Origin of the sequence: Leifsonia sp. 1010, assembly GCF_031455295.1 — a bacterium.
GTDB lineage: Bacteria > Actinomycetota > Actinomycetes > Actinomycetales > Microbacteriaceae > Leifsonia.
Genome location: NZ_JAVDSL010000003.1, coordinates 1 through 53811, shown reverse-complemented (window position 1 = coordinate 53811; position 53811 = coordinate 1). Strand labels below are relative to the sequence as shown.

Sequence of the window (53811 nt, the reverse complement as noted above, 5' to 3'; positions counted from 1 at the left end):
CTCCACCGGCGAACTGAAGTTCCACACCGGACCGCTCAATGCCATGTCCAAGGTCTGGCCCGCGGAGCCCGTGGCGCTTACGAGCGTTCCGCCGCCGCCGGTCACGGTGGGTGGTGCTGCGTACGCCGGGGCAGCCGCGAGCATACCTGCGCCACCGATCCCCGCCACGAGAACGCCGGCTAGTACGGCGTTGCGAAGTTTCGTCATAGTGTTCCTTTCGGGTGTTCGCTTCCACGAAGGGAAGCTCACCCAGGATCACCGGCCCCTTACTCCTACTCAGGCGGAATCGGGCCTATAGAGTAGTGCGCTGCGTATGCCATCAGGGCAGATTGAGTAGAGCCGGCGACCACTGCCCGGTTCCCGTGGGCGCACCGTCGGAGAAAGTGCCCGAAATCTCCGCCTCACCGCGGTGGGGATGGAGATGAGGGAGGCTGAGGCGCGGATCTCCGACGACACGCCCGGCCCGCGGCGGACCGGCGCACACGGTCAGCGCGCGGCGAGGTGCTCCAGCTGCCGGTTAAGGTAGGCGGTCTCGGCCGCGTTGTCCGTCAGCGCGAGCGCGGACTCGTAGGCGGCGCGCGCATCCACCTCCCGTCCCAGCCGCACCAGCAGCATCGCGCGCGCCGCGTGGAACGGGTGGTACGCAGACAGCTGCGGGGCGAGCGCGTCCAGCAGCGCGAGGCCGGCCTCCGGGCCGTCGCGCTCCCCCACCGCGACCGCCCGGTTCAGCCGGACGATGGGCGACGGATCGAGCACCGACAGCTGGTCGTACAGTGTGACGATCTGCGCCCAGTCCGGCGCGTCTCCGTCCGTGTGCACGGCGTTGATGGCCGCCAGCAGCTGGTACCGGCCGGCCGGCTCGCCCGACGCGAGCCGTTCGCGCACCAGGGCGTGACCCTCGGCGATGAGGGATGCATCCCACATCCCGCGGTCCTGCTCCCCCAGCGGCACCAGCTCGCCGGTGGATGAGACGCGGGCGTCGCTGCGCGCCTCGCTGAGGAGCATGAGCGCGAGCATCCCGGTGACCTCGCCGTCGTCCGGCAGGAGTTCGTGGAGCAGCCGCGTGAGACGGATCGCCTCCCGTGTGAGATCGCGTCGAACGGGGGCTGTGTCGGGACCGGAGGCGAGGTATCCCTCGTTGAAGATCAGGAACAGCACCGTCAGCACACCGGAGACCCGGTGCGGCAGGTCCTCAGCGGTCGGCAGCCGGTACGGGATGTTCGCCGCCGCGATCTTCGCCTTCGCCCGGGTGATACGGGCGCCCATCGTGGTGTCCTGGACCAGGAACGCGCGGGCGATCTCCGGCACGTTGAGGCCGCCCACCATCCGCAGGGTCAGTGCGATCCGCGCCTCCAGGGCCAGAGCCGGATGACAGCACGTGAAGATGAGCCGCAGCCGGTCGTCGTCGACCGCGCCGACCGGCTGGGGCTGCGTGTCGTACACGAGGTGCGCCTCCCTGTGCCGGGCGTCGCGGGTGCTCTCGCGGCGGATGCGGTTGATCGCCTTGCGGGTGGCGGTGGTGGTGAGCCACGCGCCGGGATTCGGCGGGATGCCGTCGATGGGCCAGCGCTCGGCTGCGGTCGCGAAGGCCTCGGCGGCCGACTCCTCCGCCAGATCGAGGCTGCCGAACCGCTTGGCGAGCGTGGCGACGACCCGCGCCCACTCCTCGCGGTGGGCCCGGGTGAGGGCGTCGTGCGCGCCGGTGACCTGTCGAGGAGTGGTCACACGACGAGGAGGGGTCGCACCTCGAGCCGGCGGTTACAGGCCTTGGAGCCCTCGGCCATCAGCGCCAGGGCGACGTCGAGGTCGGGTGCTTCGATCAACCAGAACCCGGCCGCCCACTCCTTCGCCTCGACGAACGGGCCGTCGGTGAAGACGGGCTCGTCGCCGCGCCCGTCGATGACGGTGGACACGGACGGGTCGGCCAGTCCGCCGGCGAACACCCAGTGGCCGCCGGCCCGCAGCTTGTCGTTGAAGGCGTCGATCGCGACGGCCTCCTCTTCGGTGCCCGAGTTGCTGCGGCTGTCGATGACGTTCACGAGATACTGCATGCGCTCATCCTCTCCCTTCGGGCCGCCTCCTCGCGGCGGCCTCCACCCCTGCTACGAACGCGGGCGTCGCGTTTCGACAGTGTTGCAGATCGCGCACCGATTCGGGCTAGCTCCCGCACCCCCGCATCCCCCACACTGTGCAGCAGGCGACGCGTCGCACCGCCGTCGGCCGACGGCACGAGAAGGCAGGGCATCCATGGGACCAGTGATCGGCGACATCATCCCTCTTGCACTCGGTGTCGCGATCAGCCCCGTCCCGATCATCGCGGCGATCCTCATGCTGCTGTCGCCGAAGGCCCGCGGGACGAGCGTCGGGTTCCTCGCGGGGTGGCTGCTCGGCATCGTCGTCGCCGTCGTCCTGTTCGCCCTTCTCTCGTCAGTTCTCCCCCAGGGCGACCCGGACGAGTCCAAGCCGATCCTGGGCACCGTCGAGATCGTGCTGGGCCTGCTGCTGCTCGTGCTCGCCGTGCAGCAGTGGCGCGACCGTCCGAGGGTCGGGACCGAACCGGCGCTGCCGAAGTGGATGTCGGCGATCGACACGATGACCGGCGCCCGAGCGCTCGTGCTCGGCTTCCTGCTCTCCGCCCTCAACCCGAAGAACCTGCTTATGGGCGTCGCCGCCGGCATCGCGATCGGCTCCGACGCGCAGACGACGGCGGAGACGGTCGTCGCGGTGATCGTCTACACGGTCATCGCCGCATCCACCGTCGCCATCCCCGTGATCGCCTACCTGGCCGCCTCCGCGCGGATGGCCCGCCCGCTAGGATCCCTGCGCACCTGGCTGGTCTACAACAACGCCACCATCATGGCCGTGCTGCTCCTCGTGATCGGCGTCGTGCTGATCGGCAAGGGGCTCGGGGAGTTCTGACGCCTTCGCTGGAGTCGCGGCGCGGTGGAGAGGGCCCGGCTGAATGCGCCGCGCGCGCCTCTCAGGACGGGTGGCGCTCTGCCAAGGCGGCGAGCACCTGGGCGACGGAGGCGTCGATGGGTGTGCGCGCATCCACCGTTATCGCGCGCTCGTCCGCGCCCGGAGCCACGAAGTCGCTGAGGTGCGCATCCATCACGTCGTCGGTGACGTCGTGGCGGGCGAGGTCGCTGCGGTTCGCCGCGAGACGCGCGCGGATCAGCTCCTCCGGGGCGTCGACGAAGACGAGGGCCGTCTCGGCGTGAGCGCGGGCGGCGAGTTCACGCCAGCGGTCGCGGAGGAACCGCGGCGAACTCGTATCGTCGACGATGACGGTGCGTCCAGCACCGAGCGCTTCCCTGACCCGGGCTGACGCTTCGTCGTTGGTGCGCATCCATTCGGACACCGGGATGCCGGACCCGCCGCGCAGTCCGCGCTCTTCGTTGATGGCGTCGAGGCTGACCCGTTGCGCCCCGAGCCGGTCGGTCAGCGCGAGCGCGAGGGTCGACTTTCCGGAGAACGAGCGCCCGCACATGACAACCAGCAGAGGCGCGTTGCGGGTGGTCATCGAGTCGCACGCGTCGACAGGCCGGACGGAGGCCAGCCGACGGTACGGAGTATGTCGACCGCGACCTCCTCCGGCGTCCGGTCCGTCGTGTCGATGCGCACAACGGAGTCGGGAGCGTCGGCTTCCAGCCGTACCGCGGCGGCCGCACTGCGCGCCAGGTGGGCGTCGAAGGATGCGCCGCGCTCGCGTCGGGCCAGCCGTCCCCGGACCGCCTCGTCGCTGCCCTGCAGGAGGACCGCCTCGATGTGCGCATCCTCTCCGAGTGCGTGTCGCAGCTGCGGGATGGTGACCACGGCCGCCGTATTCGTGTAGACGACCCGGTCGTATCCCAGTTCGCGGTAATTGGACCACATCGCTGCGAGGTTCCGCTCCGCGAGTTGCGCTTCGGGATGGGCGCTCCACGGTGCCGGATACGCCAGATCGAGGTTGTCACCCTCGATTATCGCGTGCGTGACCTCGGCGGCTGAGAGGATGTCGTGGATCGCCAGCGCGACCGTCGACTTCCCGACTCCCGAGCGGCCGCCGATGAGCAGGGCCCTTGTCTCGGCGGTTGCGATCGGCACGCTGGGAATCTATCCGAGCCGCGGCCCCACCGCGCGTCCCGGCCCGCGCGTCCGCCGGATTCGGTCTTGCCGCCGCGCGCACCGCGGGCATACCCTCACGCGCGAACGACTCGAGCCTGAACGTGTGATGCACGCAGCGCTGTGGGAGGTCCCCGTGTCCGTTTCATCAGAGAACAAGACGTCGACAGAGCAGAAGCCGGACGAACCGGAGGCTACCCTCGCCCTCGACCAGGCGTTCGAGCAAGACCTGCGGACGTCGCGGAACGCGTACCTGCGCGCATCCCGGCGGGCCGAACAGGTGAGCGAAGTCCTGGCCGGTATGGATCAGCGGTTCGTGGAGCTGAGCGCGTCCATCGCGCGGCTTGAAGCGCCGGTGATCGCACGCCGCGATCCGAATCCGTCACCGGGCGAGCTGCACACGCTCAGTCTGGTCACCACTGGGAGCAGCGACCGCCTGTTCTTCGCCACTCCGCCGTACGACCGCACCTGGACGACCTTCCAACCGCCGGGAGCAGCCGGGACCGCCGCGCGCGGCCCCAGCGTGTACCCGCAGCAGGCCAGCATGTTCATCGACCTGACCGAGACGTACGTCGACCGTCCGGTGGCGGAGGGCGGATGGATGTACGCGGGAGCTGGGCTCGGGCTGTGGTTCAAACCGAAGGCGCCATCCACCTACGTCCGTGTGTCCGGCCTCGTGGAGTACTCGTACGACTGGGCGGACAGCTCCAGCCTCCAGGTCGCCCACAACCGTGCGCAGCTGTGCGTGATGGTGCAGCACCGCCGCGGCCCTGGCGACATGGAGACCATCCTCGACACCCGCGACCAGCTGTGGGCGGACGGCACCTCCTGGTACGAGGACCACAGTGACAGCGGCGGCGGCTACTGGCCGAATCAGAACTACTTCTGGGGAACCAGCAATGACTGGTACCTCGTCTGGTTCTGGATGAACGGCGGCATCGACTTCTCCACGAAGGCGACGATCGGGTCGAGCAAGGCGTGGCAGGGCTGGCACACCCGGGTGCCGCTCATGGTGTTCGAGCAGTGGGCGTGAGCCCGCCGACTGCTGTCCTGCCATGAGCGCCGGCCGCCGCTACCGTGTGGCCTGTGCGCGCCAAGAAGCGACGGCCGCGTCGCCGTGACATCGTCAAGGACGCCATCGCCGGGATCGTCCTCGGCATCGAGAGCGTGCCGGACGGCCTGGCGTCCGGGCTGCTCGCCGGCGTCAATCCGCTCGCCGGGCTCTACGCGTACTTGTACGGGATGGTCGGGGCGGCCGTGCTCACGAGCAGCACGTTCATGGCGGTGCAGGCGACCGGGGCGATGGCCCTCGTCATCCAGGACGCGAACCTGGAGACGCGTCCCGACCCGGACCGTGCGCTCTTCACACTCGCCCTGCTGACCGGGCTGGTCATGTGCATCGCCGGGCTGCTGAAGGGCGGCCGGCTGATCCGGTTCGTCCCCGCCGACGTCATGACCGGGTTCATCACCGCGGTGGGCGTCAACATCATCCTCGGCCAGCTGTCGGCGTTCACCGGCTACTCGGGCGAAGGCAGCAACCGGGTGACGCGCTCGATCGACCTGCTGCGGCACATCCCGCAATGGAGCATCCCGACCGTGATCGTCGGTGCCGTCACGATCCTCACCATCGTCGTGCTGCAGCGCACACCGGTGGGCGGGTTCGGGCTCGTCATCGCGGTCGTCGTCGGGTCGCTGACCGCCGCCGCTCTGAACCTGTGGGTGGATGCGCGCGTGCCGCTGCTCGGCGACATCGTCGTGGTGCCGGCCGGGCTGCCGTTGCCGACGCTACCGTCGATCGGCGACATCCCGTACCTGTTGATCCCCGCGGTGTCGCTGGCGCTGGTCGGACTCATCCAGGGCGCGGGGGTGTCCGCGGGCATCCCGACGGCGAGCGGGCGGCCGGCGAACGCATCCCGCGACTTCATCGGGCAGGGCGTCGGCAACATCGTGTCCGGCCTGTTCCGCGGCATGCCCGTCGGCGGGTCGATGTCGGGGTCCTCCCTGCTGGTCACGGCCGGAGCGCGGTCGAAGCTGGCGCTGTTCGTCGCGGGTGTCACGATGGCGCTCGTTATCGTGTTCGCCTCGGGCATCGTGGCGCTCACCGCGATGCCGGCGCTTGCCGGGCTGCTCATGACGATCGGCTACGCGGCCATCAAGCCGAGCCGTGTCTACTCGGTGGTGAAGAGCGGGATCCTGCCCACGGCGGTCATGGCGGTCACCTTCGTGCTCACCCTCGTCATCCCGTTGCAGTTCGCCGTGCTCGCCGGAGTCGGGCTCGGCATCATCCTCTTCGTCGCCCGGCAGTCGAACCGGCTGCGGGTGCGGCAGGTACACCTGGACGAGAGCGGCGGGATGCGTGAATCGGATCCGCCGGCCATCGTCGGCAGGCGCGAGGTGATCGTGCTGCAGCCGTACGGGAGCCTGTTCTTCGCGAGCGCGCCCTCGTTCGAGCGGCAGCTGCCGGGCGTCGACGAGGAGACGGAAGGCTCGGTGGTGATCATCCGGCTGCGCGGGACGGACGAACTGGATCTGGCGCTCATCGACTCCCTGCGCCGCTACGCCCGCAGTCTGGCCGCGGCCTCCTCCCAGTTGAAGCTCATCATCAGCGAGGCGGCTGTGCGCCAGCAGCTCGCCGCGAGCGGATTGCTCGCGGAACTCGGCGAGGACAACGTCTACCAGGGCACCGAGTGGATCGGCAAAGCAGTGCAGCTCGCGTGGGCCGACGCCCAGCGCTCCGTCGCCCGCGAGTGACCCCTCCCTCGTATCCCACCCACCGTCGAGTACGCACAAACTGCACGCTGTGAGCCCCCGGGGCGTGCAAAGTTTGCGGACTCGACGGTGGGCGGAGGGGTGAGATGCGGAGGGGGTCAGGGGGCGTCGAGACGGCCGGGGGCTCCGTGGCCGGGGCAGACGAGGCGCGGGCGGAGCGACGCGATGAGGTGCTCGGTTTCGAGCGCCTGGGGCTTGTCGCTCGTGAGGAGGGCGGGCATCTGCCGGAGCCGGCCGGCACGGACCGTCACCGCATCGCCCGCGAAGACGACGCCGCGGTGCTCGACGATGACGTGGCCCGGCGTGTGACCGGGCGCGGCGATCGCGCGTACGCCGGGAACGATCTCCGTCTCCCCCGCGTCCGGCAGCTCGTGCAGGCCCGCCGGAACCTCGGTGGCCCGCGAGACCCGCGCCAGGAAACGGCGGAACCGGGTCGGCGGAGGCGTCTGGCTGCGGAGGATGTCGGCATCCCGGGCGCCGATCCACACCCGGGCTCCGGTCTCCCGCTGCAGGGCCGCAGCGGATCCGGCGTGATCGGGGTCGTAGTGGGTGAGCACGATGTCGGTCACCGGGCCCAGGCCGTGCTCGTCTCGGAGTTCGGCGATCAGGGCGGATGCGCCACCGGGCGTGCCGGTGTCGATGACGACGGACGCCTCGCCCGTGTCGACGAGATACGCGTTGGCGCCCGTCGCCTTCCGCAGGCGGTAGACGCCGTCGGTAAGTAGCTGCATGCGCTCAGCTTCGCACGCCGCAGGCGCGTTCTCGCTAGCGATCCGCCGGGGTGCCCGACGGCGGCCCTTCGAGGCTCCCCTCGTCGAGCAGCTGCAGGCCGAGCGGCGTCGACGCGGAGACGACCAGCGCGTTCACCCAGTCGCGGTTGATCTCGGGGAAGCGGCCGCCGGAGTACTTGAAGTGCAGGTCGGTCTGCGGGCCGATCCACACGCCGCTCCGGCCGTCGCCGACCGACTCGTTGTCGCGCCAGTTCAGCATGAAGGTCTCGTGGCGCCGGAGTTTCGTGGAGATCGCGATCTGGAGGTGGGCGAGGACGCGGTCGTCGAAGCTGATGGCCAGGCGGGCGGCGCCGTAGAAGAGGGTTCCCATGTGTGTGATCTCACCTCGTGTGGATGGTGCTGCTCATCCGAAGTCCTCCTCCGGCAGGTCCGAGTTGCGGCCGATGACGGGGGACGACGGCTGGAGGCGTGCCGTCTTGTCGCGCATCGAGCGGGTCGACTCCGCATCCCGCAGGTCCGCGCCGCGGTCCAGGGCCGGTGCGGTGAACAGCTGGCTCGCCGGCCCGATGAGCAGGCGGGTCTCCCCGCGCAGGCCCTCGTCGGAAAGCGCCGGCACGACAACCAGGTCGGACTTGCCGACATCTGCGAGGGCCTGTGCGTACCGCACCAGGGCGTCGCAGACGTCGTCGTCGAGGAAGATGTGCCCTCCCGCGTAGTAGAGCTTCTGCATATACCCATCAATCGCACGGATCGTCGCCGTTTTCCAGGGGCAACCGTGCCTGTCCGCACGGGCACCCGCTGTCGTACCCTCGGCTGAGCGGACGGCGCATGGGCTGCCGACTCGCCGCGGGCTCTCCGGCGAAAGGAGTCGCATGCTGAGCGTCATCGGGCAACTCCTGCCGCTGGCCGTCGCGGTCGCGCTCAGCTCCGTCCCGATCCTCGCCGTTCTCGTTCTGCTGCTCGGTGCCGCCCGGCCGCGGGTGCCGACCCTGTTCGTCGTCGGATATGTCGCGGGCCTCGTCACGATCACGTCGCTCTTCGCGATCTTCCTGCACGCCATCCCCGCGAACACCTCGGTCGGACCGGAGCCCTTCGTCGGCGTCCTGGAGATCCTCGTCGGCGTCGCCCTGCTCGTCTACGCGGTCATCGAGCTGCGGCGGCACCCGCAGGCGGCGGAACGCGAGACGCTCCCCCGCTGGATGGTGGCCCTCGGCCGGATGCGCTCCCTCCCGGCCCTCGGGCTGGGGTTCGCGCTGAACATCCGGCCGAAGTCCATCCTGCTCGCCATCGCCGCCGGTCTGGTGATCGGGCCGGCGAAGCTCCCGGTGTCCGAGGACGTCATCGTCATCGCGATCTATGTGCTCATCGGGGGCAGCTCGGTCGGCGGGCCGGCGTTGTTCGCCCTCATCCGTCCCGACAAGGCGCGGCCGGCGCTCGCCGCGACCGAACGCTGGTTGCTGCGCAATGACACGACGGTCGCGATCATCGTCGCGACCGTGATCGGCACGGTCATCATCGGCAACGGGCTGTCACGCTTCTGAGCCCGGCGGCGGATCGGACTGCCGAGGATCATCCCGCCGGCTTTTCCAGCCCGAGCAGCGGATACAGCAGCCGGACGCCCTCGGTGAGGCCGCCCATGAGCGCACCCCTGCCGTGGCCGCCGGTCGGCAGATCGGCGAACGCGGAGTCGATCCCGGCCGCTCGGGCAGCGGCGGCCGCCCGGAGCGCGACGTGGTGATACGCGGGGTCGTCGCGGCAGGCGGTGAAGATCGCCGTCATGCCCGGATGCCGGAACTGCCGCAGCTTGACGAACGGCTTCGCCGCCTCGTACGCCTGACGATCGCCGCCGAACTGGTCGCGCAGGGTCGCGTCGGGATGCTCGGCTCCGGGGAACTCCTCCCCCGAGATGTCGAGGATGCCGCCGTACAGCTCCGGATGGTCGATCGCGAACGACAGCGCGCACAGTCCGCCGTTGGAGTACCCGGCCGCCGTCCAGAACCGGTGGTCGCGGGTGACGGGAAGGTTGCCCTCAGCCCAGGCCGTGACATCCGTCGTCACGTAGGTCTCGGCCTCCCCGAACCGCGCGGTGTCGAGGCACAGCGTGTCGTCGTAGGGGCTGCCCAGCTGGTCGGCCACGACGACGACCGGCGCGAGGCCGTGGTGGGTGGCGGCGTACTGGTCGAGCACCTCGGCGATGGGCTCCGGGTCGGGATTGCCGGGCTGGCCCATCATCATGACGATCAGGGGAAGGGCGGGTGGATGCGCCACGCGCGCCGCCGGCGGCAGGTACAGCCCGGCATCCCGCGCGTGGAATCCGCTCGCGGTCGACGGAATCTTCGCCGTGCCGACCAGCCCGTGCGCGGGCATGTCCGCGGGCGGCGTCCAGTGCTTCCAGAGCGACGAGTCGTACCCCGTGGAGGCGAGCGCGGGCGGGGCGAGTTTCAGCGGCTTCTGGACGGCGATGGCGAGCACGCTGCCGAGGGTGCGGTTGAGCCCGTAGTTGGCGTTGATGCCGACGCCGGCCGCCAGGAGGAACACCGGGACGGCGGCGATCGCGACGGCCATGCGCCAGGCGGGACGCCTCCCGATGCTGACGACGGCGATGGCCACGCCGACGAAGGCGACGGCCATCCAGGCGTAGTTGCCGAAGCCGAGCGACTCGCCGAACAGGTTCAGCCAGCGGATGCAGACCAGCCAGGTCGCGACGGCGGCCAGTATCCCCGCCACAGCCGCGAGAGCGATCCGCAGCAGCCAGCGCGGCGACGGGCGACGGAGCAGGAGTCCGACCAGCAGCGCGGCCGCCAGCGTGAACACCACCACGGGCACCGGCCCGTCGACGACGTCCAGCGCCAGCAGTCCGTCGAACACGCGGCCCCCTCGTTCCCCCGGACCGCAGGACGGGTCCCTCAAGCAGCTCGACTATACAAGTGTTCGCCGAACGAACAGGCCGACTCGTCGGCAGAGTCTGCGGAGGTTCGCAGATCGGCGGGAGGCGGCCCCCGAGCGCGGGTCTTGCGCAAGAGAAATATTACCGTAGAGTGACCGGGACGAATTTTTGCATGCGTGCAGATCGGCGGCGAGAGGAACCCGTGAGCGACGAACGACAGAGCCGCCCCCAGTCTGAGGAGGCAGCCCCGCAGGCTGTTCCTCCGGTCGACGCGTCGACGCCCTCGGCGGCTTCAACGCCCCCGGCTTCGCGGCGCCGCGGCCGGTTCTGGATCGTGGCGACCGCAGCCCTCCTGCTGATCACCGGTGGGACGCTGGCCGCGGGATGGGGCTGGCGCGCGCTCGCCGCGGAGGCCGAGTCGCAGGCGCACCGGGAACTGGTGGCCGCATCCACCGCCCTGGACGACGTCACCGACCGCCGCGGAATGGCGATCGACAAGGCGCGAGCTGCGCTGCTGTCACTGTCCGCATGGGGCGTGAAGCAGCGTCCGGACTACCTGCAGGAGTCGACGGCGAAGAAGCTGTCCGACGCTCAGGTGTCACTGACGAAGGCGTCGAAGGGCCTGACGTTCACTCCGTTCGACCCGCCGCAGGTGGCCGCCGGCAGCCCCGACCTGATGCCGTGGAGCGTCTCCGCCGACGTGCAGCGCACTCTCCAGCTCGCGAAGCAGGAGGAGACCACCCGCCGCACGCGGGCGGCGGAGCTGAAGGCCCTGACCGCGGCGCAGAAGGCCGTGTCGACCAGCGCGGCCGCGGTCTCCGCCGAGCTCACCGCGCACGGCGAGCAGGTGCTCACGGCCGACACCTCCGCGACCTACGAGAGCAAGGTCACCCTGCGGCATGCCATCGACGACGCGAAGGCGGACGTCTCGGCGGCCTCGACGATCGACGGTTCTCGGCTGCTCGCGGTGATCTCGGCGATCGATGGCGTCAACACTGCGCAGGCCGCGGGCGAGGCGGCCAAGCAGGACCCGGCGTATCCGGTGCGCGCGCAGATGGAGGCCTACGCCCGCTCCATCGCCCACGGCGTCACCCTCGACTTCCAGTGGCACGAGAAGGTCAGCGGCCTGGGCGAGGGCTGGTACTCCGGGACGACGATGTACCACGAGGGCGACGGCGGCTGGGCGACGATCGACCTCAACTTCAGCCTGCAGGAGGGCTGGACCTACGGGGACATCAACGCGAAGGCCCTGATCACCCACGAGGTCGGGCACGCGCAGGTCGTCCGTCCGGAGTGCAAGCCGCTGTTCGACGGTCCGACCTTCCAGGGCGACGACGAGATGTGGGCGACGGCGTGGGCGATCGCGATGGGCTTCGACGTGCCGGGCTCCGGCATCGAGGCCTACGGCCGCCCCAGCGACCAGCAGATCGCGGTCGCCGGGCAGTGCCGCTGACCGGCCGGCCGCAGGCGCGCTAGACGAGCAGCGCGCCTCCATCGACGGGGATGGACGTCCCCGTCATGAACTCCTGGGTCATCGCGTACACGAACGCCCGGGCGACATCCTCGACCTCGCCGACCCGGCCGACGGGAAGCACGGCGGCCTGCTGGTCGTACATCGCCTGCTGGTCGTCCGCGCTCATCCCGGACCACAGCGGGCTGCGCACGATGCCCGGCTCGACCACGTTCACGCGCACGGGCGCGAGCTCGACCGCGAGTGCGCCGGCCAGGCTCGTCATCGCGCCGCACAGGCTGGAGGCGACCGCCCATCCTGCTCCGGGCCGTGTGCGGGCGGACCCGGACGTGAGGGTGATGGACGCGCCGTCTGCCAGGTGAGGCTTCGCGGAGGCGACGGCGTTGAGGGCGCCGAAGTAGCGCACCTGGAAGAAGCCGCGTGCCCGGTCGAGGTCGAGTTCGTCGATCGGCATCAGGCTCAGCGGCTCCCCCGCCGTGTAGGCCAGGTGGTCGACCTCCCCGGTCTCGGCGAAGAAGGCACGCAGGTCGGCGGGGTCGAGGACGTTCACTGCTCGACCGGATGCTGTGGGCAGCTGGGCGAGCGCCGCATCCACACTCGCTGTGCGGCTGGATGCGATGGTCACCCGTGCGCCGGCGTCGAGCGCCGCGCGGGCCGTCGCCATGCCGATGCCGGAGCTTCCGCCGATGACGACGACGTGCGAGTTCTTCAGAGACATGGGGGTTCCTTTCGGTGGGACGGATCCAGTGTTCCGCCGAGCCGCCGCGAGCGTCCAAGACCTCTTTCGCCTCCGGTGACACCCGGTGGGTATCAGTGGCATCATCGACAGATGAACACCGACCTCGATCTGCGGCGACTGCGCTATTTCGTCGCGGTGGCGGACACGCTGAACTTCGGCCGTGCGGCGGAGGCGCTGATGATCGCGCAACCGGTGCTCTCGCGGCAGATCCGGGTGCTCGAGGCGGAGCTGGGCGTTCAACTGTTCGTGCGCGACACCCGGGGCACGCAGCTGACGGAGCACGGACGGATGCTGCGCGACGAGGCCGAGACCCTGCTCGCCGCTGCGGCCGCCGTCCGCCGTCGCGTCGCTGTCGCGGCGCGCGGCGAGACGGTGTTCACCGTCGGATTCATGCCCGGACTCACGGTCACCCGCGCGGTGCGAGCGTTCCGTGAGACACATGCGCACGTGACGGTCGAGGTCATGCGGACGACGTGGGAAGAGCAGTCGCGCGTCCTCCTGGACGGCCGCGCCGACGTCAGCTACCTGCGCGAACCCTTCGACGCCGGCGGCATCGCCTCGGTCCGTCTGTTCACCGAACCACGGGTCGCGATGCTCCCGTCGTCGCATCCGCTCGCGGAATCCGCCGAGGTGCGACTGGTCGACCTCAGCAGCGAGCAGCTTCTGCAGGACCCCGCCGCGGTGCCCGAATGGACGGCGGCCGAAGGGGGCTCGCGCCGCGGACGGGCGCCGCGGCGCAGGCCCAGCCGCACGGTCGAGGAGAAGCTCGAGCTGGTCGCGATGGGAGCGGGAATCGCCGTCCTCCCCCTCTCGACCGCCACGTTCTACATCCGCCCGGATGTGCGCGCTGTGCCGGTTGTGGACCTGGCGGAGACCGCGGTCCACCTGGGCTGGGAGTCCTCTCGGCGCTCGACGCTCGTGGCGGACTTCGTGGCGGTGGCGTCCGCCGCCGACGTCATCCGATCGGAGGATGTGCGCTCGCACGTCTGATTGAAATAGTGGATGCATGAGCATCCGCAGGTCAGTGACTTCCCCGCGCCGAACATCCGCCCATCGTCTCGGCGGCCTCCGCCTCCTCGCCGGGGCCGTCGTCGGGGCGCTGCTGCTGACGGGGTGCGTGTCGGCGACGAAGCCGAAGATCGTCCCCCCGACCACCCTCAGCTCGCACACGGACGAGCAGGTCGCCCCCGAACTCGAGCCGTACTACAAGCAGGATGTGTCGTGGGCCCCCTGCCTCGACCCGGGGATGCAGTGCGCCGACCTCATCGCGCCCGTCGACTGGGCCAACCCCGGCGGAGAGCGCATCACGCTGGCGATCGCAAAGCGGCCGGCGGAGAGCGGAAAGGCGCGCGGTTCGATGCTGATCAACCCGGGCGGCCCGGGCGGCTCCGGCATCGAGTTCCTGCGCGGCTTCCAGGGCTCGAAGGGCGTCATGTCCGACTACGACGTGGTCGGGTTCGACCCGCGCGGGGTCGGTAAGTCCACCCCGATCGTCTGCTTCACGGATGACCGCGATCGCGACCGGATGCTGTCCGGCACGTTCCGCGACCCGTACGGCTCGGCCGGCTGGGAGAAGGAGCTCGAGACGCGCCAGAAGGCGTGGGTCGACGCGTGCGTGAAGAACACCGGCCCGCTGCTCGCCCACATCGACACCGCCAGCGTGAGCCGCGACCTCGACATGATGCGAGCAGTGCTCGGCGACGACAAGCTGAACTATCTGGGGATCTCGTTCGGAACGTACATCGGCAGCGTCTATGCGGCACTCTTCCCCGCCAAGGTCGGACGGATGGTGCTCGACGGCGCCGTGGAGCCGCCGTACGGCTCGTTCGAGAGCAGTGTCCGGCAGGCCGCCGGCTTCGACCGGGCGTTCGCCGCGTATCTCACGAAATGTCTGAAATCTGCCGACTGTCCCGTACAAGGCCCTCTGACGAAGGCCAAGAAGCAGGCGCACGAGCTCATCCTCAGCGTCGACCGCACGAAGCCGAAGGCGTCCGACGGTCGGCTCCTCGACTCGTCCACGGTCGTGGACGCGATCGCCTACAACCTCTACGCCGAGTACTCCTGGGACACCGTCACCGAGGTGCTGCGCGCGGTGAAGAAGGGCGACCCTGAACCGGTCTTCGAGCAGGCCGACAGCTCCAACGAACGCCTGCCGGACGGCGAGTACTTCGGGCGCTTGATGGATGTGTTCTTCGCCGTGGGGTGCGCGGAACCCAACCGTGACGACAGCCCGGGCTTCCAGGAGGGCATCGACCGGATCAGCAAGGCCGCGCCGGTGCTCGGCTCCATCGGCGTGTACGACAATTTCGCGGCGAGCGAGAAGGCGTGTGCGCACTGGCCCTACCCGAAGCCGACGGAGACCCTGGACTTCACGGCGCCGGGCGCCGCGCCCATCCTCGTCCTGGGCACCACCGGCGACCCGGCGACGCCGTACTCGCAGGCCGTCGCGCTGTCGAAGCTGCTGTCGAGCGGGGTCCTGGTCACGCACAAGGGCGAGGGCCACGGCGCCTACGGACGCGGGGTCGGCTGCATCGACGGCATCGTCGACGACTACTTCGTCCGAGGGAAGGTGCCCGGGTCGCAGCCCACCTGCTGACCTGCTGGCTTTCCGGCGCTCGTCCGCATCCCTAGGGTGCAGACATGGATGGCGATGTCACGTTCGAAGCGGTGATGCAGCGACCGGGCCTGGTCGATGCGGTGATCCGGCTGACCGCCGGCCCCGGAGAGCCGCCCGCCGCACTACGCGGCCGGGCGCGGTACCGGGACGACGAGGTGTGGGAGGTGTTCGTCCTCGACGACAGCACCGACTGGCCCCGTCGCGCGGTGTACCGGTTGGTGGACCGGATGGATGACGACGGCGACCCGCTTCCGGAGGAGACATGATGCGGGTCGCCGAGCGCACCTCGCGCTTCCGGGCGCGCGCGGCGCAGCTGCCGGTGGTCGCCTTCGGTCGGCCGGGACCGGAGCGCGAGGACGTGACGCGTCACATCCTGGATGGAGCGCGGATGGCGACCACTACTCCCCTCGCCGACTACCTCCGCGACGGGGAGCCGCTTCCGGTGCCCGGCACCCGCTACCAGCTGGTCGACTCGAACGACGAGCCGGTCGCGATCATCGAGCTGGCGGCCGTGATCACCTGCCGCGTCGACGACGCCGACCTGGCGCCCGCGCGCCCCGCCGTCGCGGGCGGGACCGACGATGCGGCGGCCCGCTGGCAGGCCGCCCACCGTGCGGCGTGGCCCGGCATCGACGGCGATACGGAGATCGTGGTCGCGGAGTTCGAGCTCGCTGAGCTGCCCAGTCGTCACCGAGCCGTCCGCATCGCCTGAGGGGCGCCGGCGGCATCGTCCGAGCGGCGACGTCAGGCGGAGCTCAGAGCGCGAGCGGCGGCCGCTCGACGCCGGGCGTCATGGCGTCCGCGGGGTCGTCGCCGATCGCGAGGATGCGGTTGGCTGCGTCGACGTGCACCACGGTCGGGACGAACGTGCGAGCCTCTGCGTCGTCCAGCTGCGCGTAAGAGATGACGATGACCGTGTCGCCGACATCCGCGAGGTGAGCGGCCGCGCCGTTCACGCCGACGACGCCGCTTCCCGGCTCCCCGGCGATCAGGTAGGTCTCGAAGCGCGCGCCGTTGGTCACATCCACCACGGCGACCTGTTCGCCCGGCAGCAGGTCGGCCGCCGCCATCAGGTCGCTGTCGACGGTCAGCGAGCCGACGTAGTGGAGGTCGGCGTGCGTCACCGTCGCGCGGTGGATCTTCGACTTGAACATCGTTCGGAGCACGCCCCTATCCAACCAGGTCGGCCTCCCGGCCATTCCCCCATGTAAAAGAGCTTTGACATCGTGTCTACTCGGGCTTACACTCGCCATGTACAGAAACTTTGACATGACCGAGTGAGGTGGAAGCGGCGGATGTCGTTCGACGAAAAGAACTCGTGGGTCTACCTGGTGACCGCGGTCGCCGGGTATGCGACCTACCTGATCCTGCTGGCCGCCCTGGGGCCGGATGCGTACGTACCGCTCCTGCTCTGGACGGTCGGCGGGGCGATCGTGGCCAACATCCTGGCGCGGATCGTGCTGGCGATCGGCAACCGGCGGGATGCGGGCAAGCGCGACCAGCGCGACCGCGAGGTGTTCGCGTTCGGGGAGCGCGTGGGCGGCGCGTTCGTCGTCATCGGCGCCGTCGCGGCCCTCCTCCTCTCGCTCGTCGAGGCGCCGTGGTTCTGGATCGCCAACGCTGTCTACCTGGCGTTCGTGCTCTCCGCGATCGTCGGCGCCGCCGCCCGACTGACCGCGTACCGCCGGGGGATGCCGGAATGGTGAAGCCCACGCGCGTGACCAACTCGCTTCGCGCGCTGCGCTTCGCGGCCGGCGAGATGACGCAGGCCGAACTCGCCGAGCGGGTCGGCGTCACGCGGCAGACGATCATCGCCATCGAGCAGGGGCGCTACTCCCCCTCGCTCGAGATGGCCTTCCAGCTGGCGCGGGTGTTCGGGGTCCCCCTCGACGACGTCTTCCAGTACCCCGAGAACTGAGAAACAGGACTGAGACAGGAGATCCCGATGGACACGAACGAGGGCCGCACGATGCGGGCCGTCACCCAGGACGCCTACGGACCGCCGAGCGCGCTGCGCGTCGAGCGCATCCCCGTGCCGGTGCCCGGCGAGAACCAGGTGCTGGTGCGCGTGCGTGCGGCCGGGGTGGATGCGGGCACCTGGCATCTCACGACCGGCCGGCCGTACCTGATGCGCGCGATCGGATTCGGCTGGCGCGGCCCGAAGGCACGCGTGCGCGGTCTCGGGTTCGCCGGAGTGGTCGAGGAGGTCGGCGCCGGCTCGCAGACCGCCTGGCGGGTCGGGGAGGCCGTGTTCGGGTCGGCGGACGGCGCCCTGGCGGAGTTCGTCGTCGCGCCGGCGGACGACCTCGTGGCCGTGCCGCCCGGCATCGGTTTCGAGGAGGCCGCGGCCGTGCCGATCTCCGCCGTGACGGCACTGCAGGCTGTCACCGCGAGCGGTGTCGGCGCGGGCGACCGCGTGCTCGTCATCGGTGCGGCCGGCGGCGTCGGCCACATCGCGGTCCAGCTCGCAGCGGCCCGCGGAGCCCAGGTGACCGGGGTCTGCAGCGGACCGAAGGCGGAACTCGTCCGCTCCCTCGGCGCGCACGACGTCGTCGACTACACGACGACCGACATCCTGACGCTCGGCCGGGTCTACGACGCCATCATCGACACCGCCGGCAACCGCCCGCTCACCGCGCTGCGCGGCATCCTGAGCCCCGCCGGCTCGGTCGTGCTCGTCGGCGGCGAATCCGGTGGCCCGCTGCTCGGCGGCATCCAACGGACGGCGGCGGCCGGGATGCTCGACCGCTTCACGAAGCAGCGCCTCGTCGGCCTCATCGCGCGCGAGCGGCCGGAGGACCTGCGCGAGCTGGCCCGGCTGCTCGAAGACGGATCCTTCCGGCCCGTCATCGACACCGCGTATCCCCTCGAGGAGACGGCCGCCGCGGTGGCGCACATCGGCGAGGGACGCGCGCGGGGCAAAGTCGTCGTCGTGCCGTGACCGGCGGTGCGGTCAGCCGCGCTCGTCCGCGGCGGCCCAGCCGGTCCTGAGCCGTCGCCACCGGGCGGGCGTCCATCCGGTGGCGGTCTTCCAGGCGCGGATGAAGGCGGTGACGTCCGCGTAGCCGACGGCGTGCGCCACCTCGGAGACCGGCAGCCGGGTCGTGAGCAGAAGACGTTCAGCGGCCCCGAGCCGCACCCGGCGCAGGGTCGCTGAAAGAGAGACGCCCGCGTCTTCGAACGCGGCGAAGAGGGTCCGCAGCGACACGTGGAGACGCGCAGCGACGGCGGCAGCGGTCAGTCCGGGGTCGGCGTACTCGCGGTGGAGCAGGTCCGTCGCCTCCCGTACCAACTGGGCCGCCGGAGCGTTCCGCTCGCGCGCGGCGCCCAGCTCCTCGTCGACGATAAGCCGCGCCGCGCGCACGATCCGCGAGGACAGCGACACCGGATCGTCGGCCGGCCGGACACCGCGCCCGACGGAACCGCGCAGCAGCCCCTCGAGCTCGCGGCGACCTGTGGACGCGGCGTCCACCGACCGCGCATCGAGCGAGTCCGGGAGCACCCCGCGTGCGGAGAGCAGGACGGTCGGGACCTGAACGATCGTCGTCCGGAACTCGTCCGGATAGACGAAGGAGAAGGGTCGGCTCGCGTCGTACATCGCCAGCTCCCCCGCGCCGAAACGCGTCTGCGTGCCGTCCTGCTCGAGGATGAGGCTGCCGGTGTGCACCAACTGCAGCTGGGTGCTCTCCATCGCCCGAACGGGCACTTCCTCCAGGCGCGCCTCGACGCTCTGTGCGACGGATGCGATCTGCGATACCCCGACGTGACCGAACGAGTGGCGGTGCATGCGTCGATAGACCGCGGTCTCGGCGTGCGTCGTCGCGCGCATCTGCACGAGGACGCAGGTCGGGTCGGTCGGCAGTCGCATCATCCCTCCAGGGGTCGTCGTAGCCAGGATCGCACGCCGGCCGCGCTTCCGCCTCCACGATCCCGATTGCTAGGCTCGACCAATGGCTCGCCGTCGAGAGTTTGACGAGGATGCGTTTCTCGCGCGCAGCACTGCCGTGTTCTGGCAGAAGGGGTACACCGCGACCGCGATGTCCGACCTGGCCGAGGCGGCCGGTGTCGGCAACGGCAGCATCTACGCCGCGTACGGCTCGAAGCCCGAGCTGTTCCTTCTGCTGTTCGAGCGCTACTGCGAGAGCCGGGTGGACATCGTGCGGCATGCGATGGCCGACGGCGCCACCGCGGAGGAGGCCGTACGGCTCTTCTTCCGCGCTGTGGTCGCGGATTGCGCCGCGCATCAGCCCAGCTGGGGGTGCCTGATGCTGAACAGCCTCGCTGAACTCGGCCGCGACTGGCCCGAGGTGGCGGCGGTCTGCGCTCGCGCCATCGCCGCCATGGAGCAGCTCGTCGACGAGCGACTCGCTCGCGACGGCATCCCGGAGGACGGCCGTGCGACACTCGCGGCCGAGATTGTGCTCGTCTCGCAGGGACTCATCCAGTTCAGCCGTGTCGAGGACGACCCGGAACGGCTGGCGAGCATCGCGGATTCGTCGCTCGCCCACCTGGCGCCGGCTCTGCAGGCTGCCTGAGCCGTAACGGCGCCGCCGTCGCGGGCGGAAATCGGCTCATCGTGCAGACCTGGCGAAGCTTCGCGCGCATCTGAGACAATCTGGAGTGGTGAATCCAGTACGGCGCCTCCACGACAGGACCCTCCGCACATGAGCGACTCCAACGCCGCCCTCGGCGCCTACCTCCGCGCCCGCCGCGACGCCCTGCTGCCGGAGGACGTCGGCCTCCGCTCCGAACCACGCCGCCGCGTGCGTGGCCTCCGCCGCCAGGAGGTGGCCGGAATGGCCGGCATCAGCCCCGAGTACTACCTGCGGCTGGAGCAGGGACGCGACCACCAGCCGTCGCCGCAGGTGCTGCTCGCGCTCGGCCGCGCGCTGCAGCTCGACGCCGACGCGACGGTGTACCTGTTCCGGCTCGCCGGGCAGACGGTCCCCGCCCGGCACACCGCCGACTGCCCGCCGGCCCTCAGCGGGACTCGGGCCGACGTGCTGGACAACGTGAACGTCCTCCTCGACCAGTGGACGATGGCGCCCGCGTACGTGGTCGACCGCAACCAGGACGTGTTGGCCGTGAACCAGCTGGGCCGCGCGTTCATCCCGCTGTCCCTGCCGCCCGGCGCGAACATGGTCGAGGCGATCGTCGACGCAGCCCTGGCGGCGGGCGACGACCGACGGCCCTACTGGCAGCGGGCGGTGCGCGGGGCCGTCGCCAGCCTCCGCTACCACGCAGAACCCGACGACCCGCGGCTGCAGCTGCTCGTCGCCGCACTGTCCTCGCGCTCCAAAGACTTCCGCGACGTCTGGGCGAGCCACGAAGCGCGCCCGCAGCGGCGCGGCGTCGCGCTCGTGCACATCGAGCCGTTCGACTACATCCCGTTCCGCTGGCAGACGTTCGAGGTTCCTGGTGGCGGCCAGCACCTGACGACGTTCTTCGGCGACCCCGGCTCCCCGGCGGCCGCGGCGATCGAGTACCTCCAGGCGAGGCTGCGGGTCGATCGCGCCCTCGACTCCGCCGACGTCGCCGTTCCGACCCCGGACGAGCTGATCGAGGACGAGCCGGGCCTCGGACGGTGACCCCGAGAGGGCCACGACACGGCTTCCGTGCCCCTCTTAGCGTGGCGATCGAACCCCAACGAAAGGATCGGCGTCATGGCCACACCCACCATCGTCCTCGTCCACGGAGCCTTCGCCGACGCGGCGAGCTTCGCTCCCGTCACCCGCATCCTGCTCGACCAGGGCCACACGGTGCGCGTTCCCGCGGTCCCGAACCGCAGCCTCCTCGGCGACTCGGCGTACATCCGCTCGGTCGTCGAGCAGATCGAGGGCCCTGTGATCCTGGCGGGCCACTCCTACGGCGGTGCGGTGATCACCGTCGCCGGTGCGGCGGACAACGTCGTCGGTCTCGTCTACATCTCGGGATACGCACTCGACGAGGGCGAGAGCCTCGGGCAGCTGCAGGGCGGCTTCCCGGACTCCGACCTCGCCGCCAACCTGGTCTACACGCCGTTCCCCATCGAGGGCTCCGAGCCAGGGACCGACGTGTCGGTGAAGGTGGATGCGTTCCCGGACGTGTTCGCCGCCGGCATCGACCGCGAGGTCAGCGAGGTGCTCGCCGCGTCGCAGCGTCCGCTCGCCGCACTGGCGTTCAGCGAGACCGCCCCGGTCGCGGCCTGGAAGACCAAGCCGGGATGGGGCATCGTCTCGTCGGCCGACCACACCATCAACCCGGACGTCGAGCGCTTCGGCTACAAGCGGGCCGGGCTGCGCTCGGTGATCGAGATCGACGCGCCGCACCTGGTGATGCGGTCCCACCCCGCCGAGGTGGCGAAGGTCATCGCCGACGCCGCCGCCGAGTTGGCCTGAGCGACGGGAGCGACCAGCATGGCGACAGCCAACCCGCACGGCTACGCACTCGAGGCCGCCGCGCAGGCGTTCTGCGAGGCCACCGCGAACCCGCCCTTCCTCTACCAGCTCCCGCCGGAGGAGGGCAGGAAGGCGGTCGACCAGGTGCAGGACTCCGAGATCGCGAAGCCCGCCGTCGAGGAGAAGTGGATCACCGTCGACGGCGGTCCGACCGGCTCCGTTCCTGTGCGGATCGTCCGGCCGCAGGGCGCGTCCGGCCCCCTTCCGGTCGTGCTGTACACGCACGGCGCCGGCTGGGTGTTCGGCGATGCGCACACCCACGACCGCCTGGTCCGCGACCTCGCGGTCGGCACGGGGGCCGCGGTCGTGTTCCCCGAGTACACGCGCTCCCCCGACGTCCGCTATCCGGTCGCGAACGAGCAGTCGTACACCGTGGCGAAGTGGGTCGTCGAGCACGGTGCCGACGAAGAGCTCGACGGCACCCGCATGGCGATCGCCGGCGACTCCGTCGGCGGCAACATGGCGATCGCCCTCACGCTGATGGCGAAGGAGCGCGGCGACGTCGCGTTCCGGGGTCAGGTGCTGTTCTATCCCGTGACGGATGCGGCCTTCGACGACGCCTCGTACCAGGAGTTCGCCGACGGCTACTGGCTCACCCGGGATGCGATGCGCTGGTACTGGGACCAGTACACGACGAGCGCCGACGAGCGAGCGAGCATCACCGTCTCACCGCTGCGGGCGACCGAGGAGCAGCTCACCGGGCTTCCGCCCGCTCTCGTCATCAACGCGGAGTGCGATGTGCTCCGCGACGAGGGCGAGGCGTACGCAGCCAAGCTCCGCCGCGCGGGTGTGACGGTCACGGGTGTGCGGTACGAGGGCATCATCCACGACTTCGTGATGGTCAACAGCATGCACGACACCCCGCAGGCGCGTGCGGCCGTCGCGCAGGCGGTCGCCTTCCTGAGCGACTGGCTCGCGGCATGAGCGGCGGGACCTTCGATCCGCTCGACTTCGCCATCGTCGAACCGCGCACGTTCGAGCAGCTGACGGTCGGCGAGGTGTTCCGGGCGCCGAGCCGCACGGTCACCGACGCGCACGCATCGGCGTTCCAGGCCGTGTCGGCCGACAACCACCCGGTGCACTACGACGAGGTGTGGGCGAAGGCGCACGGCCACAGCGCTCCGGTCGTGCACGGCCTGCAGGTACTCGCTTTCACCGCTCCGGGGGCGACTCTGTTCCCGCATATCATCGGAGAGGTATTCATCGCGTTCACCGGGCTCTCGGCGCGCTTCCTCGAGGAGGTCCACGCCGGCGACACCCTCTACTCGCAACTGGAGATCACCGCCTTGACACCGGATGGCCCCAACGGAATCGTCACCGCGGCGGTGACCGTGCACAATCAGCGGTCGGAGGTCGTTCTCTCCGGCGAGCACACCTACCTGTTGCGGCGGACTCCGCAGCCGGCGGAGGGATGATGGCGCCGGTCGCCGAGCCGCGGGTGCAGCTCCCCGTCGACAGCTGGGTCGCGACGCGCGACACGCTCCACATGTGGACGCAGGTCGTCGGGAAGATCCGGATGGCGCTGACGCCGCCCATCAACCACTGGTGGCACGTCACGCTGTATCCGAGCGCCCGCGGGCTCGGCACCGGCCCCATCCCCCTCCCGTCGCGGATCCTCGACATCGAGTTCGACTTCGTCGACCACGAGCTCGTGCTGCGCACCAGCGACGGCGGGCTGCGCCGCTTCCCGCTGGCCGGGCACTCGGTCGCCACGTTCTACGCCGCGACGCGGGAGGCGCTCGCCGACCTCGGAGTGACCGTCGACATCCACGCGGTCCCCAACGAGGTGGCCGTGGCCATCCCGTTCGCCGAGGACACCGAGCACTGCACGTACGAGCCGGAGCAGGCGCAGGCGTTCTGGCGGCAGCTCATCGACGCCCAGCGGATGCTGCTGGAGTTCCGCTCGGGCTTCACGGGCAAGGTGAGCCCGGTGCACTACTTCTGGGGTGCGATGGATCTGGCGGTCACCCGGTTCTCGGGACGGACCGCACCGCCGCATCCCGGGGGCGCGCCGAACTGCCCGGACAGCGTCATGCTGGAGGGCTACTCCCGCGAGCTGAGCAGTGCGGGATTCTGGCCGGGCGGAGGAGCCGAGGGCGCCTTCTACTCGTACGCGTACCCCGCGCCGGAGGGGTTCGAGCAGACGCCGATGCCCGAGGGGGCGTTCTACAGCGACGAGCTGGGCGAGTTCCTGCTGCCGTACGAGAACGTCCGGCGCGCGGACGACCCGGAGGGGTTGGTCCGCGACTTCCTCGAGGCGACGTACCGGGCCGCCGCCGACCTCGGGCGGTGGCCGGTGCCGGATGCCGAGGTAGCACCTGACGTGACCGCGCGATGACCGCACCCGCGAGCAAGACGGCGCCGGCCGCATCCCTCTCCCCCTGGGCGCCGCTGGCGATCTCGGTGTTCCGCGTGCTGTGGTTCGCGCAGCTCGGCAGCAACATCGGGACGTGGATGCAGACCGTCGGCGCCCAGTGGTTCCTGGTCGAATCGCATGCGGACAGCGTGGTGATCGCGCTGGTGCAGACGGCGAGCCTGCTCCCGGCGGTGGTGTTCTCGCTCCCGGCGGGCGTGCTCGCCGACTCGTTCGACCGCCGCGAACTGCTGATCTGGGGGTCGGCGGCCAGTGCCGTGCTCGCCATCGCGCTCACGGTCGTCGCCGCGGCCGGTGGTCTCACTGCGCCGACGCTGCTCGGGTTCACGCTGCTGCTCGGGGTCGCATCCACCCTGACCTCGCCCGCCTGGCAGGCGATCCAGCCGGAGTTGGTCCCCCGTGAGCAGGTGGTCGCGGCCGCCGCGCTCGGCGGCGTGACCGTGAACGGCGCTCGGGCGATCGGGCCGGCGCTGGCCGGCGTCGTGCTGTCGCTGTTCGGGACGCCGGTGGTGTTCGGGATCAACGCCGTCAGCTTCCTCGGAGCCGTCGCCGCGCTGATGTGGTGGCGCCGGCCGCCGCAGCCCGGCCTCGACGACCGCGAGCGGTTCGGCCCGGCTCTGCGCGCGGGCGTCCGGTACACGCTGTCGGCGCACCTCGTGCGGCGCATCCTTCTCCGCTCGGTGCTGTTCGCCTTCCCGGCCAGCGCGCTCTGGGCCCTGCTGCCGCTCACGGCGACCCGCCTGGGGCTCGATTCGAGTGGATACGGCCTGCTGCTCGGCGCGCTGGGCGTCGGCGCCGTCGCGGGCGTCTTCCTGCTGCCCGTCGCCCGGAAGCGGTTCAGCGACAACGTCGTGATTTCGGCGAGTGCCTTCCTCTTCGCGTTGGGCACGGTCGCCGCCGCGTTCGCGCCGTTCGTCGTGGCGCTCGTCGTGCTCGTGGTGGCCGGGCTCGCCTGGATCGGCACGCTCACCGTCCTCAACGCCGCCCTGCAGTTGACGCTCCCGCAGTGGGTGCGGTCGCGGGCGGTCGCCGTCTACATCCTGTTCTTCATGGGCGCGATGGCGATCGGGTCGTTCCTGTTCGGCGTGCTGGCGCAGGCGGCCGGTACCACCACGGCGCTCGTGATCTCGGCCGTCCTGCTGGTCGTCGTGGCGGTCAGCGTGCGTCCGCTCCCGCTGCTCCCGGGGACGGCGACCATCGACCGGACCATCGCGAACTCGTGGCCCGAGCCGATGCTCGTCTTCGAACCCGACCCGACCGACGGACCTGTGCTGATCGAGATGTCGTACCGCGTGAGCGACGCCGACCGCGCCGCGTTCGAGCGGGCCATCCGGCTGGTGGCCGACTCCCGTAGACGCACCGGCGGCTACCGCTGGCGGCTGTACCGCAGTGGCGACCACCCGGACACCATGCTGGAGACGTTCCTCGTCCCCTCCTGGGGCGAGTTCACCCGGCAACGGACGCAGCGCTTCACCGGACGCGACCGGGAACTCTGGGAGGCGGCGCGCGCGTTGAGCAGCACCGAGCCGGTGGAGCGGCACTACTTCCACGCTCCGTGATGCGATAGCCTCGGCGGCGGATGATTTCTCACACCGTGATCCCCGCAGGCGCCTGACGGCAGCCTTCCCGCGCGTGCGCGCGACGACGGTCTCGTGACGGCCGGGAGTCCTCGACTCCCCCGCCCCGGAAACCCTTCTCGTCGACTCTTCAGGAGCACGCAATGACCCACATCCTCATCACCGGCGCGTCCGGTCGTCTCGGCGGCGCGGCCGTCCGATCCCTGCTCGCCCTCCACCCCGCCGAGGAGGTGCATGCGCTCGTCCGGTCCGACGAGGCGGCCGACCGGCTGCGGCGGATCGGAGTGGATGCGCGACGCGCCGACTACGCCGATCCCGCGGGCCTCGCCACGGCCTTCCGCGGCATCGACCGCCTGCTGTTCGTCTCGAGTCCCATGCTCGATCCGGATGAGCGACTCCGGCAGCACCGCGCGGTGCTCGCCGCTGCGGCCTCGCTCGAGCACGTCCTCTACACCAGCGTCCACGGCGGCGACCATGACCCGGCGCATGCGGCGACGGAGGCGACCCTGCACGAACGCGGCGGGGCGACGATCCTGCGCAACGGGTTCTACACGGAGCCGTTCGTCACGGCCGCAGTCGAACAGGCGGCGAGCGGATGGATCGGGTCGGCCACCGCATCCCGACCGCTGGCCACCGCATCCATCGCCGACCTCGCAGAAGCCGCCGCGCGAGCGGTCGCCGACCCGCCCGGTGAGCAGCTGTGGGAGCTGCGTGGGCCGGCGTGGACCTACGAGGAACTCGCCCGCATCCTGAGCGGTCTGCTCGGCCGGCCCGTCGCACACCGGGATGTGTCCGTGGCCGATACGGGTCCGTTCGGTCCGTTGCACGCCGCGGCGGCCGCGGGGGTGCTCGCGCACGAGACGGACGATCTCCGTCGGCTGCTCGGACGCGCGCCGCGCAGGGTCGGGACGGTCGCCGCGAGCGTGGTCGAAGACATCGACGGTCATCTATGATTCGGGTACCGAGAGAATGCGAGGCCGCCGTGTCCGACCGCCCCACCGTGCTGTTCGTCTGTGTGCACAACGCGGGACGCTCCCAGATGGCCGCCGGATACCTCCGCGAGCTGTCCGGGGGCCGCGTGGAGGTGCTGTCCGCCGGCTCCGAGCCCGCCGACCGCCTCAACCCCGCGGCCGTCGACGTGATGGCCGAGGAGGGCATCGACATCGCCGGGAACACGCCGCAGATCCTCACGACGGACGCCGTGCGCGAGTCCGACGTGGTGATCACGATGGGATGCGGTGACACCTGCCCGATCTTCCCGGGCAAGCGCTACGAGGACTGGGACCTCACCGACCCCGCCGGTCTCCCGGTGGAGCAGGTTCGCCCGGTGCGCGACGACATCAAGCGGCGCGTCGAGGCCCTCATCGCGGAGCTGCTGCCCGCCGGCTGACCGGTCGCGCGCTCCCGGCCGACCTCGTCGAAACGGAGGGGATGCCGGTCACGCTCGGCCGCATCCCCTCCGTTTGCGGCGTTTCGCGGGGTCAGACGGCCGAATCTCCTCCGTTTCGTACGCTCGAATTGTCGTTCGCGGCGCGGTCGGAAACGGAGGAGATCCCGCGGCGACACGCCGTCGCCGTGCCGGAACGGAGGATGTCCGCCCGTCCGGGCCGCGGGATGTCCTCCGTTTCAGCCGCGCCGGACCGCGCCGCGGGATGTCCTCCGTTTTCGTCGGCGGATGCCGGTTACGCTCTGCGTGACGGCTAGCGGCGAGAGGGATGAGCGGACGATGACGCAGTATCGCGCGGTGTTCGACGCCGAGGTGACATTCTCGAACGAGGGCGGATTGCAGGCGCAGGGGTTCCGCGCCGACATTCCCGGACCCGAGTTCACCCCCGAGGAGATCGGGCGGCTGTTCGTCACGTCGCTCGACCTGCTGATGACCGAGAGCGTCACCGTGCACGACGTCCGGATCATCGAGGAGGCTCACAAAGGCACGCGGGGCGGTCCGAGCGACCCGCGCAGCCACTGACCGCGCAGGCGACACGCAGCCCGGCTACCGCATCCCGAGCAGCTGGCCCTCCAGGGTGGCCGCCAGCCACTGCTCGAAGTGCTCCGGCGTCCATCCGGCATTGACGACCAGCTCGAGGTAGACACCGCTCGCGGCGAACGCCCGGTACACCGCCTGGGCCTCGGCCAGGGGAACGACCAGCGCGTCCTCCACGGAGGCGATCAGGCTGTCCATCACGCGATTGCGCGCGCGGAGCTTCGAGCGCAGCAGGGCCTGAGTCTCGGCATCCTCGTCCAGAGCGGAATCGAGGATGCGCACGACGTCGAAATCGGTCGAGTACAGCACGGTCAGCCAGCGGGCCGCTCCCGCCATCCGCTCTCCCGGCTCCGGCAGTTCGAGGATCTCGCGGGCGAGTTCGCGGGCGCGCGCCCGCTCCAGCCAGCGCTCGCAGATCACGTTGAGGATCTCGCGCTTGGCCCCGTAGGCGGCGTAGACGGTCCGGGTGCCGACGCCGGCCTCCCGGGCGATCGCCTCGATGCTGGTCACCGCATACCCGTCGCGAGCGAACAACGTCTGGGCGGCCGACGCGATGCGGAGGCGCGTCTGAAGCGCCTGCTCCTGCCGGTAGGAGGATGCGGTCTTGACGTCGGCGTTCACGAGATCGATACTAATGGTGCAGTCAATGCAGTGTCACTGCACTGACCGCAGTCAAGGTGCAGACGAAGGAGTTCTCCCATGATCACCACAGACACAGAACCGGCCGGGGTCGTCCTCCTGGAGCGGATGCTCCACGAGGGATTCGCCGGCGGCCGCACCGACATCGTCGACGAGCTCTGCTCCCCCGACCTCGTCGAACACCAGCTCGGGCTCTCCGGGACCGGCGCCGACGCCATCGCCAAGGTCAAGAAGGGAATGACCGACGTGCACACCGCCTTCCCGGACCTCCGATTCACCATCGGGGACTGGGCCCAACGTGACGACATCGTCTGGGTGCGCGCCGAAGGTGCGGGAACCAACACGGGGCCCTTCCTCGGGGCGCCGACCGGGCGGCCGGTGCACTTCACCGTCATCGATGTGGCGCGGGTCGCCGAGGGGCGGATCGTCGAGCACTGGGGTGTGCCCGACCGCTTCGCGATCCTGCTCCAGCTCGGCCGTATCGAGGTTCCTCAGCCGCAGTGAACGGCGCCACGGCCTTCGCCTGGCGACCTACTCCCCTGTGTCAACCAGGCGGGCAAGGTTGTCCAGCTCGTTCGCCCGGCCGGCCAGGAGCCGCTCGGTCCACACCTCGTCGTGCAGCGGCTCGACCCTCATGATCACACGCGTCCCACCGTCGACCGGCCCGAGCTCGATCTCGGTCAGCTGCTCGTAGGGCTCGTGGCCGGGCACGAAGTCGATCAGGGAGCGGTACCCGAGCCGTGTCGGCCGCTCGACCGTCGTAAAGGTCTTGCGAGATTCCGTACTCAGCGGCATCCCGTTCTGCTCCATGAACGCCACCTGCTCGGGCGCCGTCGCCGTCATCGTGTAGACGAGCTCACCTCCGGGCCGCAGGTCGAGTGCGGACACGTCGGTGCGGAACCCGTCCGGCGCCCACCAGCGCCCGATGCCCTGCGGGGTGGTCCACAATTCCCAGACCGTCTCGGCCGGGGCTGCGATGGTACGTTCGATCGTTTCCATGATTTGCTCCTTCGTTTGATCGCACGATATATTCGTTGCGACGAATGTGTCAAGCATCGATCGATCGGAGGATCGAATGGCGGTCGAGAGCGACCGGGTGCACGCGATCCTCGCGGTACTCGCAGAACCGACGCGGTTCCGGATCATCGAGACGCTGGCCATCCGCCCGCACACGGTCGGCGAGGTCGCCGCCGTCCTCGGGGCCTTGCAGCCTCAGACGACCAAGCACCTCCAGGCACTCGAGGCTGCCGGCGTGGTGCGTATCCACCGGCTGGGCCGGCGCAAACTCGCCTCCCTGAACCGAGCGGTCCTCGACGAGGTCGCCGACTGGCTCGGCGGTCTGTCGACGGCGACTCCGGACGACGTCGCCCTCGCGCGATACGCAGACGCGGTAGCGGCAACCGAGGCGCGGATCTCCGACGAGCCGGGCGGTCACGCGACCGTCCTTCGCTTCCGTCGCACCATCCCCGCTCCTCCGGCACAGGTGTGGGAGGCCTGGACCGACCCCCGCCTCCTCGCGCAGTGGTGGGCTCCCCCGCATTTCGAAGTGGAGCGCAGCCAGTTGGATGCGACTCCCGCCGGTCGCGTCGAGCTCCGCCTGCGTGAGGCGGACGGCGCGCGTTACGCCTCGGCCGGCACGGTCAGCGCCGCAGAGCCGGGCCGCCGCCTGGAGTTCACGCTCGCGCCCCTCGGGCCCGACGGCGAGCCGCTGTTCGACGCCGTGCACGAGCTGACCCTGTCGGGCCGGACGCGTTGCCGCTTGGAGCTCACGATCCGGGTCGCAGACGCGGATGCTGGAATCGCACCCATGATCGCCGGCCTCGAACCGGGGTGGACGCAGCTGCTGGACGCCCTGGCGGAGGTCGTCGCACGCCCGGCGTGACTCAGCGCGTCGACCCGGCCGTCAGCCCCGACACCAGCCGGCGCTGGAAGAACGCGGCCGCGGCGAACACGGGGATGAGTCCGATCACCGATGCCGCCGCGAGCTTGCCGTAGTCGGTGATCCGCTCCCCCAGCATCAGCGTCAGCACGACCGGGAGGGTCTGCGCGTCCGGCGACTGGGTGAGGAAGGCGGCGAGGAGGAACTCGTTGTAGTTGAGCACCGCGACGATGATGCCGACCGCGACGAGCGCCGGGGCGAGCAGCGGGGTGACGATGCTGACCAGCACGCGGAAGCCTCCCGCGCCGTCCAGCTGGGCTGCCTCGTCGAGCTCGGCGGGGATGCGCCGGGTGAAGCCTTCGAGCAGCCACACGGCGACCGCGACGTTCGAGAGGGCGTACACCAGGGTCAGTCCGGGGAGCGTGTTGTTGAGCGACAGGGAACGCAGCAGCGTGAACAGCGGGATGACCGCGACGATCGGCGGAAGCAGCCACGGGCTCAGCACCGTCGCCGCCAGCGTGCGCCCTCCCGCACGGTACCGGGTGATCGCCCAGGCCGCAGGCACCGCGATGACGAGCGTCAGTGCCGCACCGGCCAGGGCGGCGACGAGGGAGTTGTACACACTCTGCAGCAGGCCGCCGGAGAGGGCGTTCACCCAGTTCTGGGGCTGCGGGTGTGCCGGGACGAGGAGGCCGGCGCCGACGTCGGCGCGCGACATCAGCGACACCGAGACGAGGTACGCGATCGGGATCAGCGTGCCGGCGAGCACGAGCGCGAGCACGACGACCGCGGCGATGGGCCGACGGTCGCGGGATCCGGCGAGCAGGCGGTCAGTCACGGTGGAGCCTCCTGGCGATGAGGATGACCGGCAGCGTCACGACGGTCACCACGACGGCGAGCAGCAGTGTGATGGCCGACGACCGGCCGAGGTCGAACTGCTGCAGTGCTGCCTGGTAGATCAGGTACGCGGGCATGCTCGTGGAGGTGCCGGGCCCTCCCGAGGTCAGCACGAAGACGAGGTCGAACACCTTGAAGGCGAGCACCAGCCGGATGAGGAAGGCCGCCGCAATCGTGCCCGCGATGGCGGGCAGCGTGATGCTGCGGAAGAAGCGCAACCCGTGCGCACCGTCGAGCGCCGCGGCCTCGGCGACTTCACGGTCCTGTCCGAGGAGTGCTGCGAAGACGAGGAGCGCGATCAGCGGCGTCCACTCCCACACGTCGGCCACACCGATCCCGACGAGCGCCCAGCCCGGCGACGACAGCACGGCGACGGGCGGGCCGTGGTACCCGACCAGGCTCAGCAGCGTGTTCAGCAGCCCGCCCGACGGGTTGAAGATCAGCTTCCAGAGCACACCGACGATCACCGGCGGAGTGATCAGCGGCAGCAGCAGGAGGGTGCGGCTGAGCGAGCCGCGAGAGGTCGCGCTGCGCAGCGCCAGCGCGGTGACGACGCCCAGCACGGTGCTCGCCGCCGACACCACCAGGGCGTAGACCACGTTGCGTGCGAGCGAGGCGGTCACATCCCCGTCGGTGAGGGCGTCGGTGAGGTTGGCCGTGCCGACCCAGCTCTGCAGCGGCCGGCCGAGCGACGACTCCGACAGCGCGGTCAGCACGATGAAGACGAGCGGGTACGCGCCGAGCACGAGCGTCGCGAGCACGGTCGGCGCGACCATGGCACGGCGCACGCCGGCGCCGCCCGCCCGGGCTCGCCGCGCGGGTGTGCGCGCGGCGGTCCGGGGGGCGGCGTCGGTGACGAGGGTGGCCTCCGTCACTTGAGGATGCTCTCCCACTTCTTCTGGATGTCGTCCATCGTCTGCTTGGCGCTCCCGCCCTGTCCGGCGAGCAGCTTGGCGAGGCCGTCCGTCAGCACCTGGGCGAGCTCCGTCGCGTGCTTTCCGGTGGGCCAGGCGAGCGATCCGGTCAGGGTGGCCTTGTTGACGTTCTGGATGGTCGGGAAGTCCTTGCCATAGGTCGCGTCGTTCAGCGAGCTCTTCCGGTTCGGGTCGATCCCGGTGGGCGGCGACGCGACGAGCAGCTGGGCGTTGACCTTCGACGAGGTCGCGAACTGGATGAACGCCTTGGCCAGGTCGGTCTTCTTGGTGTTGGCGGTGATCACCCAGGTGAAGCCGGCGACCAGCGATGCGCGGGAGGTCGTGTTGGATCCACCGGTCGGCAGCGTCACGACGCCCCACTTGCCGGCGACCTTCGAGTCGCTGGATGCGTCCTCCGAGCGGACGCCGAGGTCGGTCCAGTTCTCGATGAACCCGACCTTGCCGGCGAACCAGGCGCTGTTCCCCGCGCCGAAGTCCGTCTCGGCCGGCGTGGGCAGCGCGTACTTGTTCACATCCACCAGCGCCTGCGCCGCCTGCACGGCCGCCTCGGAGTCGAGCGCGGGCTTGCCCTTCTCGTCGAGGAACTCGCCGCCGAAGCCGGCGAGGCGGTTGGCGTAGCTGGCGCCGAGGATGAGCGGCGACTTCTGCCCGAAGACCGCGGCGCCGTACACGCCCTGCGCCGACTCGTTCGCGGTGATGGTCTTCACATCCTGCAGGTACTCGTCCCAGGTCTTCGGCGGCGCCTGGATGCCGTTCCTCGCAAGGATCTCCTTGTTGTAGAACAGCACGTGCGTGTCGCCGTCGAACGGCAGGCCGTAGCGCTTGTCGCCGACCTTGCTGTACGCGTCGTAGATGGACGGGATGAAGTCGGACGTGTCGAGCGCTTTGTCGTCCTTGATCCAGGAGGAGAGGTCCTGGATGGCGCCGTCGGCGGCGAGATCGCCGAGCGAGACGTACCAGGGCGCCGCCGCATCGATCGTGTTCGCACCGGACTGCTGGTCGAGCGCGATCTTGGAGCCGATCTCGTCGTAGGGAACGATGACGGTCTTGACGGTGGCGCCGGTCTCCTTCTTGAACTCGGCGGCGAGCCACTTGGCGGCGCCTTCGTGCGACGAGATCATCTCGACGGTCAGGGTCTGACCGGCGAACTTCTTGCCGTCGGAGGCGGTGGATGCGCTGGAGCCGTTCGAGGCGCCGGCGCAGCCCGCGAGCACGAGTGCGGTGGCGGCGAGGGCGGCGACCGCAGCTGCGGAACGTCGTCGGGATGTCATGGGTGCTCCTCGGGAAGGGATCGGAGGTGGGTGCCGGGCGCTGAAGGCCGGACGCACGGAAAGCCGGATGGTGAGTGCCGTCACGGTAGGGACTCCCCCGGCTCTGCCGCAAGCGAGTGTGACGCTGTGCTACGCCGACGCAATCTGGCGTCACATGCGCTGGCCCGCGGGCGCGGGAGCCGCTAGCGTTCCGCACCTATGGCCGACCGAATCATCCTCAACGCGTTCGATATGAGCTGCGTCACCCACCAGGCGCCCGGACTCTGGCGTCATCCCGACAACCAGGCGCACCGCTACACCGACCTCGACTACTGGACCTCTCTGGCCCGGACACTCGAGCGCGGCGGGTTCGACGCCCTCTTCCTCGCCGACGTGCTCGGGGTGTACGACGTCTACCGCGACTCCGCCGCCCCGGCGCTGCTCGATGCGGCGCAGATCCCGCTCGGCGACCCGATCGCCCAGGTCAGCTCGATGGCGGCGGTGACCGAACGCCTCGGCTTCGGGGTGACCGTCGCGACCACGTACGAGCAGCCCTACCTGCTCGCGCGCCGCTTCTCGACGCTCGACCACCTGACCAAGGGCCGGATCGGCTGGAACGTCGTCACCTCGTACCTCGACTCCGCCGCCCGCAACCTGGGGCTGCGCAAGCAGATCGCCCACGACGACCGGTACGGGATCGCCGAAGAGTTCCTCGACGTCACGTACAAGCTATGGGAGGGGTCGTGGGAGGACGGCGCGGTCCTGCGCGACCGCGAGACCGGCGTCTTCACCGACCCGGCCCTGGTGCACCCGATCGAGCACGACGGCGAGCACTACCGGGTGCCCGGCATCCACCTGAGCGAGCCGAGCCCGCAGCGCACGCCCGTCGTCTTCCAGGCCGGCGCGTCACCGAAGGGCCGGGAGTTCGCGGCGAAGCACGGCGAGGCCATCTTCATCAACGGCCTCACGCCCGAGCTCACGCGCAAGGCGACGGACGACATCCGTGCCCGTGCCGCCGCGATCGGCCGACCGGCTGAGACGGTCAAGATCCTGACCCTCGCGACGGTGATCGTCGCGCCGACCGACGAGGAGGCGCAGGCCAAGCTCGACGAGTACCGCACCTACGTCTCGACCGAGGGGGCGTTCGCACTCTACGGCGGCTGGTCCGGGCTCGACCTGTCGCAGCTGCCGCTCGACGAGCCGCTGCATTACATCGACACCGACGCCGCACGGTCGGCCCTGTCGATCTTCACCACGGCCGACCCGAACCGCCAGTGGACGGCCCGCGACATCGCCGAGTACGTCGGCATCGGCGGGATCGGCCCGGTGATCGTCGGAAGCCCGACCACCGTCGCCGACGAGCTGGAGCGCTGGATCGAGGTGGGCGGCATCGACGGATTCAACCTCGCGTACGTGGTCACCCCGGGGAGCTTCGAGGAGTTCGTCGAGCTGGTGGTGCCCGAACTGCGTGCCCGCGGCCGCCTCGACGAGCAGCCCGGGACCACCCTGCGGGGACGCCTGAACGGCACCGGCGACGCCGTCGTGCCCGCCTGGCACCCCGCGCACGCCTACCGCGGTGCGTACCGCGGACGCCCGAGCGCCGCGGACCGCCGCGAGCCCGTGACCGAAGGAGCAGCATGACCCGCAGCTATTGGACCGGCCAGGCCGACGCCGCCGAGCTCGCGCACTGGGAGGCCGTCGCCGCCGAGGCCGCCGACCGGCTGGCCGTCGACGCCCTTGAACGGGACCGGGCGAACCAGGATCCGACCGCCGAGCTGGAGGTGCTGCGCGACGCCGGACTCGTCAACCTTCTCGACCCGGCGGAGTTCGGCGGAGGCGGTGCGCACTGGGAGACGGCCTTCCGGGTGATCCGCATCCTCTCGCGTGCCGACGCCTCGGTCGCGCAGGTGCTCGCTTATCACTACATCAACTCCGGCAACATCGGCTTCGCCGTCGCCCCGGAACGCCAGCCCGACCTGTACCGCCGCACGATCGACGGACGCTGGGTCTGGGGCGACTCGGTCAATCCCGTCGATCCGGACCTCACGCTCACCGACCTGGGCGACGGACGGTACCGCCTCGACGGCACCAAGCGCTTCTCGACCGGCGCCTCCGCCGGCGACATCGTGCTGGCGGCCGCGACCGTCGCGGGCGGAGCGCGGGCAGGCACCCCGGTGTTCGTGCTCCTCGACCACGGCCGCGCGGGCATCCGCTATCACGGCGACTGGGATGCGCTCGGCCAGCGCCTGTCGGCGAGCGGTTCCGTCACCTTCGACGGCGTCGCCGTGGACGAGTCCGACATCCTGGGCGAACTGAGCGACGAGCCGTTCTCGACCCTGATCACCCCGGGCATCCAGCTCGCCTTCGGCAACCTGTACCTCGGCATCGCCGAGGGCGCGCTCGCCAAGGCGCGCGAGCTCACCCTGGCACGCACGAACTCGTGGTTCCTCTCCGGCGTCGACCGGTACGCGGAGGACCCGTTCGTGCTGCGCGTCTTCGGCGAGCTGCTGTCGCGCATCGAGGCCGTCGAAGCTCTCGCCGGCGCGGTCGGCCGCGAGTTCGACGCCGTCGTCGACAAGGGCGAGGACGTCACCGCGGAGGACCGCGGCCGGCTCGCACAGCGGATCGCGCGGCTGAAAGTCGTCTCCACCGAGGTGTCGATCGAAGTGACCACGCGCGTGTTCGAGGTCACCGGATCCAGCTCGGCTCGCGCCTCCGTCGGGCTCGACCTGTGGTGGCGGAATGTGCGCACGCACACCCTCCATGACCCGGTCGACTACAAGAAGCTCGAGGTCGGCGCCTACTACGTCAACGGCGACCTGCAGCCCATCTCCCTGTACACCTGATCGGAGCGACATGACCGACACGACGACCGCCGCCCGTCCCTCCGCGCCCGCGAGCGCCGCCGAAGCGCTCGAACGGCTGGAGCCGATCCTGGAGCGCCTGCGGAGCTCGGCGTCGCGCCGCGAGCGCGAGCACGAGCTGCCGACCGGTGTGGTGCGCGAACTCGCCGACGCGGGATTCGGCGCTCTGCGCGTCCCGCGCGAGTACGGCGGTGCCGGCCTGAGCTTCGTCGAACTGGGCGAGGTGCTGGTGGAACTGGCGGCCGCCGACTCCAACCTCCCGCAGATCTTCCGCGGGCACTTCGCCTTCGTGGAGGACCGGCTCACCTCTCCCGCCTCCGCCGAACGCGACGCCTGGCTTGAGCGCTTCGCGGCGGGCGAGATCGTCGGCAACGCCTGGAGCGAGACCGGGTCGGTGGGTCTTGGCGACTCCGAGACGCACATCCGCCGCACCCCGGACGGCCCGCGCGTCGACGGCCGCAAGTTCTACACGACCGGCAGCCTCTACGCGGACTGGATCGACGCGACCGCGAAGGACGCGGACGGCACCGACGCGACCGTTCTCCTGCGTGTCGACCAGCCGGGAGTGTCGGTGCGCGACGACTGGGACGGTTTCGGCCAGCAGCTGACCGGCACCGGAACCGCGGTCTTCGACGACGCAGCGGCATCTCCGGCCGACGTCTTCCGGTTCTCTGATCGGTTCCGCTACCAGACCGCCCTCTACCAGTGGGTGCTCGTCAACGTGCTGGCCGGCATCGCACAGGCGACCGAACGGGAGGCGGGTGAGGCGCTGCGCGCCCGCACACGGGTGTACAGCCACGGGCTCGCTCCGCTGGCGAAGGACGACGGGCAGCTGCAGGCCGTGATCGGTGAGATCTCGGCGGTTGCGTTCACCGCGCGGGCGCTGGTCCGCTCGGTGGGCGAAGCCCTGGATGCGGCCGCCGCCACCACGTCGCGCCGCGGCAGCGTGGAGGACGACGAGGCCAACGTCCGCGCGGAGATCGCGTCGGCGCAGGCGCAGATCGTGCTCAGCCAGTCGGTGCCGCTCGCCGCGACCCGGCTGTTCGACACGCTGGGTGCCTCCGCGGTGAGCCGGGCGGCCGGACTCGACCGGCACTGGCGGAACGCGCGCACGGTCGCCTCCCATAACCCCTGGGTCTACAAGGCGCGCATCGTCGGCGACTGGAGCGTCAACGGCACGGTTCCGCCCTACATCTGGCAGATCGGTACTGCGAGCTGAGGCCCACCGGGCTGGTCAGGCGCCGGTTTCGTCGGCTTCGTCGGCTGCCGGCGCCTCCCACAGCTCGATGGGCAGCCCCTCCGGGTCGTGCAGCCGTGCGAACCGGCCGTAGTCGCCATCCCACTCGGGCCTCCGCTCCACGACGATCCCGGCCGACTCCAGTGAGGCGACCAGCTCATCCAGTCCACTGACCCGCAGGTTCAGCATGAACGGCTGGTCGGCCGCGAAGTAGTCGGAGTCGGCCGGGAACGGCGCGAACACGGTCATGCCTCGCTGCTGCTCCCACACGCTGTCCGAGCCCGCCGCGATCCCGAGATGCTCGCGGTACCAGGCCGCGCGCGCCTCCGGATCACGGCTCCGGATGAACAGTCCGCCGATGCCCTCAACGCCCACTGCGACCTCCTCGCCTCGGCGCTCAGGCTAGCAAGCGGCGGTCGCTCCGGGCGATCGATTGCGGCGACTGTTCGCGGCGATCACTCGCGCGGATCGAGCACGGACAGGACGGCCGGGCCGACCTGCTCGGCCGACACGAGCCGCAGTTCGGTCGGGCTGCCGGCGGCGTCGAACAGCCGCCGACCCGATCCGACCGCGGTCGGGAACGTCAGCAACCGGTACTCGTCGATGGCGTCCCTCCTGGCCAGTTCGGCGACGACCGATCCGCTGCCGATGACCACCACATCCCGCTGCGGCACCGTCCGCTCGAGCCAGCCGTCCAATCCACCGTCCACGGCGGTCGAGCCGGACCACGTGTCCAGCGTCACCGGCGTGCTCGCCAGCACTGCCTTGCTCGCCCGGTTCATCGCCCGCGAGAACGGGTCGTCGCGGTTCGGCCAGAGGGTGCTGAAGTGCTGCCACGTGCGGCGGCCGAACAGCAGCGTCCCCGTCTCGAGGATGCTGCCCAGCCGGAACTTGTCCCCCGCGACCCCCTGCGGCCCGAACCGCATCGCCCACCCGCCGAACGGCGTGCCGTCACTGCCGTCCGGATCCTCCACCACGCCGTCCAGCGTGATGAACTGCACCACGATCACTCGTCCCATTCGTTCGTCTCCTTCTGTTCGCGCGCTCGTTGCACTCACTCGTGCATACGAACGAGCGCTCCCGAACTCATCTCCGCTCCTCCGCCCACCGTCGAGTCCGCAAGAACTGCACGCTTCTCGGCCCCGCAGCGTGCAGTTTGTGCGGACTCGACGGTGGGGGTCAGCGGGTGGTGGTCAGCGGGCGGGGGCGCAGAGGGCGAAGAGGCGCGGGTCCTGGTAGACGAGCACGCTGGCGATGGCGTCGCCCCGGGAGGTGTCGGAGCCATCGAAGAGCTGGACGGTGTGAGGCTCGCGGCCCTGCTCAGTGACCCGGTACAGCAGGAAGCCGTGCTGGCCGTTCGCGGCGATCGGTTCGGTCGCCCACGAGGTGCCGCGCCAGGCGAACAGATGCGCCATGAAGGCGGCGAACGGTGCGCGTCCGACCGACCACTGCGGCACCGGCGGCATCTCGAACACGACGTCGTCGGCGACCAGGGATGCCAACGCCCTCACATCGGCGGCCCGGATCGCAGCGGCGTAATGCTCGACGACGCCCGGGCGGAGGGGATGCGCGCGCCGCGTCCCCTCACGGATCGCCGCACGAGCCCGCTGCAGCGCCGAGTTCGCCGACGCGACAGAGACCTCGAGCACGGTCGCGGTCTCCCCCGCGCTGAGCCCGATCACCTCGCGGAGCACGAACGCACCGCGCTGCAGCGGCGAGAGCGTCTGCAGCATGGCCGTGACGGCGAACCGCACCTCCTCCGCCTGCTCCGCCGCCGCGGCCGGCTGCGAGTCGGATCCGGGACGGCCGGCCCAGCCCGTCGGCGCGGGCAGCAGCCACGGAACGTCGAAGGCCGGCACGAGCGGCGCGCCCACCTCGATGCCCGGATCCGTCAGGTCACGGGGAAGCGGCCGCCGAGGGGTCTGCCGCAGCCGGTCGACGCACACGTTGCGGGCGACCTGGTAGGCCCAGGTGACGAAGGATGCGCGGGCCGGGTCGAAGCTGTCGCGGGCGCGCCACATCCGCTCCAGCGCATCCTGCACCGCATCCTCGGCCTCGAACGGCGACCCGAGCAGCTGGTACGAGAACGCGAGCAGACCCCGGCGGACGCCCGCCAGGTCCGCCTCCGAGAACGCCGCCATGGGCTGATCCTAGTGACGGCGCGCCGGCCGCGCCGCGGCCCGCTGATCGACCCGCAGCTCGGCGAGGCCTCCGGACGCGGCCGCAATTGCGGTCATGCCGCCGCGCCGTGTTGCGGAGGAATGATACGGTCTGCGAGAAATACCGATTGAAATGTTGGAGCGCAGATGGTCAGGGCTGTGGGGGTCGATACGGCCGTGTTGAGGGCGGGTGCCTCGTCGCTGAAGGGGGCCGTGACGGGCCGTCGCCCGTCGGCGACGGAGGGCACGGGTTTCGGATCGGCGGTGTCGGAGGGGGCCGTCGGACTATTCGAGGCGTATTGGGTTCCGGGTCAGATGGCCGTCGATGACCTGATCGGGACGTTGGCCGGGGCTCTGGAGCAGGCGGCCGCGTCGTATGAGCGGCGCGATACCGAAGATGCCCAGAGCCTGACGGGTCGTGGGGGTCAGTTCGTTGGGTTCTAGGGCGGAGGACTGGTCGCCGGTCGGGTTCGAGGCGGATCCGACGCCGGGTGATCGGGAGATGGTGGAGGCGCTGGGCACCCATCTTCGGACGTGGTCGGAGCGGTTGGATCGTCAGGCGGAGGTGTCCCGGAACGTGCTGGACACCCGTCTGGGTGCGGCGTCGTGGTCGGGTTTGGCCGCGGACGTGTTCTCGGACAGGTTGCGTTCGTTGACGGCGTCGGCCTCGGATGCCGCTGCACGGCATGCTGAGGGGGTTGCGGCGGTGACCCGGTGGTCGGGGTCGATGGGGCTGGCGCAGAGCGACGCGGATCGGGCGTTGCGGGACGCGGAGGACGCGTTGGCGGACCTGGAGCTGGCGCAGGAATCGGTGGCCGCGCTGGGGGTCGAGCATGCCGCCCTGCTGTCGGCGCTGAGTGCGCTGCAGAAGGCATACGCCTCCACCGAGAAGCCGCCGCCAGGCAAGAGCGCACCCTCGGCCGGGGATGTCTCGGTTGCCCGCCGGCGGGAGCAGGAGGCCAGCGCCGACCTCACGACGGCGCGGTTCGCGGTCGAGGACGCGCAGGAGCGGCTGGAGGACGCGAAGCGTCGAGCCCGGGATGCGAAGCGTGAGTATGACGCGGCCGAGAAGGTGTTCGCGGACGCGCTGGATGCTGCGTTGCACGGTGCACTGACGACCGTTGCGAAGCCCGAGCTGCAGGCGTTCGCGTCGATGGTCGGAAAGCTGTCGAAGATCTCACCGACCGCGAGCGTGAACGCCACCCTGATGGACACGCTGAAGAGCCTGACGCCCCAGGAACTGGCCACCCTGGTCGCCGACGACCCGCAGATTCTGCAGCAATTCTGGCAGCACCCACCCTCCCCGGACCAGGTCGCCAAATGGTGGACGGGCCTCGACACCAAGGCGCAGGGTGCGTTCGAGGTGGCCGTGCCCGGGGTGCTGGGCAACCTGGCGGGGTTGCCGTACGCGGTCCGCGGCCGCTGCAACCTGACGGTCTACGAGCAGGCGCGGTCGCATCCCGGCGCTCTCACGCCGCAGCAGCGAAAGGTCTTGACCGCTCTCGGAGACGTCCTTGCCGATCCGTCAGCGTCGCTTGTCTGCTTCAACCTGGATGCGTCGGTGCCGATGGTCGCGGTCGGGTACGGCGACCTCGACACGTCCGACACGGTGACCTGGGCGGCACCCGGAATGCTCTCCGACGCCGCCGACGCGACCAAAGGGTGGTCGCGGTCCGCGAAGAACCTCTACACCCAGCAGAACCTAGTCGACGATCGCACGCATGGGGTGGTGGCCTGGTTGGGGTATGACACCCCGGACCTGGTAACAGTGAACAACCCGGCGGCAGCGCAGAACGGCTCCTGGCGATTCGCGGCGGAACTGGATGGCACCTACGCCGCCCGCACCGCCAAACCTGCCTACGTATCGGTGGTGGCGCATTCGTATGGCACGACGATGGCTGCGGATGCGTTGACCCGCACCAAACATCCGGTCGACTCGTTCACCATGCTCGGCTCCGCCGGAATCGACACGCAGGTGGTGACGTCGTTGTCGGACCTGCACGTGAAACAAGCAAGTGGTTCTGCTGCCATCTACACGACGGCGGCCGAGTTGGACTATCTTGCCCCCTTCGGGTCGACGGTCGGAGGGCGCGCCGAACCGAACCCGGAAGCGGCCTTCTCTCCGGCAGCTGCCGCAGCGAACGCGATTCTGATCATGCCGCCCAAAGTCATGGGCGGTGCGCAATCGTTCTCCTCCGAAGGCGCCGTCCTCCCCGGTGGTGACGTGCTGGAACCGACGAAGGGTCATAGTGCGCTTGGCGGGACCCCGGACGAGAACGACCCGAATCTGATGAACGGGACAGCACCCGTCGGCCACGGATACCTCGATCTGAAGACAGAGTCGCTGCACAACGCCGCCTATACGACGATCGGGTTGCCCGGAGAAGTCGTGGGCGGATTGAGGCCGACTGGATGAGCAAGCTCGTGGGTGCGATCGTAGGTCGGGCCGTGAAGAAGTACTGTGTCGCGGTCGGGATGATCGTGGCCGTGTCGTTGTTAGGAGGATGTATGTCTGTTCCTGCTCTGCGTGAGCCTGTCCCGCACAGCCCGGATGGTCCGGAGAAGACCATCACACAATTGCTGACCCAGTGGGAGAATCTCACCAACGCCGCGATCGCGGCCACCGGGCACACCGAGGGCTGGTTCCGCGGACCCATGCAAGACAAGAAGCCATGGGACCCGGCCGCCGAAGACGTGGGCCTGGCACCGTGCGCCACAACAACATCGGACGACGCCTCCCAGGTTTCAGCCATCGTTACCCATGTCGCGTTCGAGCGTGACCCGCATCCGATCGCGGACAAGCTCACCGCCTACTGGGAGAGCCAAGGCTTCACCGTCGCCCGAACCATTGACTGGACCTCTCCCTCGGGCAAGACAAGCGTTGAGCTGCGCGCGGAGCGCTCCGACGGTGTCTTCTACGGTCTCACCGCGACGACAGAGCAGGTAGGAATCGACGTACTGACGGAGTGTTCCGCGGACCCCTCAATCCATGAGTGGGCGGAGGAACGGGTCCAACGGAGACTCGATTCTCTCTACTCGACACCAACCCCATCATCGGCTGCAGAAACCGGCATCGCGGACACCGCAGCGGATATCGACGACCGGTTCTGGGGATTCTGACGCGTGACAGCGCAAACAGGTGTCCGCCAACTCTTGACGATTTTCGTCCACCGAATCGAGACCCGGGTGTCTACGGATACCGACCACGTCGCCTTTATCGGGAGCGGCCAGCCGGGGACGGTCGAGGGCGAAACGAGGCACTCCTGATGAACCACCTCGTGGGTGCGATCGTAGGTCGGGCCGTGAAGAAGTACTGTGTCGCGGTCGTGATGATCGTAGCGGTGTCGTCGTTAGGAGGATGTAAGTCTGTTCCCGCTCTGCGTGACCCTGTGCCGCACACCCTGGATGGTCCGGAGAAGACCATCACGCAGTTGCTGACCCAGTGGGAAGATCTCACCAACGCCGCCATCGCGGCCACCGGGCACACCGAGGGCTGGTTCCGCGGACCGATCCAAGACAAGAAGCCGTAGGACCCGGGCGCCGAAGAAGTGGGCCCCGCACCGTGCGCCACAACCACATCGGACGACGCTTCGCAGGTCCGGACCGTGGTTACCCATGTCGCGTTCGAGCATGATCCGCATCCGATCGCGGACACGCTCACTGCTCACTGGGAGAGCCAAGGCTTCACTGTGACACGTACCGTCGACTCGACCATCGGTACTGAATGGATGGCTGTTCAGATCCGCGCGGAGCGGTCTGACGGGATATTTTTCGGTCTCACCGCCACGACGGAGCAGGTAGGAATCGATGTGTACACGGAATGCTCAGCTGACCCCTCAATCCATGAGTGGGCGGAGGAACGGGTGCAACGGAGACTCGATTCTCTCCACTCGACCCCGACACCGTCGTCGGCTGCCGAAACCGGCGTAACGGACACTGCAGTCGATACCGACGACCGGTTCTGGAGGTTCTGACGCGTGATACGGAACAGACCCCCGTCAACTCTTGACGGTTTCTGTCCTCCGAATTGGGGACGCGGCGGCACGCGGGTTAGCGTTGTCGAGGCCCGGGGATGCCGGACCGACGCGGATACGAATTCTCAGCGAAAACGTCTCAACCCGACGCGAAACGGAACGGCATCCCGGGAAACCCTCTCCCCTGTATTGCGCAGCGCGCGCGGTGTTCAGCCCGCGCTGTGGTCGACCAGCGGCTGCACCTGCACCCCGGCGTGATCCTGCCGGGCCTCGGCGAGTCCGGACGCAAGCGCGACAGCCGCATCCCTGTCGGGCACGTCGATGACGTAGAAGCCGCCGACGACCTCCTTCGCCTCGGTGAACGGGCCGTCGACCGCGATCGGCTCCCCGTCGTCACCGCGACGGACGGTCACCGCGGTTTCCGGTCCTTGCAGCTCGCCGGACGCGACCACCGCATCCCCGGCCTTCTGCCAGAAATCCTGATGCGCCGCATCGACCTCCGCCCACTCCTCGGCGGACATCGCCTTCCAGCGGTCCGAGTCGCCCTGAATGAGAATGATGAACTGGCTCATCGGTCATGCCTTCCTGTTGTCGGAACATCTTCTGACCAGGCGTCGAACGAACACGCCGGAAATCGACACGGCGGTCGGGATGCGAGCAGAGTCACCCGACACGCTCGAGGACGATGAGGGGTGTCCGGTAGTGATCGGTGACGGTCCCCCCGAGGTCGCGGACCGCGACAGCGGCCTCCTCGGCCTCCGCCTCGGACCAATCGCTGAAGGTCGTGAACAGCCCGCGCACCCCGTCCTCGTCCAGATCTATGGACCAGGCGAACTCTTCCACGTGTGACGCACGGAAGTACCCGCCCGCCTCCAGCAGCCGGGCCCACTCCGCCGTCTGCGACTCGTCCGGACCGGGCCGGGGCGGCGCGTCCCGCCGGTCGGCGATCGCCTGCACCCGCTCACGGAACGGCGTCGGCGGCACGGATGCGTCCCCGTAAGCGTTCCGCCACACCGCCAGGTGGCCGCCGGGCGCCAGGGCGGCGTGCAGCTTCGGCAGCACCACGCCGAGGTCGAACCAGTGCACCGCGGTCGCGATCGTCGCCAGAGCGAAGGATGCGGCGGGCAGGTCCGCCTCCTCCGCCGTCGCCGCGATCACCCGCACATCCGGGAGTCGTTCGGCGAGCCGCGTCGCCAGTGCCGCACCCGGCTCGACGGCGGTCACCTCCATCCCCGCCTCCACCAACCCGCGGGTCGCCTGCCCGCTCCCGGCGCCCAGATCGAGCGCCCGCGCGCCGGCAACCAGCAGCCCGAGCTCTGCGAGCCGCTCCCACAGCGCAGCCGGATACGGCGGCCGAGCGCGGTCGTACAGCTCGGCGTGCCGATCGAAATGCATCGGGTCGGGCATGCGCCGACGATACCGCGCACCGCCGCCGTGCGGACGTGGCGAGGTGCCCGTTGCGACGGAAGCATCGGGCACCTCTGCGCACGGATCCCTCATCCCCCACCATGCGCAATCGTCATCGTGGCGGACGCGCGCCTGACCGCGAAAGACGGTGGATGCGGTGAGCGCCGACCTGCCGAGGTGCGGTGACCGCGGTCAGAGCGACACGCGGTTGCGACCCTGCTTCTTCGCCCGATACATGGCCGCGTCGGCCGCGTCGAGCAGCTGCTTCGCCGTCAGCCCGGCCTCGATGGGCAGGACGCCGCATGACGCCGTCACGGTCATCGGGCCGCGCGCCGTGTCGATCGGCAGTGCGATCTCCTGCACCAAGCGCGCGGCGAACCGCTCGCCGTCCTCCGGCGTCACGCCGACGCTGAGCACCACGAACTCGTCCCCCGCCAGGCGGGAGATCACGTCGGTGGCACGGCTGCCCGCGGTGAGGCGGTCGGCGACCGTCCGCAGCACGGCATCCCCGGTCTCGTGGCCGTGTCGGTCGTTGATGGCCTTGAAGCCGTCCAGGTCGAGGAACAGCAGCACGCCCCCCTCCTCCGCCGCCACCGCGGATCCCAGCCGGTGCTCGAGCGAGCGCCGGTTGTGGAGGCCCGTCAAGTGGTCGATCAGCGCCAGCTGGGCGAGACGCGCCTCCTGGCCGCGATCGAGAGCCCGCGCCAGGTCGCGCCCGAGTTCACGCGCCTCCTCGGGGATCGACCCCCACGCGAGCGCCGTCCCCTCCACGCTCTGCCGCCACTCGGAGAACGAGCGGCGCGGCGAGAGCGGGGTGTCGCGATTCTCGGGACTCTGGTCGCCGAGCCAGCGGATCACCTGCGTGACCTCGTGCCGGAAGAACAGCAGGACGCCGTGCGCGCCGACCGGCACCACGAGCAACCCCGCGAAGCCGGGCATCAGGGCCGCCAATGCAGGGTGGGTGCGCTGCAGTTCGCTCGTGTGGAACGGTTCGATCCCGACGGCGGAGAGCAGCAGGCTGCGGTCGATGGTCGGGACGTCGCCCACGCTGCGGCTCACCCCATCCAGCGCCAGCACCGCGCCATCGGCGCCGACCAGCCGGCGGAGTTCGGCGCCGCCGTCGACCAGTGTCAGCAGCGGGTCGTCGGACGACGGGATGCCCGCCAGCACCGCCGCGCGCTGCTCTCGGATGGTGAGGTCACGGCGCAGCTGAGCGATCGACTCGAGCGCGGTCAGCTGCAGGGTCAGCTGGGTGGCGAGCACCTCCAGCGCGCGGCGGAGCAGGATGGGCATGCGCCGCTCGGTCCGGTGTGCGCAGGTGATCATGCCGGTCAGCCTGTCGTCTTCGATCAGCGAGAACGACACCGTGGAAGCCTGGCCCATGTTGCGCATGAACTGCAGGTGGTGCGGTGAGACGGCGCGCAGCTCGCCGCTGCTGAGGTCGAGCGGCGGCACGTTCTCGTCGACGGAGACCAGCGGGGTGCCGGTGTCCTCGGTGCTCACGATCTGGCGCGACAGCTTCGTCAGGTAGAGCGAGCGGGCCTGCTGCGGGATGTCGGACGCCGGGAAGTGCAGCCCGCGGTACGACTCCATGTCGGGCTCCGACGCCTCGCCGGCGACCTCGCCGTGGCCGTCGTCGAAGAAGCGGTAGACCATGACGCGGTCGAAACCGCTGATCCGCTTGACCTCCTCGGCCGCCGCCTGGCGCAGCTCCTCGGCGCTCGAGACCAGACCCAGCGAGCGGATGGCGCCGACGACCGACGCGGTCGGCAGGTCCGGGGTGCCGGCGGCCGGCTCCAGCTCGATGACGACCTGCTCGCCGAGACGGTGCGTGACGGCGTCGTACGGCTCGCCCTGCAGCTCGACGCGGACGGGATCCCCGTGCGTCTCCGCCGCGATGCTCCACTCGAGGGTGGGACTGCCGAGCTCCGACACGGAACGGCCGAGCCACTGCGCCGCGTTCTCGCTCGCGGTCACGATCTCGTACGTCGCTGCGCTGACGACCAGCAACATCCCGAACGACTGGATCCGGCCCGGTGTGCGGATCGGCTCCTTCACACACTCTTCGAGTCTCCGAAGCTCCGAAGCGTCGGGAACCGCACCACCATCCACCACCACTCGACCCTAGCCCAGACCTGAGCGCAGCGTGACCCGTGCGGCGCAGATCGGCCGCGCCGCCTCTTTCGCCCCGGTTGTCGTCGCACTCTGTCAGAAACGGAGGCGTTCGTGGCTCGGCCCACGCCCATCCGCCTCCGTTTCTCACCCGTCATCGGCGCGCCGCCTGATGTGTCCTCCCTTTCCGCAGCCGCGCGAAAGGGAGGATATCCAGGTCGGCTTCCCGGTGTGCCGCGAGAAAGGGAGGGGATGCGACCCGCCCCGCCACCCAGCACCTCCGTTTCCGCCGGGGAGCGGAGCAGTGGACGACGCGGGGGTGTGCCGCGGGCGCCGGGCGGTGGATGATGCCTAGAGACATGGAAGGACGCACATGGACGAGACAGCGAACACCGACCGCTCCGAATACCCCGACGACGCCGGCTACCCCGACGGCCAGGGCACCCTCGACGAAGGGACCGGCGCCTTCCGCGGTCCGACCGGCGACGAAGCGGCAGACGACGGCGGTCGCGACGATGCCGGACTCGACGGCGAGGAGGTCGTCGAGGAGCTGTCGGAGTTCGACGGCCCCGATGAGCGGGACGAGTAAGCCGAGCGGGACGAGTAAGCCGAACGGGACGAGTAACCGCGCGGGACGAGCGGCCGCCTAGCGCGGAACCGCCGCCACCGCGTCGATCTCCACCAGCGCACCCGGCCGTGCAGGCGCGACGGTGAGCACCGTCACCGCGGTCCGGTGGTCGCCCCACACGGCCCGCGTCGCCCCGTAGGCGTCGGTCGGGTCGATCCCGGGCGCCAAATGGATGGTGAGCTTGGCGACCTGCTCGGGCCCGCTGCCTGCCTCTTCGAGCACGGCGAGGAGGTTCCGGAGCGCCTGCTCCGTCTGTGCGGCGAGCCCGTCGAGCAGGGCGCCCTCCGCATCCACCCCGTTCTGGCCGCCGACGAAGAGCAGCGGACCCGGTGGGACGATCATCCCCTGCGCGAAGGCCGGGCTGCGGTACAGCTGGGGCGGGTCGACGGGGGTCGGTGTCTCGGACATGGCGCGTCCTCCCTGGTGTGTTCTGGTGAGGTTCCAGTGTCCCGCCGACCCCTGACACCGCGGCTCGTCGAATAGGAGGCGGAGGTACGGTTCCTCCCCCACCACTGACGGATCCGGCGCGCCTGCCGACTATGACTGAGGAAGGGCGGACGCCTCGCTCCGCCGTACAGTCCCCGACCCCGAGGAATTTCGTGTCTCAGCCGCTCTCCGCCGCCGCCCGCACCGCACCGACCGTCATCACCGCCTCCTTCTGGCTGTGGATCGCCAGCACGGTGGTGAGCCTGATCGCGTTCGCCCTCCTTCTCCCCGGCCTGTTCGGCGGCGCGCCGGACGCGGGCGGGATCGCCGCCGGATCCGTCGCCGGAGCGATCATCGGCTCCGCGCTCCGCGTGTTCCTTGCGATCTACCTGCTGCGCGGAGCGAACTGGGCCCGCATCGTGCTCACCGTCATCGCGGGCGTCGTTCTGCTCACGGGCATCCCGTCGCTCCTGACCGGCGACCTGCTCGGCCTCCTCGTCGTGCTCATCGTCGTCGTCGCCGCCGTGCTCATGTGGCTGCCCGCGGCGCGCCCGCACTTCCGCCGGGCCTGATCCCGGGCGGCTGTCGCGCCTCGCTGTTGACAGCCGCCGGTAGAGTGGATGTGTGAACCCGCTCATCTCGCAGCTCGACGCCGTCTCCGCGGCCGCCGGGCGTCTGGAGGTCGTCGGCGCGCTCAGCGCCGGCGTCAGAGCGTTCTGAACCTGTTTCGGTGATTCTTCGCGCGCACGGCGCGCGATCCGCTGCCGCGGCATGCCCGCGCGCGGACCATTCCCCCATCGGCTCGACCGATGACGGTTTCAGACATGTCAGGCGTTCATTCATGCATTCATTGACCGAGCAACAGCTCCGTTCCTCCTTCGTCAACGCGTCCCAGCGCGAGCGCAAGGAACTCACCCTTCCCGATCTGGCGCAGGTGCGCTGGGACGACATCGACTACCTCGGCTGGCGCGACCGCAAGCTGCCCGCCCTCGGGTACGTCGTCGCCGAGATCGACGGCGCACCCGTCGGCGTCCTCCTCCGTCAGGCGGAGGGCCGCGTCCGATCGCGCCCGCAGTGCTCCTGGTGCGAAGACGTGCACCTCCCCAACGACGTGCTCTTCTTCATCGCGAAGCGCTCCGGCAAGGCCGGCCGCAACGGCAACACCCTGGGCACGCTGGTGTGCGCCGAGTTCCAGTGCTCGGCCAACGTCCGGAGGCGCCCGCCGACCGCCTATGTCGGCTTCGACGTGGAGGCGGCCCGGCTCGCCCGCATCGAGGCCCTGCGGGAGCACGTCGACGCGTTCGTCCGCAGGGTGATGGCCGAGTGAGCGCCGCCCAGTGACGGCGGCCCAGTGACGGCGGCCCAGTGACAACAGCCCAGTGACGACGGCCCAGTGAAAACAGCCCAGTGACGCCTGAGTGAGGCGGCCCCGTCAGGCCGCCTCACTCAGGAACGGCTCGTGCCGGTACCCATCGTCGTCCAGCACGGCCACCGTGTTCTCGGGGACTTCCACGAAGGCGCCGGGCATGTCGTTGAGCGGCTCCGAGACGACCACCTTGGCGTGGTCGCCGAAGACCTCGAGCCGGGCGGCATCCGGGAACATCTCGCGCAGTTCGGGCACGGCCACCGAGTGGAACAGTGACCGGCTGCGCTGGGCGGACGAGTAGCGGAACGCCCACATCCTGGTCCCGTCGGACACCGCGAAGGTGCCCTGCACCGGGAACTGGATGCCGTGCTTGTGCCCGGTCTCCTCGACGAATCGCAGGGCCCGCCCGAGTCCGGCGACCGGATCGTCCATCAGCCCCATCGTCAGGGCGACGTAGAACAGGGTCTCGGTGTCCGTCGTCCCCTGGATGAGCGGGAACAGCTCGGAGTCGACCGAGAAGGCGAGGTCGCGCTTCATCTTCGTGAAGCCGTCGAGGAATCCGTTGTGCATGAACAGCCAGTTCTCATAGCGGAACGGGTGGCAGTTCGACTGCTGGATGGGCGGATGCGCCGCAGCCCGCACGTGCCCGAAGAACAGCGGGCTGGCGATGGCGTTGGTCAGCTCGTGCAGGTTCTCGTCGTGCCACGCCGGTTCGATGCTGTGGAACAGCGCCGGGATGTTGCCCTCGCTCGTGTCCTCCGGGTACCAACCGAAACCGAAGCCGTCGCCGTTCACGGTCTCCGCGCCGAGCGGCGAGTTGAGCGACTGCGCGACCAGCGAGTGCTGCGCGTCCAGGATGAGGACGGCGGGTTTCAGGGGTTCCCCCGAGTATGCAAGCCAGCGGCACATGACGACCTCCTCGAACGTGGTGGGCCCTGCGGACGGCTTGACCATAACCCCGGCCCGGCGCCCGCGGGAATACACCACTTCCGACCGTGCAAAACCCTCCGACCACGCCGTCCCCGAGCTGTCAAGGGATGGCCGCGGAACGCTCGGTCTACTTGGCTGGACGCATGAAGACGCACGCACGGTTCCTCCGGCAGGGGCTGGAGGTGACGGAGATCTCGAACCGCGAATGGCGGGTGAGCGACACCCGGTTCGCCGAGATCGGTGCTCCGGACGTCGTCGGCTTCATCCTCCAGTTGGAGGGGATGTTCGAGGTGACGCAGATCGGCCGGCCCGGCCAACGCACCTACTTCCGCTCATTCGACGCCGCTCTCGACGCGCTGCGCTCCTGACCCGGCGCGGCCGCGGCGACCCCGCCGCACCGGGATTGAACGTCGGCTGAGCACGGCGGCCACGAGGAAGCACGCAGCACCGAGGAACGTGCCGAGATTCGCCCAGAACAGGCTCACGAGCGACCCCGTCGACGGGATGACGTAAGCGCCGACGGCGGAGAGGGCGAACAGCACGGAGCCGAGCATGTTCAGCCAGGTGCCGTGCCAGGTGCGCGCGCGAGGATCCCACAGGCGGTCGCGGTCGACCGTCGCGACGACCGCGAGGGCGCTGGCCACGAGGAAGCAGATCGAGCCGAGGGCGTCCGGCCGCCAGCCGCTCCCCACCCGCGTCGCGTCGTTGACCGCGGTGAGCAGCGCCTCCGTGGTGCTCACATTGAAGAACAGGGTGCCTGCGAACTGGATGGCCGCCGCCCACCAGTCGAACAGGTCGGGACGTTCGCCGCCGCGCCGGGGCGGCTTGCGTCCGCTCAGCGCTAGCTGGATGAACGCGGCGGCCGTGAAGAACAGCGCGCCCACGAAGAACGTGACCGCGGCGACCACCGGGCCGACCGCCTGCTGGTAGTACGGGACGGCGCCGACCAGGAAGAACAGCGACCCGATCGCGAACCCCCAGGCCTCCCGCCTGAGTCGGATAGCACGTTCTGCCGACATGGTCGAAGACTAGAGCGCGGGATGCGTCCGGCGGCAGTGGGTCGTTCGGCTCACGCGAGCGTCGGACCGTTCCGGTCTTTCGTCACCGGGACGACCACGACCGGGACCGTCTGGTCGTGCGTCAGGTGCGCGCCGACCGAGCCGGCCAGCCAGTTCTCCAAGGTGTGCGAGAAGCCTCGGCGGTGTGTGCCGACCACGATGATGCGCGCGTCGACCTCCGCGGCCAGCCGCGCCAGTGCCTTCGCCGGGTCGCCGGCGAGCAGCCGGAGCGCCCAGCTCGAGGGCTTGTCCGGCCGTTCGTCGATCGCTGATCCGATGGCGGCGGACAGCGCGAGGACCGCTTCGCCCTCGCCGGACCCGACCTCCGTGGGGTGCAACGACTCCCCCGCGACGTCCGACGGATCCCACTCGGTCAGGTAGCTGTCCTCGGAGACATACGCGCACAGCAGCGGACGCTCGAATTCGACAGCCAACCGCGCTGCCTCGTCGAGCACCGCCCTGGCCTGGCCACGGTGCACCCCGACGATGATCGCGCCGCTCATCTCGGGAGCGCCGGGGTCCGGCGCAGCGTCCGCGGCCTCCGCCGCAGGCTCGTCCATCTCGCTCGCCCCCGCTGCACCGCCCGCCTAGCCCTCCGCCTCCTGCGGCGCGCCCGCGATGTTGATCAGCCACTGCACGCCGTAGCGGTCGACCGCCATGCCGAAGCTGTCGCCCCAGGGCGCCTTGTTGAGCGGCTCGAGGACGTTTCCGCCCTCGATGAGCTTCTCCCAGTAGCCGGTCAGCTCCGCCTCGTCGTCGCCGCTCAGCGAGATGCTGATCGCGCTGCCCTCGGTGAAGTCCATGTGGGCGGGTACGTCGGCCGCCATGAGCGTGAAGCCGCCCGGCGTCGTCAGCTGCGAGTGCATGATCAGGTCGTTGTCGGCCGGATCCTGAGCCATCTGGAACTCGGCGAAGGTGCTGCGCTGCACCTCTCCGCCGAAGACCGACTGGTAGAAGTCCATCGCCTCGCGGGCGGACGAACGGAAGTTGAGATACGGATTGAGTGTCGACGGCATGGTGTCCTCCTCGTGAGAGCTCCCGAGCCGGTGGATGCCGGTTCGCCGCCCAGCGTAGCGAGCACCCGCAGCCCGGGACCAGAGCCTTCACGCACGAGAAGGCATGCGATGCGGTCAGCGCAGGTACGCCGCCACGAAGAGGTCGCCGCGGATCTCCCCCAGGCGCTCGACGATCCGGTCCACGAGCGCGTCGGTGATGCCGCCCGTGTGCACGTCGTAGGGGCCGATCGGCTGCAGCTTGCCGCAGCGGACGCGCACCACCTCCCATCCCGACGCCCGCAGCAGACGGTCTTTGCGCCGGTCCGACGCCTCGCGCGGACCGACGTGCTCGAGTCCGTGGCGCCCGGTGGTGTCGTACTCGATCGCGACGCGGAGGTCGGGCAGGAGGATGTCGGGCCACACCTCGAGGTGGGAGTGGAAGGGTTTCGCGACACGGACGGCGTTCTTCGAGAGGTCGATGTCCAGCCGCTCCGCGAGACGCCGCTTCAGTTCCGGTTCGGCCGCGGAGGCGGGCGTCGGCGCCCAGCGGCTGACGAACGCCTCGCCGACCGGCACCGCGTCCGCCCCCGCGCGGGCATGTCGACAGATGGGACACCTCCTCCCGCCGAGGATGCGCTCGATGCTCGTCTGATACGACGGGTGCCCCTGGTCGCACTGCCACGAGAACGTCCCCGCGGTGCTGTTCGCGTTGGACACGGCGACGCGCGATCCGGGGGCGGCCATGCTCACCAGCTGCTCCCGCGTCAGCGGTTCCCGATCGAGCCGGCGGCAGAGGTAGCAGCGATCATCGGCCGGGTCGTTCTCGATCCTCCGCAGATCGCGGGCGTGGCCGCACACGTGGAGTCCGGCGTCCGGCTCCACCGTTCGCACCGGCTTCGGCGCCGCCGCCTCGGAGCATTGCGGGCACCACGCCGATCGGCGTCGCGTCCCGCCGGGCCGCGCGCGTTGCTCCTCCGGCGTCGCGACGAACCGGTGACCGGAGTCGCACTCCCACACCAGGTAGACATCGGCCGCGGGCGGCACCTGCGTCAGCGTGATCCCGTGATTGAGGTCGGGATGGTACTGGCGGACGAGCACGGGATACCGCTCCCAGTCGGTGCGGTACCGCCCGACCTCGTACGGCACGGCAACGCCCTTCGACCACTGGCGGCGCGCCCACCACTGCTCGACCCTCTCCGGCACGGCATCCCTCCTCATCCCGAGGCTAGAACGCACCACCGTCACTGCAGCCCTGCGATTCGTGGGGGATGTTGGGGTGGGGGGCGCCCACACCCCAAAAACGGACCCAACAGAGGGCGGGGGCCGGCACCGCCCGGGGGGGGGGGGGGCGCGCCCCGGGGTTGT

General features: G+C 70.2%; 63 protein-coding genes (1 of these 63 only partly in view). 34 read left to right on the top strand and 29 right to left on the bottom strand.

Going from position 1 to position 53811, the window contains the following annotated elements; genetic code table 11:
• From J2Y42_RS13835 to J2Y42_RS13825, 3 genes are all read right to left on the bottom strand, one after another.
• Window positions 1-105 carry the start of a peptide ABC transporter substrate-binding protein gene (locus tag J2Y42_RS13835; protein ID WP_309859723.1) on the bottom strand. It extends 432 nt beyond the left edge of the window, so the window shows 105 of its 537 coding nt (coding positions 1-105); it begins with the start codon at window positions 103-105; the stop codon falls past the left edge of the window.
• 381 nt (window positions 106-486) lie between these two features.
• Window positions 487-1725: a DUF6596 domain-containing protein gene (locus tag J2Y42_RS13830; RefSeq protein WP_309859720.1), complete on the bottom strand. Its 1239-nt coding sequence runs from the start codon at window positions 1723-1725 to the stop codon at window positions 487-489.
• Window positions 1722-2051 (bottom strand): YciI family protein, encoded by a 330-nt coding sequence (locus J2Y42_RS13825; RefSeq protein WP_309859717.1) that lies wholly within the window; start codon window positions 2049-2051, stop codon window positions 1722-1724. The genes J2Y42_RS13830 and J2Y42_RS13825 overlap by 4 nt, the downstream gene beginning before the upstream one ends.
• A gap of 196 nt (window positions 2052-2247) precedes the next feature.
• Between J2Y42_RS13825 and J2Y42_RS13820 the strand changes: the two genes are divergently transcribed.
• Entirely contained in the window at window positions 2248-2919 is a 672-nt protein-coding gene (locus J2Y42_RS13820; protein WP_309859713.1) for a GAP family protein, read from the top strand.
• A gap of 61 nt (window positions 2920-2980) precedes the next feature.
• Here the strand turns inward: J2Y42_RS13820 and J2Y42_RS13815 are convergent, their stop codons facing one another.
• Window positions 2981-3523, bottom strand: a complete 543-nt coding sequence (locus J2Y42_RS13815) for an ATP-binding protein (protein ID WP_309859710.1) — start codon at window positions 3521-3523, stop codon at window positions 2981-2983.
• A complete protein-coding gene (locus J2Y42_RS13810; protein ID WP_309859707.1) occupies window positions 3520-4086 on the bottom strand; it encodes an ATPase in 567 nt (188 codons plus the stop codon). Before J2Y42_RS13810 ends, J2Y42_RS13815 begins: the two co-directional genes overlap by 4 nt.
• Window positions 4087-4240: 154 nt before the next feature.
• On the opposite strand from J2Y42_RS13810, the gene J2Y42_RS13805 reads away from it, so the two are divergent.
• Both J2Y42_RS13805 and J2Y42_RS13800 read left to right on the top strand, forming a co-directional pair.
• Window positions 4241-5137 (top strand): hypothetical protein, encoded by an 897-nt coding sequence (locus J2Y42_RS13805; protein WP_309859704.1) that lies wholly within the window; start codon window positions 4241-4243, stop codon window positions 5135-5137.
• 53 nt (window positions 5138-5190) lie between these two features.
• A complete protein-coding gene (locus J2Y42_RS13800; protein ID WP_309859702.1) occupies window positions 5191-6855 on the top strand; it encodes a SulP family inorganic anion transporter in 1665 nt (554 codons plus the stop codon).
• Between the two features lie 116 nt (window positions 6856-6971).
• Here the strand turns inward: J2Y42_RS13800 and J2Y42_RS13795 are convergent, their stop codons facing one another.
• From J2Y42_RS13795 to J2Y42_RS13785, 3 genes are read right to left on the bottom strand one after another with little or no spacing between them, the layout of a single operon-like run.
• The gene (locus tag J2Y42_RS13795; protein ID WP_309859699.1) at window positions 6972-7604 is read right to left on the bottom strand and encodes an MBL fold metallo-hydrolase; all 633 of its coding nucleotides are present in this window, start codon (window positions 7602-7604) and stop codon (window positions 6972-6974) included.
• A gap of 34 nt (window positions 7605-7638) precedes the next feature.
• Window positions 7639-7974: an ATP-dependent DNA ligase gene (locus J2Y42_RS13790; protein ID WP_309859697.1), complete on the bottom strand. Its 336-nt coding sequence runs from the start codon at window positions 7972-7974 to the stop codon at window positions 7639-7641.
• 33 nt (window positions 7975-8007) lie between these two features.
• Entirely contained in the window at window positions 8008-8334 is a 327-nt protein-coding gene (locus J2Y42_RS13785) for a hypothetical protein (RefSeq protein ID WP_309859695.1), read from the bottom strand.
• A 142-nt stretch (window positions 8335-8476) separates the two neighbouring features.
• Here J2Y42_RS13785 and J2Y42_RS13780 point away from each other — a divergent pair, with 142 nt between their 5' ends.
• Entirely contained in the window at window positions 8477-9145 is a 669-nt protein-coding gene (locus J2Y42_RS13780) for a GAP family protein (RefSeq protein WP_018191028.1), read from the top strand.
• Window positions 9146-9173: 28 nt separating this feature from the next.
• On the opposite strand, the gene J2Y42_RS13775 is transcribed toward J2Y42_RS13780, so the two are convergent.
• A complete protein-coding gene (locus J2Y42_RS13775; RefSeq protein WP_309859693.1) occupies window positions 9174-10472 on the bottom strand; it encodes an alpha/beta hydrolase-fold protein in 1299 nt (432 codons plus the stop codon).
• 221 nt (window positions 10473-10693) lie between these two features.
• Here J2Y42_RS13775 and J2Y42_RS13770 point away from each other — a divergent pair, with 221 nt between their 5' ends.
• Window positions 10694-11944: a hypothetical protein gene (locus J2Y42_RS13770; protein WP_309859690.1), complete on the top strand. Its 1251-nt coding sequence runs from the start codon at window positions 10694-10696 to the stop codon at window positions 11942-11944.
• Window positions 11945-11963: 19 nt separating this feature from the next.
• Here the strand turns inward: J2Y42_RS13770 and J2Y42_RS13765 are convergent, their stop codons facing one another.
• Entirely contained in the window at window positions 11964-12680 is a 717-nt protein-coding gene (locus J2Y42_RS13765) for an SDR family oxidoreductase (RefSeq protein WP_309859688.1), read from the bottom strand.
• A 111-nt stretch (window positions 12681-12791) separates the two neighbouring features.
• Here J2Y42_RS13765 and J2Y42_RS13760 point away from each other — a divergent pair, with 111 nt between their 5' ends.
• From J2Y42_RS13760 to J2Y42_RS13745, 4 genes are read left to right on the top strand one after another with little or no spacing between them, the layout of a single operon-like run.
• Complete coding sequence (locus tag J2Y42_RS13760; RefSeq protein ID WP_309859685.1) at window positions 12792-13691, top strand: LysR substrate-binding domain-containing protein; 900 nt, start codon at window positions 12792-12794, stop codon at window positions 13689-13691.
• Between the two features lie 16 nt (window positions 13692-13707).
• Complete coding sequence (locus J2Y42_RS13755) at window positions 13708-15297, top strand: alpha/beta hydrolase (protein ID WP_309859682.1); 1590 nt, start codon at window positions 13708-13710, stop codon at window positions 15295-15297.
• A gap of 44 nt (window positions 15298-15341) precedes the next feature.
• Window positions 15342-15584: a hypothetical protein gene (locus J2Y42_RS13750; RefSeq protein ID WP_309859680.1), complete on the top strand. Its 243-nt coding sequence runs from the start codon at window positions 15342-15344 to the stop codon at window positions 15582-15584.
• The gene (locus J2Y42_RS13745; RefSeq protein ID WP_309859676.1) at window positions 15581-16030 is read left to right on the top strand and encodes an ASCH domain-containing protein; all 450 of its coding nucleotides are present in this window, start codon (window positions 15581-15583) and stop codon (window positions 16028-16030) included. The genes J2Y42_RS13750 and J2Y42_RS13745 overlap by 4 nt, the downstream gene beginning before the upstream one ends.
• A 43-nt stretch (window positions 16031-16073) precedes the next feature.
• On the opposite strand, the gene panD is transcribed toward J2Y42_RS13745, so the two are convergent.
• A complete protein-coding gene (gene panD, locus J2Y42_RS13740) occupies window positions 16074-16484 on the bottom strand; it encodes an aspartate 1-decarboxylase (RefSeq protein ID WP_309859673.1) in 411 nt (136 codons plus the stop codon).
• Window positions 16485-16613: 129 nt separating this feature from the next.
• On the opposite strand from panD, the gene J2Y42_RS13735 reads away from it, so the two are divergent.
• The 3 genes from J2Y42_RS13735 to J2Y42_RS13725 are packed head-to-tail and all read left to right on the top strand — an operon-like array spanning window position 16614 to window position 18259.
• Entirely contained in the window at window positions 16614-17024 is a 411-nt protein-coding gene (locus tag J2Y42_RS13735) for a hypothetical protein (protein ID WP_309859671.1), read from the top strand.
• Entirely contained in the window at window positions 17018-17236 is a 219-nt protein-coding gene (locus J2Y42_RS13730; RefSeq protein ID WP_089875838.1) for a helix-turn-helix transcriptional regulator, read from the top strand. Before J2Y42_RS13735 ends, J2Y42_RS13730 begins: the two co-directional genes overlap by 7 nt.
• A gap of 27 nt (window positions 17237-17263) precedes the next feature.
• Complete coding sequence (locus J2Y42_RS13725; RefSeq protein ID WP_309859668.1) at window positions 17264-18259, top strand: NAD(P)-dependent alcohol dehydrogenase; 996 nt, start codon at window positions 17264-17266, stop codon at window positions 18257-18259.
• Window positions 18260-18271: 12 nt separating this feature from the next.
• Here the strand turns inward: J2Y42_RS13725 and J2Y42_RS13720 are convergent, their stop codons facing one another.
• Window positions 18272-19189 (bottom strand): AraC family transcriptional regulator, encoded by a 918-nt coding sequence (locus J2Y42_RS13720; RefSeq protein ID WP_309859665.1) that lies wholly within the window; start codon window positions 19187-19189, stop codon window positions 18272-18274.
• A 79-nt stretch (window positions 19190-19268) separates the two neighbouring features.
• Here J2Y42_RS13720 and J2Y42_RS13715 point away from each other — a divergent pair, with 79 nt between their 5' ends.
• The 10 genes from J2Y42_RS13715 (at window position 19269) to J2Y42_RS13670 (ending at window position 27675) form a co-directional block, all read left to right on the top strand.
• Window positions 19269-19853, top strand: coding sequence for a TetR/AcrR family transcriptional regulator (locus J2Y42_RS13715; RefSeq protein WP_309859663.1), 585 nt, complete (start codon window positions 19269-19271; stop codon window positions 19851-19853).
• A gap of 129 nt (window positions 19854-19982) precedes the next feature.
• On the top strand, window positions 19983-20906 hold the full coding sequence (locus J2Y42_RS13710) for a helix-turn-helix transcriptional regulator (protein WP_309859660.1): 924 nt from the start codon (window positions 19983-19985) through the stop codon (window positions 20904-20906).
• Between the two features lie 75 nt (window positions 20907-20981).
• Window positions 20982-21695 (top strand): alpha/beta hydrolase, encoded by a 714-nt coding sequence (locus J2Y42_RS13705; RefSeq protein WP_309859657.1) that lies wholly within the window; start codon window positions 20982-20984, stop codon window positions 21693-21695.
• An 18-nt stretch (window positions 21696-21713) separates the two neighbouring features.
• Window positions 21714-22679, top strand: coding sequence for an alpha/beta hydrolase (locus J2Y42_RS13700; protein ID WP_309859653.1), 966 nt, complete (start codon window positions 21714-21716; stop codon window positions 22677-22679).
• Entirely contained in the window at window positions 22676-23170 is a 495-nt protein-coding gene (locus J2Y42_RS13695) for a MaoC family dehydratase (protein WP_309859650.1), read from the top strand. The genes J2Y42_RS13700 and J2Y42_RS13695 overlap by 4 nt, the downstream gene beginning before the upstream one ends.
• Window positions 23167-24093 (top strand): DUF5996 family protein, encoded by a 927-nt coding sequence (locus tag J2Y42_RS13690; protein WP_309859648.1) that lies wholly within the window; start codon window positions 23167-23169, stop codon window positions 24091-24093. Before J2Y42_RS13695 ends, J2Y42_RS13690 begins: the two co-directional genes overlap by 4 nt.
• Window positions 24090-25688, top strand: a complete 1599-nt coding sequence (locus J2Y42_RS13685) for an MFS transporter (protein ID WP_309859644.1) — start codon at window positions 24090-24092, stop codon at window positions 25686-25688. The genes J2Y42_RS13690 and J2Y42_RS13685 overlap by 4 nt, the downstream gene beginning before the upstream one ends.
• Window positions 25689-25849: 161 nt before the next feature.
• Complete coding sequence (locus tag J2Y42_RS13680; RefSeq protein WP_309859641.1) at window positions 25850-26659, top strand: NmrA family NAD(P)-binding protein; 810 nt, start codon at window positions 25850-25852, stop codon at window positions 26657-26659.
• 29 nt (window positions 26660-26688) lie between these two features.
• On the top strand, window positions 26689-27096 hold the full coding sequence (locus J2Y42_RS13675) for an arsenate reductase ArsC (RefSeq protein WP_309859637.1): 408 nt from the start codon (window positions 26689-26691) through the stop codon (window positions 27094-27096).
• Window positions 27097-27432: 336 nt separating this feature from the next.
• Complete coding sequence (locus J2Y42_RS13670; protein WP_309859635.1) at window positions 27433-27675, top strand: hypothetical protein; 243 nt, start codon at window positions 27433-27435, stop codon at window positions 27673-27675.
• Window positions 27676-27699: 24 nt separating this feature from the next.
• On the opposite strand, the gene J2Y42_RS13665 is transcribed toward J2Y42_RS13670, so the two are convergent.
• The gene (locus J2Y42_RS13665) at window positions 27700-28311 is read right to left on the bottom strand and encodes a TetR/AcrR family transcriptional regulator (RefSeq protein ID WP_309859633.1); all 612 of its coding nucleotides are present in this window, start codon (window positions 28309-28311) and stop codon (window positions 27700-27702) included.
• A 78-nt stretch (window positions 28312-28389) separates the two neighbouring features.
• Here J2Y42_RS13665 and J2Y42_RS13660 point away from each other — a divergent pair, with 78 nt between their 5' ends.
• Entirely contained in the window at window positions 28390-28833 is a 444-nt protein-coding gene (locus J2Y42_RS13660) for an ester cyclase (protein WP_309859630.1), read from the top strand.
• 27 nt (window positions 28834-28860) lie between these two features.
• On the opposite strand, the gene J2Y42_RS13655 is transcribed toward J2Y42_RS13660, so the two are convergent.
• Entirely contained in the window at window positions 28861-29328 is a 468-nt protein-coding gene (locus tag J2Y42_RS13655) for an SRPBCC domain-containing protein (protein WP_089875814.1), read from the bottom strand.
• Between the two features lie 76 nt (window positions 29329-29404).
• On the opposite strand from J2Y42_RS13655, the gene J2Y42_RS13650 reads away from it, so the two are divergent.
• A complete protein-coding gene (locus tag J2Y42_RS13650) occupies window positions 29405-30211 on the top strand; it encodes an SRPBCC domain-containing protein (protein ID WP_309859625.1) in 807 nt (268 codons plus the stop codon).
• A gap of 1 nt (window position 30212) precedes the next feature.
• On the opposite strand, the gene J2Y42_RS13645 is transcribed toward J2Y42_RS13650, so the two are convergent.
• Genes J2Y42_RS13645 through J2Y42_RS13635 form a run of 3 tightly spaced genes read right to left on the bottom strand, consistent with a single transcriptional unit; the run spans window position 30213 to window position 33311 of the window.
• Window positions 30213-31046, bottom strand: coding sequence for a carbohydrate ABC transporter permease (locus J2Y42_RS13645; RefSeq protein WP_309859622.1), 834 nt, complete (start codon window positions 31044-31046; stop codon window positions 30213-30215).
• Window positions 31039-31980 (bottom strand): sugar ABC transporter permease, encoded by a 942-nt coding sequence (locus tag J2Y42_RS13640; protein WP_309859620.1) that lies wholly within the window; start codon window positions 31978-31980, stop codon window positions 31039-31041. The genes J2Y42_RS13645 and J2Y42_RS13640 overlap by 8 nt, the downstream gene beginning before the upstream one ends.
• The gene (locus J2Y42_RS13635) at window positions 31977-33311 is read right to left on the bottom strand and encodes a sugar ABC transporter substrate-binding protein (RefSeq protein ID WP_020074764.1); all 1335 of its coding nucleotides are present in this window, start codon (window positions 33309-33311) and stop codon (window positions 31977-31979) included. Before J2Y42_RS13635 ends, J2Y42_RS13640 begins: the two co-directional genes overlap by 4 nt.
• Before the next feature lie 198 nt (window positions 33312-33509).
• Here J2Y42_RS13635 and J2Y42_RS13630 point away from each other — a divergent pair, with 198 nt between their 5' ends.
• Genes J2Y42_RS13630 through J2Y42_RS13620 form a run of 3 tightly spaced genes read left to right on the top strand, consistent with a single transcriptional unit; the run spans window position 33510 to window position 37373 of the window.
• Complete coding sequence (locus J2Y42_RS13630) at window positions 33510-34931, top strand: LLM class flavin-dependent oxidoreductase (RefSeq protein WP_309859617.1); 1422 nt, start codon at window positions 33510-33512, stop codon at window positions 34929-34931.
• Window positions 34928-36136 carry an acyl-CoA dehydrogenase family protein gene (locus tag J2Y42_RS13625; RefSeq protein WP_309859614.1) on the top strand — a complete coding sequence of 403 codons (1209 nt, stop codon included), beginning with the start codon at window positions 34928-34930 and terminating at the stop codon, window positions 36134-36136. Before J2Y42_RS13630 ends, J2Y42_RS13625 begins: the two co-directional genes overlap by 4 nt.
• Before the next feature lie 10 nt (window positions 36137-36146).
• Window positions 36147-37373, top strand: a complete 1227-nt coding sequence (locus J2Y42_RS13620; protein WP_309859612.1) for an acyl-CoA dehydrogenase family protein — start codon at window positions 36147-36149, stop codon at window positions 37371-37373.
• Between the two features lie 15 nt (window positions 37374-37388).
• Here the strand turns inward: J2Y42_RS13620 and J2Y42_RS13615 are convergent, their stop codons facing one another.
• From J2Y42_RS13615 to J2Y42_RS13605, 3 genes are all read right to left on the bottom strand, one after another.
• Entirely contained in the window at window positions 37389-37766 is a 378-nt protein-coding gene (locus tag J2Y42_RS13615) for a VOC family protein (protein ID WP_309859609.1), read from the bottom strand.
• Between the two features lie 80 nt (window positions 37767-37846).
• Window positions 37847-38410, bottom strand: a complete 564-nt coding sequence (locus J2Y42_RS13610; RefSeq protein ID WP_309859607.1) for a dihydrofolate reductase family protein — start codon at window positions 38408-38410, stop codon at window positions 37847-37849.
• A 174-nt stretch (window positions 38411-38584) separates the two neighbouring features.
• Window positions 38585-39532, bottom strand: coding sequence for an RNA polymerase subunit sigma-70 (locus tag J2Y42_RS13605; protein ID WP_309859605.1), 948 nt, complete (start codon window positions 39530-39532; stop codon window positions 38585-38587).
• A 520-nt stretch (window positions 39533-40052) separates the two neighbouring features.
• Here J2Y42_RS13605 and J2Y42_RS13600 point away from each other — a divergent pair.
• The 3 genes from J2Y42_RS13600 (at window position 40053) to J2Y42_RS13590 (ending at window position 43080) form a co-directional block, all read left to right on the top strand.
• Window positions 40053-41966 carry an alpha/beta hydrolase gene (locus J2Y42_RS13600; RefSeq protein WP_309859603.1) on the top strand — a complete coding sequence of 638 codons (1914 nt, stop codon included), beginning with the start codon at window positions 40053-40055 and terminating at the stop codon, window positions 41964-41966.
• Window positions 41963-42670, top strand: a complete 708-nt coding sequence (locus J2Y42_RS13595; RefSeq protein ID WP_309859600.1) for a hypothetical protein — start codon at window positions 41963-41965, stop codon at window positions 42668-42670. Before J2Y42_RS13600 ends, J2Y42_RS13595 begins: the two co-directional genes overlap by 4 nt.
• 146 nt (window positions 42671-42816) lie before the next feature.
• Entirely contained in the window at window positions 42817-43080 is a 264-nt protein-coding gene (locus tag J2Y42_RS13590) for a hypothetical protein (RefSeq protein WP_309859598.1), read from the top strand.
• A gap of 653 nt (window positions 43081-43733) precedes the next feature.
• Here J2Y42_RS13590 and J2Y42_RS13585 read toward each other — a convergent pair.
• The 3 genes from J2Y42_RS13585 to J2Y42_RS13575 all read right to left on the bottom strand — a co-directional run bounded on the left by J2Y42_RS13585 (window position 43734) and on the right by J2Y42_RS13575 (window position 46989).
• Complete coding sequence (locus tag J2Y42_RS13585; protein ID WP_309859595.1) at window positions 43734-44096, bottom strand: YciI family protein; 363 nt, start codon at window positions 44094-44096, stop codon at window positions 43734-43736.
• Window positions 44097-44187: 91 nt separating this feature from the next.
• Complete coding sequence (locus J2Y42_RS13580) at window positions 44188-44931, bottom strand: class I SAM-dependent methyltransferase (RefSeq protein ID WP_309859592.1); 744 nt, start codon at window positions 44929-44931, stop codon at window positions 44188-44190.
• A 192-nt stretch (window positions 44932-45123) separates the two neighbouring features.
• Complete coding sequence (locus J2Y42_RS13575) at window positions 45124-46989, bottom strand: diguanylate cyclase domain-containing protein (protein WP_309859589.1); 1866 nt, start codon at window positions 46987-46989, stop codon at window positions 45124-45126.
• Window positions 46990-47416: 427 nt separating this feature from the next.
• Between J2Y42_RS13575 and J2Y42_RS13570 the strand changes: the two genes are divergently transcribed.
• On the top strand, window positions 47417-47632 hold the full coding sequence (locus tag J2Y42_RS13570) for a hypothetical protein (protein ID WP_309859587.1): 216 nt from the start codon (window positions 47417-47419) through the stop codon (window positions 47630-47632).
• Window positions 47633-47689: 57 nt separating this feature from the next.
• Here J2Y42_RS13570 and J2Y42_RS13565 read toward each other — a convergent pair whose 3' ends face one another.
• Window positions 47690-48079: a RidA family protein gene (locus J2Y42_RS13565; protein ID WP_309859585.1), complete on the bottom strand. Its 390-nt coding sequence runs from the start codon at window positions 48077-48079 to the stop codon at window positions 47690-47692.
• Between the two features lie 191 nt (window positions 48080-48270).
• Here J2Y42_RS13565 and J2Y42_RS13560 point away from each other — a divergent pair, with 191 nt between their 5' ends.
• Together J2Y42_RS13560 and J2Y42_RS13555 are read left to right on the top strand one after the other, a co-directional pair.
• Window positions 48271-48669 carry a hypothetical protein gene (locus J2Y42_RS13560; RefSeq protein WP_309859582.1) on the top strand — a complete coding sequence of 133 codons (399 nt, stop codon included), beginning with the start codon at window positions 48271-48273 and terminating at the stop codon, window positions 48667-48669.
• A 269-nt stretch (window positions 48670-48938) separates the two neighbouring features.
• Window positions 48939-49424 carry an FBP domain-containing protein gene (locus tag J2Y42_RS13555; protein ID WP_309859579.1) on the top strand — a complete coding sequence of 162 codons (486 nt, stop codon included), beginning with the start codon at window positions 48939-48941 and terminating at the stop codon, window positions 49422-49424.
• A 105-nt stretch (window positions 49425-49529) separates the two neighbouring features.
• Here the strand turns inward: J2Y42_RS13555 and J2Y42_RS13550 are convergent, their stop codons facing one another.
• Complete coding sequence (locus J2Y42_RS13550) at window positions 49530-50417, bottom strand: class II glutamine amidotransferase (protein ID WP_309860352.1); 888 nt, start codon at window positions 50415-50417, stop codon at window positions 49530-49532.
• A gap of 119 nt (window positions 50418-50536) precedes the next feature.
• Here J2Y42_RS13550 and J2Y42_RS13545 point away from each other — a divergent pair, with 119 nt between their 5' ends.
• Window positions 50537-50761: a hypothetical protein gene (locus J2Y42_RS13545; RefSeq protein WP_309859574.1), complete on the top strand. Its 225-nt coding sequence runs from the start codon at window positions 50537-50539 to the stop codon at window positions 50759-50761.
• Here the strand turns inward: J2Y42_RS13545 and J2Y42_RS13540 are convergent.
• The 4 genes from J2Y42_RS13540 to J2Y42_RS13525 all read right to left on the bottom strand — a co-directional run bounded on the left by J2Y42_RS13540 (window position 50726) and on the right by J2Y42_RS13525 (window position 53649).
• Window positions 50726-51412 (bottom strand): YrhK family protein, encoded by a 687-nt coding sequence (locus tag J2Y42_RS13540; RefSeq protein ID WP_309859571.1) that lies wholly within the window; start codon window positions 51410-51412, stop codon window positions 50726-50728. The two genes, J2Y42_RS13545 and J2Y42_RS13540, sit on opposite strands and share 36 nt — an antisense overlap.
• A gap of 50 nt (window positions 51413-51462) precedes the next feature.
• Complete coding sequence (locus J2Y42_RS13535; RefSeq protein WP_309859568.1) at window positions 51463-52011, bottom strand: universal stress protein; 549 nt, start codon at window positions 52009-52011, stop codon at window positions 51463-51465.
• Between the two features lie 27 nt (window positions 52012-52038).
• Window positions 52039-52467, bottom strand: coding sequence for a VOC family protein (locus J2Y42_RS13530; protein ID WP_309859566.1), 429 nt, complete (start codon window positions 52465-52467; stop codon window positions 52039-52041).
• Between the two features lie 114 nt (window positions 52468-52581).
• The gene (locus J2Y42_RS13525) at window positions 52582-53649 is read right to left on the bottom strand and encodes a zinc-ribbon domain-containing protein (RefSeq protein WP_309859563.1); all 1068 of its coding nucleotides are present in this window, start codon (window positions 53647-53649) and stop codon (window positions 52582-52584) included.
• Window positions 53650-53811 lie beyond the last annotated feature (162 nt).

Excerpts from the sequence above, each read along its gene's own strand:
- J2Y42_RS13715 (WP_309859663.1), top strand. The coding sequence starts at position 19,269 with ATGGCTCGCCGTCGAGAGTTTGACGAGGATGCGTTTCTCGCGCGCAGC.
- J2Y42_RS13690 (WP_309859648.1), top strand. The coding sequence starts at position 23,167 with ATGATGGCGCCGGTCGCCGAGCCGCGGGTGCAGCTCCCCGTCGACAGC.
- J2Y42_RS13730 (WP_089875838.1), top strand. The coding sequence starts at position 17,018 with ATGGTGAAGCCCACGCGCGTGACCAACTCGCTTCGCGCGCTGCGCTTC.
- J2Y42_RS13600 (WP_309859603.1), top strand. The coding sequence starts at position 40,053 with ATGGTGGAGGCGCTGGGCACCCATCTTCGGACGTGGTCGGAGCGGTTG.
- J2Y42_RS13765 (WP_309859688.1), bottom strand. The coding sequence starts at position 12,680 with ATGTCTCTGAAGAACTCGCACGTCGTCGTCATCGGCGGAAGCTCCGGC.
- J2Y42_RS13610 (WP_309859607.1), bottom strand. The coding sequence starts at position 38,410 with ATGGGACGAGTGATCGTGGTGCAGTTCATCACGCTGGACGGCGTGGTG.
- J2Y42_RS13815 (WP_309859710.1), bottom strand. The coding sequence starts at position 3,523 with ATGACCACCCGCAACGCGCCTCTGCTGGTTGTCATGTGCGGGCGCTCG.
- J2Y42_RS13750 (WP_309859680.1), top strand. The coding sequence starts at position 15,342 with ATGGATGGCGATGTCACGTTCGAAGCGGTGATGCAGCGACCGGGCCTG.
- J2Y42_RS13620 (WP_309859612.1), top strand. The coding sequence starts at position 36,147 with ATGACCGACACGACGACCGCCGCCCGTCCCTCCGCGCCCGCGAGCGCC.
- J2Y42_RS13760 (WP_309859685.1), top strand. The coding sequence starts at position 12,792 with ATGAACACCGACCTCGATCTGCGGCGACTGCGCTATTTCGTCGCGGTG.
- J2Y42_RS13825 (WP_309859717.1), bottom strand. The coding sequence starts at position 2,051 with ATGCAGTATCTCGTGAACGTCATCGACAGCCGCAGCAACTCGGGCACC.
- J2Y42_RS13545 (WP_309859574.1), top strand. The coding sequence starts at position 50,537 with ATGAAGACGCACGCACGGTTCCTCCGGCAGGGGCTGGAGGTGACGGAG.
- J2Y42_RS13530 (WP_309859566.1), bottom strand. The coding sequence starts at position 52,467 with ATGCCGTCGACACTCAATCCGTATCTCAACTTCCGTTCGTCCGCCCGC.
- J2Y42_RS13655 (WP_089875814.1), bottom strand. The coding sequence starts at position 29,328 with ATGGAAACGATCGAACGTACCATCGCAGCCCCGGCCGAGACGGTCTGG.
- J2Y42_RS13565 (WP_309859585.1), bottom strand. The coding sequence starts at position 48,079 with ATGTCCGAGACACCGACCCCCGTCGACCCGCCCCAGCTGTACCGCAGC.
- J2Y42_RS13680 (WP_309859641.1), top strand. The coding sequence starts at position 25,850 with ATGACCCACATCCTCATCACCGGCGCGTCCGGTCGTCTCGGCGGCGCG.
- J2Y42_RS13570 (WP_309859587.1), top strand. The coding sequence starts at position 47,417 with ATGGACGAGACAGCGAACACCGACCGCTCCGAATACCCCGACGACGCC.
- J2Y42_RS13745 (WP_309859676.1), top strand. The coding sequence starts at position 15,581 with ATGATGCGGGTCGCCGAGCGCACCTCGCGCTTCCGGGCGCGCGCGGCG.
- J2Y42_RS13625 (WP_309859614.1), top strand. The coding sequence starts at position 34,928 with ATGACCCGCAGCTATTGGACCGGCCAGGCCGACGCCGCCGAGCTCGCG.
- J2Y42_RS13735 (WP_309859671.1), top strand. The coding sequence starts at position 16,614 with ATGTCGTTCGACGAAAAGAACTCGTGGGTCTACCTGGTGACCGCGGTC.
- J2Y42_RS13755 (WP_309859682.1), top strand. The coding sequence starts at position 13,708 with ATGAGCATCCGCAGGTCAGTGACTTCCCCGCGCCGAACATCCGCCCAT.
- J2Y42_RS13580 (WP_309859592.1), bottom strand. The coding sequence starts at position 44,931 with ATGCCCGACCCGATGCATTTCGATCGGCACGCCGAGCTGTACGACCGC.
- J2Y42_RS13790 (WP_309859697.1), bottom strand. The coding sequence starts at position 7,974 with ATGGGAACCCTCTTCTACGGCGCCGCCCGCCTGGCCATCAGCTTCGAC.
- J2Y42_RS13555 (WP_309859579.1), top strand. The coding sequence starts at position 48,939 with ATGCATTCATTGACCGAGCAACAGCTCCGTTCCTCCTTCGTCAACGCG.
- J2Y42_RS13780 (WP_018191028.1), top strand. The coding sequence starts at position 8,477 with ATGCTGAGCGTCATCGGGCAACTCCTGCCGCTGGCCGTCGCGGTCGCG.
- J2Y42_RS13650 (WP_309859625.1), top strand. The coding sequence starts at position 29,405 with ATGGCGGTCGAGAGCGACCGGGTGCACGCGATCCTCGCGGTACTCGCA.
- J2Y42_RS13590 (WP_309859598.1), top strand. The coding sequence starts at position 42,817 with ATGAACCACCTCGTGGGTGCGATCGTAGGTCGGGCCGTGAAGAAGTAC.
- J2Y42_RS13605 (WP_309859605.1), bottom strand. The coding sequence starts at position 39,532 with ATGGCGGCGTTCTCGGAGGCGGACCTGGCGGGCGTCCGCCGGGGTCTG.
- J2Y42_RS13670 (WP_309859635.1), top strand. The coding sequence starts at position 27,433 with ATGACGCAGTATCGCGCGGTGTTCGACGCCGAGGTGACATTCTCGAAC.
- J2Y42_RS13820 (WP_309859713.1), top strand. The coding sequence starts at position 2,248 with ATGGGACCAGTGATCGGCGACATCATCCCTCTTGCACTCGGTGTCGCG.
- J2Y42_RS13700 (WP_309859653.1), top strand. The coding sequence starts at position 21,714 with ATGGCGACAGCCAACCCGCACGGCTACGCACTCGAGGCCGCCGCGCAG.
- J2Y42_RS13695 (WP_309859650.1), top strand. The coding sequence starts at position 22,676 with ATGAGCGGCGGGACCTTCGATCCGCTCGACTTCGCCATCGTCGAACCG.
- J2Y42_RS13635 (WP_020074764.1), bottom strand. The coding sequence starts at position 33,311 with ATGACATCCCGACGACGTTCCGCAGCTGCGGTCGCCGCCCTCGCCGCC.
- J2Y42_RS13710 (WP_309859660.1), top strand. The coding sequence starts at position 19,983 with ATGAGCGACTCCAACGCCGCCCTCGGCGCCTACCTCCGCGCCCGCCGC.
- J2Y42_RS13535 (WP_309859568.1), bottom strand. The coding sequence starts at position 52,011 with ATGGACGAGCCTGCGGCGGAGGCCGCGGACGCTGCGCCGGACCCCGGC.
- J2Y42_RS13630 (WP_309859617.1), top strand. The coding sequence starts at position 33,510 with ATGGCCGACCGAATCATCCTCAACGCGTTCGATATGAGCTGCGTCACC.
- J2Y42_RS13795 (WP_309859699.1), bottom strand. The coding sequence starts at position 7,604 with ATGCAGCTACTTACCGACGGCGTCTACCGCCTGCGGAAGGCGACGGGC.
- J2Y42_RS13720 (WP_309859665.1), bottom strand. The coding sequence starts at position 19,189 with ATGATGCGACTGCCGACCGACCCGACCTGCGTCCTCGTGCAGATGCGC.
- J2Y42_RS13785 (WP_309859695.1), bottom strand. The coding sequence starts at position 8,334 with ATGCAGAAGCTCTACTACGCGGGAGGGCACATCTTCCTCGACGACGAC.
- J2Y42_RS13685 (WP_309859644.1), top strand. The coding sequence starts at position 24,090 with ATGACCGCACCCGCGAGCAAGACGGCGCCGGCCGCATCCCTCTCCCCC.
- J2Y42_RS13660 (WP_309859630.1), top strand. The coding sequence starts at position 28,390 with ATGATCACCACAGACACAGAACCGGCCGGGGTCGTCCTCCTGGAGCGG.
- J2Y42_RS13540 (WP_309859571.1), bottom strand. The coding sequence starts at position 51,412 with ATGTCGGCAGAACGTGCTATCCGACTCAGGCGGGAGGCCTGGGGGTTC.
- J2Y42_RS13705 (WP_309859657.1), top strand. The coding sequence starts at position 20,982 with ATGGCCACACCCACCATCGTCCTCGTCCACGGAGCCTTCGCCGACGCG.
- J2Y42_RS13595 (WP_309859600.1), top strand. The coding sequence starts at position 41,963 with ATGAGCAAGCTCGTGGGTGCGATCGTAGGTCGGGCCGTGAAGAAGTAC.
- J2Y42_RS13585 (WP_309859595.1), bottom strand. The coding sequence starts at position 44,096 with ATGAGCCAGTTCATCATTCTCATTCAGGGCGACTCGGACCGCTGGAAG.
- J2Y42_RS13725 (WP_309859668.1), top strand. The coding sequence starts at position 17,264 with ATGGACACGAACGAGGGCCGCACGATGCGGGCCGTCACCCAGGACGCC.
- J2Y42_RS13550 (WP_309860352.1), bottom strand. The coding sequence starts at position 50,417 with ATGGTCAAGCCGTCCGCAGGGCCCACCACGTTCGAGGAGGTCGTCATG.